The following is a 56,019-nucleotide window of genomic DNA, read 5'->3' on the forward strand; positions in this document are numbered from 1 at the left end:
GGCAGTTTGCCTTTGCGGTCGTAGTACTTGGACAGGGTTTTGAGAAACTTTTGCCCGAGGGTCACCATGACCCCGATGTAGATAATGGAATAGAGAATTGTAGGAATTGCTCCGGCCATACTGTTGGTACGGGTCACGGCGATCGCCAGGGCCAAAACGCACCAAGCTGTCACATCGTCTACGGCAGCGCAGGTGAGGGCAAGGGTGCCCAATCGACTGCGCTGAAGGTTATTTTCCGTAATAATGCGTGCCAGTACCGGAAAGGCCGTAATGGACATGGCCGCGCCTAAGAATAGGGCAAAGGCTGTAAAGCTCACATCCCCATTAGAAACCAGCGGATAGAGTAAGAGTGCCAACACGCTTCCCAAGGAAAACGGCACGAGAATGCTGACGTGGGAGATGAGGATGGCAATATCGAGATTGCCGCGCAGGTACTTGGGATTTAGTTCTAGGCCGATCAAAAACATAAAAAAGATGAGCCCCACTTGAGCCAGCACCCCCAAAGACGGCAGTGCTTCTGCGGGAAACAGCGCGGCTTTCCAAGTGGGGGCCAACCATCCCAATAGTGACGGGCCAAGCATAATGCCAGCCACGATTTCTCCGATGACTAAGGGCTGCTTAATCCGTTCGAATCCCAGGCCCATGAGCCGAGACAGCCCAATGACCACTAAGAGTTCGATGAGAATAAGAACGACGATGTGCATGTGTTCGCGCGTGCTGGGCGGCATTGATTTGATTGCGCCGCCTTACTACAGTTAACCTTAGCGCGTCATGCCTGCAGGAAGAAACTCTTGAAGGTCGAGCGTCCGAACGCTCAGGGGCTAAGTTTAAAGGGTGCTTTCCTTTCAAAGCTAAAATTGCTTACGGTTTTTTGTTGCGCCCAGCCAGTGGAGCAGCCCCAGGCGCCAACCTAAGACCATCGCGATCGCCGGAACCGTAACGTACATGACGACCCGCATGGCGATCGCGTAGCTCAAAATCGTGGCAGCGGGAATCTCATACAGTCCCAACAGAACCTGAAGGCTGGCTTCAAAGGGGCCAATGTAGCCCGGCGTCGAAGGGATGGCGATCGCCAATGCAGCCCCGCTTTGAATGAACAGCGCGCCAATAAAGCCGGGGCGGTAGGCTTCAAAGGCCAGCAAACCAGTCCAATAGGTCGCGCCATTGAGCAACCAAGCGCAAAGACTCTCCAGCAGTAGTTTGCTCAAGGGGCGGGGCTGGCTCAGCGCCGCGAGTCCGCTTAAAAAGTGCTGCAATCCGGTCTGAAGGCGAGCTTTGAGTCTAGGGTGCGCGATCGTTGCGAAGATGGGGTTTAAGCGTTGAATGGTCCGCTTCGGGTCTCTGGCTCCAACGATGCATAGGATCCAGACGCAGAGCAATCCAACGCTCAGCGACAGCACGATCGAAGCGTTCAGACTAGAAAGGGCGGGAACGGCTCGAAGGCTTAAGGGTAGAACCAAAAACATGAGGACAATGCCCAGATCCAGCATCCGCTCTGCAAAAATGCTGCCCAGTGCCAACTCAACAGGAATCCCTTCTTTGCGGTTTAAGATGCCTGTTCTGAGGAGCGGCCCGAAGTAGGCAGGCAAAATGCTGTTGGAACCGAATCCAATTAAAAGCGCCGCCAGACGCGTCTGAAACGAACTTTCAAACCCTTGATTTTCTAAAATGGTTCCCCAGCGCCGCGCCCGCGCGGCGAAGCAGAGCAGGTAGGTCGCCAAGCCCACCCCAAACCAGCCCCAGTGCGATCGCCCTAAGCTCTTCCCAACTTCTGCCCAAGAGATATCCCGCACGACCCATGCCACCAGCAATAGAGTTATTGCAGTGCCGAGCGCTAAGGCAAGCCAGCGCCTCCACTTTAGAGAAGTCTTGCCGCCAGACTCGCTCATAGGGTGGCGGCCTTTGTTGCTGCAAATTTGCGTTCTGGGTTTAAGACCGGAATGCGACGACGAGCGGTGGCGGCTGTCTGGGCGTGTTCCTGCATGGAAACGACGCGATAGTTTTGTTTCAGTAGGTCGATCGCCCGGCTGAGGGTTTCGAGTTTTGCGGGACTGGGAAGGCTCATGCCTGGGAAAAATGAGAGTTCTGGGACGTCTTCGCAGCCGAGAAAGTCGAGGGGATGGAGGAGGAGCGAGGGTTGGGTGCCTGTGAGGCGGCAAAGGGTCAAGGCCAAACGGAAGTAGAGGATGGCTAGCGCTCGCGAAAAGACGCTCAGATACAGTACGTAGCTAAAATGAATCGGAATTTTGACGATGGGCATGGTCGAAACGGGGATTTCGATGAGCTGGCACTGTTCCATGTCCCAACGGTAGGGTTTGAGGGGCTGAAACCCGTCCTTAAATCCCCCAAAGAGGGCTTTGCGCTTTTCTTTTTCGGCTTTGCTGAGCTTGGTGGTCATGAAGTAGTAGGCGCGGGCTAGGGGACCTAAAAAGGTCGGAAAGGTCGAGGCATCGTACTGATAGCCGCGTCGCGCCAATACCCGCAATACCGCAGTGGAACAGCTATAGCCAGGGCCGCGAAACCCAATGGGCTGTTGTCCGGTCACCTGTTTGAGGATCTGCTCGGCTTGGGCGATTTCGGCTTCGATTTCGGGTTCGGAGTAAAGGTGCAGCCAAGATTCGTGTTTGAAGGAGTGGTTGCCAATTTCGTGGCCCGCTGCGGCGATCGCCTGGATCGCCCGCTGGTTTTTCTCCAACGCTGCATCCTGACCTACGACAAAAAAGGTGATGGCTAAACCGCGTTCTTCCAAAAATGCTAACGCTCTGGGAACCACCACATCCAAGTAAGAGGGAAAACTTTCCCACCCCGGATCGCCGTGGATTTTCATGTAAGACCACTGATTGTCGAGGTCGAGGGATAGGCTGGCGATGGGCCGTTGATTGGGTTTCATGGATTCAAATTTTACGATTCAAGCGACATGCAAAGCAGCCGGGTTTTTCTGCATCTGGGTTAAATATGCCCGCATTTCGTGCATTTTTTTCTGGGTGCGCCAATATACGTCTTCCACCAACATATGAGAAAATTCGCCATTGCGCCCGATACTATAGAGTCCTGCAATACCTTCTGTCGCTGCGCGTTTCATCATCGAGCCAGAAGTTGGAAAGATTGCATGTTTACAGACCATCGAAGCAGCTTGAAAGGTAATTGTGCGGTAATGGATCTTACCTTTTGCGATCGAGAACATTACGGCCTCGCGATCGCCATCACGGAAAGCGTTTGGTGCAATTGCAATACTATAGGTGGTTCGGGAAACTGAACTATCAATGGGGAACACACAGCAGACCGACAAACCTGGTTAGTTTGTCGGTTTTTTCTGCAGTCCTAGGGACGATCGTTGTGGCAATGTTAGAGGTTCGCAGCGTACTCGCTAATACGAGAGCGGAGGTTAAGTAAAAGCTCCGCTCTAAAAAGTTCGCTTACTCTTTAGCCAGGATAGCCAAAGCTGGTGTTTGAAAGCACATCTGCCAACTCTTCAAGTCCTTTTTTGATGCGTCGGGTGACAGTGACGGGGCTGACGCCAATCCGGGCTGCCACCTCGTGACGGGAATGTTGATGTAAAAACACCGATTCGATCGCTTCGCGGGTCTGTTCTTCAAGCTGGTTGAGGGCGCGTTGCAGCTCCAGACGTTCCTCTTGGCAGCTTTGCAGAAAAGCGCTGTGGGAATCCATCAACGTATCGCCTAAGGTCATCGCGCTTTCAGCTTGCTGGCCCGTCTGAATCCGAGCATCTAAGCTCATCGGTGCTCGATTGATGGAGGCCAATTTGACCGAGCGCCATTCGTCTACCGTGATGTTCAGCACTGTGGCAATTTCCAGCTCGTTGGGCTGACGGCCCAGCTTTGCAACAAGCGCTTGAGACACTTTTACGCCCTTATTGTTCAATTGTTGCCAGCAACGGGGGATGCGGACTGCGCTCGAACGGTCGCGCAGGAAGTGGAGTATCTCGCCCTTGATGTAGGGCATGGCAAAGGAGCTAAAGGCGCAGCCTTTAGCGGGGTCGAAGCGCTCAGTCGCAGTAATCAGACCGATATAGCCTACCTGTTCTAGATCTTCAAACGGGACAGAACTTTGATGGGCGATGCGATGAGCGACTTTGCGCACTAAGCCCACGTTGAGATTCACCACGCGGTTGCGCAGATGGACGCAGGGTTTTTGGCGATAAGCCATTAACAGTTCTAGCGTTTCAGATTGTGCCGAGATTTTGTAAGCCACGATGAAGCCCCCCGTTGAGTTGATGAACCATTGACTTCATTATTCAGAATCTGTATATTCAGCATATCGTTCAATACAGGTAAGTTTTAATACTAAGAGGAATAGACTAAGAGGAATAGCCTCCGCCCAACTGGGCGGAGGAAAGGCCGCTGGTCTACACGGCGTTCCGTACGATCTAGGAACGAGCTACAGAGGATGAGGGTTAAGGGAGGGCTTGGCTAGAGCATGGAGGCGAGATAGAGACGGCTAATGCTTGCAAGGCTTGCTTAGAAGGGTTGCTCTATCATTCAATGTGTCTATCTTGATAATCTTCCGAAGATTTTGGCTCGAGTTCCCAACGCCGTTCGTCCCGTTGCTCTAAGATTTTGGAAGTGTGGAGGAAGTTAGAATCGTCCCTTTCCAACCCTACTGCTTTACCCAAGTCGTCTACAACATTCATGTCAGGCGTTACAACGGTTCCGCCTACAGATTCATCGCCGTCAGCATAAGCTTGCTCGTAGTTTGCATCGATATCTCCACCAGTCAGTTCTGGAGAAGCCTCGTTTCGTTCGTCTGCACGCAGTTGTTGAATGCGATCGCTCGATAGCTCCTTAACGCCCGTCCCGTACGATTCGGTGATGTGTTGCGGTAAATCTTGTAGGTCTTCTCGCTCGTCACTTGAATTTTTTGATGGCATGTTACCCATAGATGCTTCTCTTGAATTCTGCTTTTATGACTATCCAGCTTCAGATTTGTATCAGCTCGAACGTCTGAGTTTTTGCCGATCAAACCGTAAGCTAACGCTTTTATAAAAGACTGAAATCCTCAAATCTATAGATCTCTGCGCTTGCACTGCAACCCTACGTTCGAGGGAATTTGACTGAGTCGTGTCTCGATCGGATAGGGACTTCGATTCCGGCTTGTCAGCGAAACGAGAAGTAGGAAACTACTGCTTTTGTAAAAGAATCCAAAACAAATCCTCAGCAGGGTAGGGGATGAGCCAACCATCTGGAATGAGGGCGATTGCCTTCAGCAAAAGCTGACCGCCAGGTAATGGTTTGAGTTTATAGCGCAGGAGAGATTTGGCATGGGCGCTACTGATGAACTTAGCGGGGCGGCCCCGCTTAATTTCCTCGAACCCATAACGGGCGGCAAACTGAGCGAGGCTATCGGGACTAAACCAGTGCAGGACGCTGGGAGGACTGTATTCATGCCAATGGGTTCCCAGCAGTTTTGCCATTCCGCTCTTGTAGTTCCAAGATTCGATCAACCAAAATCCGCCGGACTTGGTTTGCTGGCTGGCTGCGGCAAATGCTTGCTGAATATCAAAAAAGTGGCCGACTACCTGAATCATCGCGACTAAGTCAAACGCTTCGGAGGTTTGCAGTTGCTCTAGCGTCCCCACTTCAACTGGAAGGTTTAGTGTCTCTCGAGCGTGTCGGGCCATGGTGGCGTTTGGCTCGATCCCTCGCCCCTGCCAACCGTTGTCGAAAAAACCTTGCAAAATAAACCCAGCGGCAGCACCGACATCTAGCATGGTGCCCGGTTTCGCGTAATGCTTCAGCAGATTGGCATAACGGCGACCTTGCTGGCGCAAGAGTGCTGCCTCTGCCAAATAGTCTGGATAGCCCGCGCCGCCGCTATTGAAGTAAGTATCGGCATAGACCGTCGTGACATGGTCGGGGGTTGCGTGCAGTTCGGTAAAGCGATGTCCGCATCCCTTACAATCCCGAATCCAATACCCGTGCTGTAGCATCCAGCGCTGGCTCGATTGCCCGCACAGCGGACAGAGGGGGGCTGTCGACTTGACCTCAAAATTTTGTTGCGATCGCATCATGGTGCTAAGACGGAGGCACCGTGCTAGAGAGCAACATTGCCGCAGTCTGTTCTGCAAGCTGAACGGTTTCGTTGACGTTGAGCGTGCCGTTGAGGATATGGGCTGAGTTGACGATATGAAGCCCCGCCAGGGAAGTTTGCATGGGTGGAAGATTTTGGGAGTAGTTGAGGGTGGGAACCGCTACAACATAGTTTACCCGCGAGACCTGAAAACGAAGTACGTCGCTCTGCTGAAAGTGCGGGTACATCCGTTCTAAGGCTCGAATAAATGCTGCTTCTAGTTCTTCATCCGAGCGTTCGAAGGCAGAATCAGCCGCTGGGACGTATTTGGGCAGGTAGACGAGCGATCGCCCGCCAAAGGCTTTGGGCTTAACCAACGCTGTCATCTCGATAATTCCCGTAAAGGGAACCCAATCGTCGGTAATGTTGGTGACGTAATAGGTGGAGAGGGGCTGTTTGAGCAGGGCAGAGGCGCACAAAATCCCCTGGTACTGAATCCCCTCCAGTAGCGCTTTCTCGCGCGCGGAGAGTTGCGGGCAAAGCCGAGCGGCAATGGGTGCGGCAGTTGTCAGGATAGCGCGATCGAAGGTGACCGTTTTTCCGTTTTCAAATTCAAGGCGGAATTGGCCCGATGGGGTTTGTCGAACCTGGGTGGCGCGATCGCCCAGGCAAATCGTAACGCCCGTCTCCGTCAGGACTTCGCCAAAGCGCTTGAGAATGCGGGCATATCCCCCCGGCAGGTAGCCGAACAGCTCTTTTTTTAATCCCGTCCGGCGGGCGGCGTATAGGCGCGCGATGGTAGACCAAATAAACGAGGCCGATGCAATTTTATAGTTGTCACCGAGTTTGGCCCGCAATAGAGGCAACCAGAATGTTTGGAAGGTGCGATCGCCGGACCAGCGTTTGAGCCAAGTGGTGACGGGAATGGTTTCCAGCCGTTTCCAGTTTTTTATCCGAGCGCCGTAGAGAATGGTTAGCCCCAGCCGCAGTTTGTCGATAAGCCGCAGGGGCGGGAACTGAAGGAATTCGATAGCGTTGGAGACTGAGTACAGTTTGCCACCTGCATAAACCCCCGTTTTGGTTTCGACCCACTCCATATCTCGTTCGAGGTCGAGTTCCTGGAGGAGCGATCGCAGGGTCAGGTCCGACAGGAGCGTGACGTGGTAGTGCCGATCCCAGATGATATCGTCCAACTGCCAAGCGCTGGCGAGGCCGCCCAGTTCTGTTGCTGCTTCAAAGAGCGTCACCTGCTGTCCCTGTTGGGCGAGGCGATAGGCCAGGGTCATCCCCAGCATTCCGCCCCCAACGACAGCCCAGTTCTGCGGTGTGGGATTCATGGGGGCGTTAGTTCCGTTACGACTCGATCTTTGACGCGGTATTGCAATCCGCAGGCCGAACAGGTTTGCTCTGTTTCAAAGGTAGGGGTTTCGAGAAAGCGCATCAGAAGCTGACCGCAGCGGCACACGCACCCGACGGAGCGGGCCGGATGTCCCAGGGCAAGGTGGAAGTCCGGTATCGATTTGGTGACGAGCGCGCCCATCCCTACCATGGCAAAGCGTCCGACGCTCAGATCGTTTCCGATGGTACAGCCCGCGCCAATGGTGGCTCCTTCGCGGACTAAGGTTGGCAGCGTGTGTTCGTCTGGGTCGGAAGGGCGCAGTTGTTTGAGATCTGACGTGGTGGCGCGGGGGAAGCGATCGTTGGTGAAGATGGTCCCGGCGCTAATCATGACCCCATCTTCAAGGGTGACGGCATTGCAGATATAGACAAATGCGTTGATCTTGCAGCGGTTTCCGATTGTGACGCCATAAGCCACGTAGGTTTTTTCGCCGATGATGCAGTCTTCGCCGATGCGGGTGGAGTGGCGAATGTGCGCGCTGTCCCAAATCGAGGTGCCCGCACCGATTTGGACGTCTGGTTCGATTAGGGCTGTGGGATGAATGCGGACGCTCATACGCTCGTTATTGAGATCGTTACTCAATTGTTTTAGCGATAATGTCGCAACCAATTTTGGAGCTTGAGCGCGAGGCCATCTCTAATCTTTACAAACTGTGTTTCAATCCAGGCGATCGCCCGGTCTACCCACAGCAGCAGTACCTCAAGGGGATGGCGATCGTAGCCCATAAAGACGGCATTTACTTCAATGGCAGAGGGATCTCCCGCAGGTGTCGTTTGGGAAAATCGCTCGGTCCAATCGGCGATCGTCCCTTCAACGCCTTGAGTTGAGAGCGTGGCGGCGGTCTTTTGGGGTGAAATGCGGACTTTACCCTGGGAGAGCCTGCCAGACTGCTCGGATAGTTTTGCTTCTGCCTGCCATCGCCTGCGCGAACGAGACGGATCGATCAGCCGCTCTACCATCAGCGGGCTGGGAAGCGGGGCGGGTAATGCAGGAGCCGTTGCCGCATTGGCTGGTTCTGGCAAGGCTAACGTAAAGGGCAGAAGGGCGATCGCCCCTATTATTGCCACGAGTGCCGTGCGATACCCTCGGAGCTTTTGTTGCAGGGTTTTGGGGATGGGCAGCGATGGTGTTTTGGACGTCAATGCTAAGGATGATTTCTGCGCGCCAAACGCCCGCATCACTCTAAGCCAAGACGGCTGTAGCGCTGCCTGCCATTGTCGAGGCGATCCTAACGCAGATGTCGGAAGTGATAAAGGCTGCGACCCAGGCAAAATGCCGATCTGCGCGATAGGTTGTTGTTGCACCCAGGCCATCAGGTGATAAATGGCCCGCACGGGAAAGCTGTATTGGGGACGAACTTTAATGGGTAGTGCCTGCCAAGTTTTCCAGCCCGGTATGGCACGCGGGCGACTAAACTGACGGCGAATGTAGAGTGCCTGAGCGATTTCCCAAATAATGCGTTGGTGGAGCTGTTGCTGTTGGTCTGCTGTCAGCACATCTAAGAGCTGATTCTCTGAAGTGACGAGTACCAACTGCCGATGGGCTAACGAACTCGCAATTCCGCGAATTGCAACGCTTCGAGCCACAATGTCGCTCTGTTCGGCGGATTGCAGCGAGACCGATGCGGTGACGGATAGGTCGGAAATCGCGGCAGTCGGTTGTCCTGTCCTGCGCCAGGGTTGCCAGAGCGATCGCAGTTTTTTTCGCAGAACTGCAAGGGGAGATTTCGGTTTGGGGATGGGTCGGATGGCGAGCCGAATTTCGGGAGACGGATGGTTGCCGACGGTCGGTAAAGCGATCTGCTCGATCGCGTCGAGAACGTTTTGGATGGGGCGATCGGTCGAGACGCTCTCGCCGTCACGGACCAGGAAAAGCAGCGCTTGCTTCCCGCGCGCTGCCGCCTGCTGCAACACCTGCCCGCCCCAACGTCCTGCTTGAAACAAAACATAAAAAGGATAGAGTCCCGCTTGCACGCCCCATGCCGTCGCAACCTTCAACTGCCGCCAGCGCAACTGGACGTTGTCTTTGAGTTGGCGAACCTGCGATCGCGCGGTTTTAAACAAACGACTTTGATAACCAGGGGTGGGGGACATCGGTCGCTCCTTGGGGTGATCCCCTTGCCGAACAGCACTATTCGCCATCATTGTATGATACGAAGCCAGGCTCGGACGTAATTCTCAAAAAAAAATCGCGACGCAAATTGCGCGCGCGATTGAAGCATCAGAGAGGTTTGTCGAGAGTTTTAAACAAGCTCAATTGCTGCCACAGGCTGGAAAGAAATTACCACAGACCCTTTGCAGGCGTAGTAAAAGACAGCCCTGGATTGCTCGGTGCGGCTTCGACAACTGAAGTACTGTCCGTCGGTGCCGTACTCAGAAAATCGGCGACATCTATATACTGCTCGTTTCCGACTGAATTGAGACCCGCCGTACTTTCATTGAGGGCCGGACCTGCCTGCACTCTCACATTCATGAGTCGAGTGAGGGTGTTGAGCGGATCGCTACCGGACTTGAGGGTAAACAAAACGCCGCTGCAAGGACCGCCTTTAGTGCTTGCGACGCATACGACGGGCTGGTTGTTTGCAATGCCTGTTGTCAGGTAGTTTAGCTTCCCGTCCGTATGAAATTGCTGAAACTTAGCTGAAACCACCCGACAGCGGTACTCCGGCGCGTATTCCTCCCCAAATACATTGGAAACCCATCGAATGACAGTGATGTTCCCCCGAGCGGTCTGGACTAACGTAGCCGGACTGCCTTGGCTGGTACCGCATAAAAACTTGGCATCCTTGGTCTGAGCTGCAACTGGAGAGGCGGTAGAAAGAGCGGCAGCACCAGCCAACAGCGAAGCGGAAATGAATGCAACGATTGGGGGATTCATACTAACCTCTATGGCTTTCGCGGTTTCTCAAGTGCATTCGTCAAAATCGAAGAGATTTATGACCGTATTCTATAGAGTTTCATAAAACTCATCTAAATGCTGTGATTTGGATCATTACTTTAGAAATGAGTTAACGCTAAATCGAGTTTTTGTTCTGTCTTAGCCCAAACTCCATTAAAGTTATACTTCTCCAAAAGCAGTTGGCGAGAGCAAAAACATTTTATGAAAAAAACGTTATTCCTCGGTCCCCCGTCTTTCGATGGGTTTGATGGCGGTGCGGGTTCTCGCTATCAGGCCAAACGGGAGATTACGTCGTTCTGGTATCCAACATGGCTGGCACAGCCTGCGGCATTGGTACCTGGCAGTAAGTTGGTAGACGCTCCGCCGCACGGTCAGAGCGTGGAGGATGTCTTAAAAATTGCTAAGGACTACGAGCTGGTTATCTTGCACACCAGCACCCCTTCTCTGGCCAACGATGTAAAGTTTGCTGAAGCTATCAAGGCTCAAAATCCTGATGTAAAGGTTGGTTTTATTGGGGCGCACGTTGCGGTTTTGGCAGAGCAAACCCTGCGCGAAAATCCGATTATCGACTTTGCCTGCCGTCACGAGTTTGACTACACTTGCAAAGAACTGGCTGAGGATAAGCCCTGGGATGAAATTAAGGGGCTGAGCTACCGCAACAAGTTTGGCGAAATCCGCCACACGGAGGACCGCGAACTCATCCACGACTGGGATGCAATGCCGAGTGTATTGCCGACCTACGCCCGCGATTTGGACATCAATAAATACTTTATTGGCTATCTGCTCCATCCCTATATTTCGTTCTATACGGGGCGCGGTTGTCCGGCAAAGTGCAGCTTTTGCCTGTGGCCTCAAACGATCGGCGGGCATCAGTACCGCTCCAAAAGCCCGGATGTGGTAGGGCGCGAACTGGAGGAAGCCAAGTCTTTGTTTGGCGATCGCGTCCGAGAATACATGTTCGATGACGATACGTTCACGATTGACAAGCAAAGGGCGATCGCTATCAGCAAGCATATGAAGCGACTGGGCTTGACCTGGAGCTGCAACGCCCGCGCCAATCTGGACTACGACACGCTGAAGGAGCTGCGCGATAACGGGTTGCGGCTATTGCTGGTGGGGTTTGAGTCTGGCAACCAGCAGATCCTCGACAACATCCAGAAGGGGGTGAAGATTGAGGTGGCGCGCAAGTTTATGAAGCACTGCAAGGACTTGGGCATTAAGGTGCACGGGACGTTCATTATTGGGCTACCCGTTGAAACCAAGGAAACCATTGAAGATACGGTAAAGTTTGCCCAAGAGTTAAGCCCCCACACGATTCAGGTGTCGATCGCCGCACCTTACCCTGGCACTGCACTCTATGCCCAAGCGAAAGCGAACGGCTGGTTTGCGGACGATACGCTGGTGGCGAATTCTGGCATTCAAACTTCGACGCTGCGGTATCCCGACCTATCGAGCGAGGATATTGAGAATGCGGTGGAGCAGATGTATCGCAGGTTTTATTTCCGGCCTCAGGCGATCGTGCCCATTGTGAAGGAGATGTTGGGGGATCCGCAGATGCTCCGGCGACGACTGCGGGAAGGGGGTGAGTTTTTCTCTTACCTGAAGGAGCGACGCAGTTCGCAGGATGTGGCGCATCGGAAGGCGAAGGCATTGGTGTAGGCAATTCTGAGCAGCATAGACTCTGGCGCTAGGACTAGCTTTGCCAATCCTAGCCTTCAGTATTTCCCTTTTAAATAAACCGTTAATGGTGTTAGATTGTGGGAGGACTTGTAGGCAGATTTTGTGTCATGTTTCGTGACACGTGAAACAAATGCTGGCGGCTATGCTTTCAGTGATTTCTATAGCAGTACCAAAGGTTATCCTATGGTACTATTCGCTTTCGCAAAGGAGTGCCTGCAAGTCCACCCATCATAATCAATTTGAATGTCTGTTCTGAAAAAATTGCATGATGCTCAATCCATTACAGATGTTGCTGGCATCCTTGGATTCAAAACAAAAAATCTGGCATATATTCTCTATGAGCAGCCTGAATCTCTGAAATACAAAGAGTTTGTCATTCCCAAAAAATCTGGCGGAACGCGAAGCATTGCAGCACCTCAGGGTGGTTTAAAGCTTCTGCAAAGACGTTTGGCAGATATTCTTCAAGACTGCTTAAGCGAAATAGACAATAATGTCGCCAACGATGAAAAATCAAAGTCTTTCGATCAGATTTCTCATGGGTTCAAGCGTGGGTTTTCTATTCGGACTAATGCAAAAAAACATCGAAATCGAAGATATGTATTCAACGTTGACTTAACCGATTTTTTTGGATCGATTAATTTTGGCCGTGTTCGAGGCTTCTTTATAAAAGACAAGCGATTTCACCTAAATCCCAAGGTAGCCACAATTTTTGCGCAGATTGCATGCTTCAGGAAGAATCTTCCTCAAGGCAGTCCTTGCTCTCCAGTTATCTCTAATTTGATAGGCAATATATTAGATATGCATTTGGTAAAACTGGCAGCTCAGACTGGATGCACTTATACACGGTATGCGGATGACCTTACTTTCTCCACGAATAAGCGTTGTTTCCCACGGAGTATTGCGACACAAAGTCATGATAACGATCACGTTTGGACTGCTGGGTCAGAACTCTTGCGTTTAGTAAACCATTCAGGCTTTGAAATTAATCCAAAGAAAACTCGAATGCAATATTGTTGTTCGAGACAAGAAGCTACTGGACTTGTTGTTAATAAAAAAATTAATGTAAAACGTGAGTACAGACACAATGTACGAGCAATGTTACATCATCTATTCAAAAAAGGAAAGTTCTTTTTGCCAGAGTATAAAAAAGATGAAAATGGCGATTACTTGCTAGAAATGAAGCCAGGGAGACTAAATCAACTTCATGGAAGACTGGGCTTCATTGATAGTATTGATCGATATAATATAGAAATACTTTCTGTCTCTAATGAATCGCAAATTAAGAACAAGGAAACGATATACCGAAGATTTCTTTTCTATAAAGAATTCTATGTTGCATCCATGCCTGTGCTGATCTGTGAAGGGAAGACTGACTACACATATATCGACAATGCACTACGGCAACTCGTCTCTAACTATCCTTCACTTGTATCGTTGGATGATGATGGAAAGATCACTTTTGCAATTAAACGTTTTAAGGACTATAAAAGTCACACTGCCGAGACGCTCGGTATAAAGGGTGGTGTTGGAGACCTCAAAAAATTCATACCAACATATAAAAGCGAGTTCAATCATTTTCTTACCGCACCCGGCATGAAGGAACCAGTTATTCTGCTAGTTGATAACGACAAAGCTGGGAGGGAAGTTCGTAGCGTTGTTAGCAATATGGTTAAAAAAGGCAACAAGGCAAAAACAACAATAGATAATGATGAGCCATATATCAAAGTTTGCTACAACCTCTATCTCATTCTCACTCCACCTCAGGAAGGTCAGACTGAATCCCAAATTGAGGATCTCTTCGATGCCTCAACTTTAGGGATAGAAATTGATGGTAAATCATTTAATCGTTCTGATGAGCCAGCAACAGAAACAACATATGGCAAAGCAGTGTTTGCCCGAAAGGTTGTCGAGGAAAGGGCATCTTCAATCAATTTTGAAGGTTTTGTGCCCCTTTTGGATCGAATCGCAAAAGTGATCGAAAATCATTACGCACAGAGAAAGGAATAGAAGTGGTAGGTCGGGTTGAGGCACGAAACCCGATTACAGACCAATCCACCAAAACCAAAGTGTACTAAGTCTTTTAGGTCTTGCACCAGTCTATTCATTGCCTAAGTGGGGCGATCGGATCTAAGAGAGTGCTTCGTTTAGCCCGGCTTATAGACCCAGGATTCACTCAGGCGGGTGATAGCCCATAATCGCCAGAACTCGACGCATGTTGATGACACCATCACGGTTAGTCTGGAGAAGATTGGCTGTTGCTCGACCAATTGGGGTAATGCCTATCATCTGAATCAGATCTTCGCTCCAAGTAAAATGTTTTTGCCAAATCATTTGACGCGGATGAAATAGCGAAACAACTTGATCTGTAACTGGATCGGGGGCTTCGATCTTGGTGTATTTGTAGTTGTTGCAAGTTTGGCAGGCGAGAGCCAGATTTTCTGAAATTGTTTGACCGCCACGGCTGAAGGGGTAAATGTGGTCAATCACAAGGGGATCGATTGCAAATCTTGCTTGACTTTGACAATATTCGCAGAGTCCACTGGCTCGATCGAACACAAGCTGCTTTAATGCAACAGGAATGTATTCGCTAGGCATAGCTCACAGACTGGATGCCAAGAGTTTCCATAAGGTCTAGCAAAGAAACTTGACGCAGTTGCGCGAGCTTAGCGAGGGCTTCAAGACGTTGAGCACCAATTTGTTCGATTTGGTTGCTAAGTTGAATAAGGCTCTCATATTCCTTATCATCAAGGGTTTCAGCTTCTCGTTTCTCTCGCAGAATTTGGTAGCTGGTACGGAGATCGGAGGGGATGCCCTGGTTAATTTTCAAGAGAAGTTGAGCTTCTTCCTCAGGGAGAATCGAAGTTTTGCGGCGAGCACGAAGCACCACAATTTGATGGAGCAACTGATTGAGGTCGGTTTCGCTGAGTTGATTAGCGGCCTTAATGAGTTCGTCGATGCTCATGGGTAGCTGTGGCTGATTCAAGTATTGGCCCAATTATAGCGCCGTAAAGTTGTCGAGGAGCGAAAGTCAAACTTAAGCCAGTTACCTCTGAAGCTATTGAAAACCAGACAAAACGCTATCAGCAAATGCTGCAATACCGCAAGGATAGGTAAGATGAACCAAAATGAAACGCTCCAAGTCACTCAAGGAAGCCAAAATGTATTTGATGACTTAGGCTTTGCGCCAGAGGAAGCCCTAAACCTCAAAATCCGAGCTGACCTCATGCTCAATATCAAGTGTTATATCCAGACTCAAGGATGGACTCAAAAAAAAGCAGCGTTATTTTTTGGCGAAACCCAACCTCGAATCAGCGACCTAATGAATGGCGATATTGAAAGATTTAGCATCGATAAGCTAGTCCAAATGCTTTGCCGTGCTGGAATAGAAGTTCGCCTTGAAGTCGTAACCAAAGCAGCTTGACCGTAAAATGCGATCGCCTTTCCTCTGAAGCTGGAGTGTGTCCAGTCCTTAGAGTTGACGGAGTAAATCAAGCTGACCATCCAGAACCTCCTGCCGCCCCAAACCTTTCTCATACATCACTCTTATTAAATTGGGTCGAGGCATGAAACCCAAGGCCAAACCGATTTGCTGAAGGCCGTTGGCGTCGCTCGTTATTCCCAGGTGAGGATTTGGATGCAGATGTCATTGCAGGGGTGGTGACCAGACAGCGTTGGAAAGCAGATATGTCCTTGGCCCAAGGCCAAAAAACAGTGTAGGCTGAGAGCGAATTCTCTCCCTCCGTCAACCCCACCGAGAAAAGCATCAGATGAAAGCTCAGGTCTTTCGCGGCGTCAACCAGCTCAGCTACGAAGAAGTGCCGCTCCCCCAGATCGAACCCGATGAGGTTTTAGTGCAGGTAAAAGTTGTGGGCCTGTGCCAATCGGATATTAAAAAAATCTTGTATCCGCTCTACGAGCCGCCTCGCATTTTTGGGCACGAGACAGCGGGCGTGATTGCGGCAGCGGGTGCCGACGTTAAAGGATGGAAAGCAGGTCAACGAGCGATCGTGCTGCACCATATCCCCTGCATGCACTGCAACTACTGCCTCAACGAAAACTATTCCATGTGCGACGTCTACAAAAACATCACGACTACGGCGGGCTTTACGCCCAGCGGTGGCGGGTTTGCGGAGTATGTCAAAGTGCCGGGGCATATCGTTCGCAATGGCGGTTTGATGGAGATTCCCGATGGCATCACCTTCGAGCAAGCCAGTTTTGTCGAACCCACCAACTGCTGCATGAAGGCCGTCAAAAAGGCGCAGATCCAACCCGGTCAGACGGTATTGGTGACGGGGGCGGGGCCGATCGGACTCATGTTTATCATGTTGGTCAACTATCTGGGGGCCAGGGCGATCGCCACGGATCTCCTGCCTAGTCGTATTGAAAAAGCACTGAACGTGGGTGCCGCTGCCGCCTTTGATGCCCGCGACCCAGATCTCGCGCAGAAAGTGCGGGAAACCACCAATGGCATGGGCGTTGATGCGAGCTTGCTGGCAGTTCCCAGCGATAAAGCATTTTTTCAGGCGCTCGACTGTACTCGTAAAGGCGGCAAAATTTTGTTTTTTGCGGAATTCCCCGATGAGTTGGAGATTCCCATTAACCCAAACGTCATCTATCGCCGCGAGATCGACTTGATTGGCAGCTATAGCTCCTCCTATCGATTGCAAAAGCTTTCGGCAGATATCGTATTCGGCAAACGGATCGATGTAGATGCCTTGGTGAGCGATCGCTATCCCCTGAGCGAATTAAATGCCGCTGTGGAGCAAGCCATCAAACCGGGTCCCGATACTTACAAAATTTTGATCTATCCCGAGATGGCTTAGGATGTAAGCATAGCCGTTAGCCACGGGGCTGAAATTCATTATTTTTTAACAAGATTAGAAAGCCTATCCTCTAAGACGCTTGTTGGATAGAGTTTTTAGAATTCGCTTCTCAGTCGTGCGGCTGAAACTTTGCAAGCAACTACATCGTCAAAGAAAGTACCCCCAGCAGTCTCTCTGTGCTGATTGGAGGCAACAGAACCTATGAAAACTAATCTTCTCAGGGCAACGGCGTTAATTATTGGATTGTGGTCGATCGGCCCCCTTACTGCGGCTGGAGCAAGTGTTACTTCAAAAAGTTTAGGACAATCGGAACGAGCCTCCACTATCGCTTTGGCACAAAACTTCGAGCAGTCTTCGCCAGATCGAACGCATCAAAGTGCAGAGCAGTCTCGACGTAAGTTTTATCCGATCGCTCAAGACCCACGGCAACAGCAGCGAGATGCCCAACGACAACTGATCTTAGAACGGCAGCGGCAGCAGCAAGATGCCCAGCAGCAAAATGCACTCGACCGCCAGCGGCAGCAGCAAGACGCTCTCGACCGTCAGCAACAACAACGAGATGCGCAACGACAGATTATCTTAGAGCGTCAGCACCAGCAACGAGAGGTTCAGCAGCAAAATGCTCAAGACCCACGGCAACAACAACGAGATACCCAACGACAGATTATCTTAGAGCGACAGCGGCAGCCGCGAGATGTCCGGCAGCAAAATGCTCAAGACCCACAGCAACAACGAGATACCCAACGACAGATTATCTTAGAGCGACAGCGGCAGCCGCGAGATGCCCAGCAGCAAAATGCTCTCGAGCGACAGCGCCAGCAGCAAGATGCGCAACGAAAGAGTGTCTTCGAGCGTCAGCGGCAAGACGCGCAACAGCAGAATGTCTTCGAACGCCAGCGGCAACTTTTGCAAGCGCAGCGTGAAAAGCAGATTGCTCAACGCAAAAATTGGGAAGCTCGATATACTCAACAGCTTGCTCGGCAACGGCTGGCTTGGCAGCAAGATCGAGATCGAAATCGCGATGACTGGCTGCGTCAACAGAAACGTATCGAGCGCGAACGTCGTCTAGCTCGGATTGATGCTCGTCGTCGGGCGCTCTATCGGGATTATGTAACCTACTACGATCGCAACTATTGGGGAGATATCACTTGGCGAAATCGCAATTATTGGGGCGATCGCACGTTCTGGAGCAGCCCTGGCTATTGGTACGAACGCGATTACTGGGGCCGACGCGGGTATATCTGGGACGATGTATTAGGCGGCATCCTACAAGGGCTAGTGAGCGGGTTAGTGCAAGGCGCGATAAGCTCTAACTACACCCCCTATCGACAAGCCAGCGAACTTTACGATTGGGGACCGGAGATTCTTTCTTTCAATGGTTTGACCCAAACGGTTTGCGAACCGGGCACCGTCGTAATTTTGCTGCCGAATCGTCAAGTCATGTGCGCCCTTCCAACCTACTCGTTCGCACCGGGCACCTATCGAGTCGATCGCCCCGGTCTGAACTTAATCCCAGCCGAAGTTCAATATTAGTTAACCCGTGACTTGAAATATTTCCTTGGGCCTGCATCAACATACGCGCAGAGAACGTACTAAACTGGGCGAGAATTGAGCAGCATCCCAATGGTTCAAGATCCCTCTTCTGCGCTCGATACCCCGTGGCTATCGCCAGGGACGCTGTGGCCTAAAGTGAAGCAGCAAACCCAGCTTGCCCTAGATTGCGGAGCGCTTCAGCCTATTAACACCACTTACGAATGGGTTGAAGATCGCAACCTGCGGTTTTTAGTGCGGGTTTTAGCCAACATCCAACGAAAGGAAACGGCTGCTCGAGACCGCCCTCCAAACTTTAATCCCTTCTTACCCTACGAACCAGAGCTATTTGTCGCAGATTTATCGCCCACCCATTTAGTGCTGCTCAACAAGTTCAACGTCATGGATCACCACATCCTGATCGTGACCCGCGAGTTTGCCTCCCAAGACAGCCTGCTCGGTCTGGCAGATTTTCAGGCATTGGCCATCGGACTTTCGGAAATGGACGGGTTAGGGTTTTACAACGGTGGTCGAATTGCCGGGGCAAGCCAGCAGCACAAGCACTTGCAGATCGTGCCGCTTCCCTTCGTCCCCGACGGGTCGCACTTGCCCCTAGAACCGCTGATGCTGGAGACTGCTGGAATCAATCTAAAACTGCCCTACCGCCACGCGATCGCCCCCCTCGACGCGCTCGATTTTACCCAGCCTTTAACGGTCGCCCAAACGCTTTTAGAACAATACCAAGCGCTTTTGAGCGCCCTAAACTTAATTCAGACTCCAGCCGCCACGGAACCCCTTGGTGCCTACAACTTACTCGTCACGCGTCAGTGGATGTGCGCGGTGCCGCGATCGCAGGAAAGCTTCGCGGACATTCCGGTCAACTCCCTCGGATTCACGGGAGCGTTGCTGGTCAAAAACCAAGCGCAGTTGGATCGACTTCGAGAACTGGGGCCGCTCGCAGTGCTGACGGCAGTAGGGTATGCCGCCCGATGAAATTTCCTGGCGCGAATGAATTTGCCGATTCCTGGCATCTGGACCCGACAGTTGTGTTCCTAAACCACGGTGCCTTTGGCGCCTGCCCCATTCCAGTTCTAGCGCAACAGCAGCGCTTCCGACAGCAGCTAGAGCAGGAGCCTCTGCGCTTCATCATGCGCGAATTCGAGCCGCTGTTAGAGATCGCGCGCCAAGCCCTCGCAGCGTTTGTCGGCACAGATCCTGCCGATTTAGTCTTTGTGCCTAACGCCACGACGGGCGCGAACAGCGTCCTGCGATCGCTCTCCTTTGAGCCGGGGGACGAGCTGTTGACGACCGACCACTGCTACAATGCCTGTCGTAATGCCCTTGAGTTTGTGGCTCGACGCTCTGGAGCAAAGGTCGTCGTCGCAACCGTTCCATTTCCCTTAGAAAATTCCGAGCAGATCGTAGCGTCCGTGATGCGCTGCGTCACCCCGCGCACCAAACTGGCGTTACTCGATCACATCACGAGCCAAACAGCGCTGATTTTTCCCATTAAAGCGTTGGTACGAGCTTTAGCAGCGCGAGGAATCGATACCCTCGTAGATGGCGCCCACGCGCCGGGGATGATTCCTCTCAATCTCCAAGAGATCGGCGCAGCTTACTATACGGGCAACTGCCACAAGTGGATGTGCGCGCCCAAGGGGGCCGCGTTTCTGGTCGTACAGCGCGATCGCCAGGCGCAGATCCGCCCCCTAACTATCAGCCACGGTGCGAACTCTCCCCGTACGGACTACTCTCGGTTCCAACTCGAATTTGGTTGGACGGGCACCCACGATCCGACGCCCTACCTTTGCATTCCCGCCGTCCTTCAGTTCATGGACGCGCAGTTGCCCCAGGGCGGGTGGCAGGCCGTAATGGATCGCAATCGGGCCTTAGCACTCCAGGCGCGCCAACTGTTGGCAGAAACCCTATCTCAGCCGCTCCCCTGTCCTGATGGGATGGTTGGGGCGATCGCCGCTCTCCTTTTGCCCTCGTCCTTTGGCACGCCAGAGCTGTCGCCCGCTGGAATTGACGCGCTTCAAGATTGGCTTTGGAATAACTATAAAATTGAAGTGCCCGTTATTCCGTGGGCCAGTCCGCCTCAAAAGATTTTGCGGGTTTCCGCCCAACTCTACAACCATCTCGACCAGTATCGCTATCTAGCAGCAGCCCTTCAAAGTCGGTAGAAATTTGACCTTGCCAATTGAGGACGCAGTATTCTGATGGTCATTTACTTTTGGGCGCGTTGGCGATGGATTGGCATTATTATTACCTCAAGTAGGGTTTAGATCGGCGGGAAAGTCAGGATCGAATAGTTGCTCTGATGTATAGGGGCAATTTTCGGGTAGATCTCCATAATCTAAAGGGGTTTCCTTTACTACTAAATCCAACCCAGATTCGTGAGCATGGGCGATCGTCTCTCCCAAATAGGGCTTAAGGCTGGGGTTTTCCTTCAGGAGTTGTAAAATTTCTCGCCGTTGTTCTCGAATTGTCGCTCGCCAGCTTTTACTGCGTCTTTCGGGTTGATAGTTCCATTTCAAAAGATGCCCAATCAACACACCGAGTCGGTTTCTAAGTTCCTGACGCTGCTGTTTTCCCAAAGACTCAATTTCCTCCACCAAATTGACAAGATCCAGACGCTTAAAATTACCCTCTCTGAGTAACTTTGACTGCTCTAACGTCCAGGCATAGAAATCAGTTTCATAGAGATTGGCTGGCATTGTGTCCTCCCTTCACTTGACTCTAATCTAGTCTCTCAATAACCCCATCGAACAGATAATCTGCGCCCCATCTCGTGGTTCCTCTGGGTCGTGCCAGTAAGGGCGTAGATTCTCGGACGTGTTACGCGAGCGGCACAACTCCATTTAAAGTTTGCGATAATGAACGTACGAACCTAGGCTGTCTTTGATTTCAAGATAAGCTCGGGTGCTCTTAAAGCGGTTGTGGGGTGCGAGCTGCGGATCGTAAATTCGACCTGTTTGCGGAGGCAAACGAGAGCTATGGTTAAACAAATACTTTTCCTGACATCGACCGTTTTGTTGCTCGCTCCAATTCTTTCGAGCCAAGAGGTCTCGGCTCAAAGTCGCAAAATCGAGTTTGACAAGGCTCAACCAGCGTCGGTTCGTTCTCCTAAGAAGGTTGAAAGCGGGTCTTCTATTTTAGGCGTTCATGAAATTAACTTAAATTCCATCCAGACAAAGCCGCCCTCTCCAACCCTTTCTAAGGGCATCGCGATCGAGAAACCTCGAACGGTGAGATTGCTGCCAGTCTACAAGCGAAATGGAACGGCAAGTCCCGCCGAAGAGGATGAAGGGCTTCAAGTACAGGTAACGCCCGTCGATTAAATCGATGCAATTGTAAAAATCCATGTTTTTCCTCTAGGAGGGAAAGATTATGTTTTTAAAACATCGGCTCAACCGCGATTTAGTTGAAGTTTTAAACGTGGCTGAATTATGGGATCCTTTCGTGCCAACCCTGCTGGGGCGGTACCACGCTGGAGAAGAACTTCAGGATCCAGAGCTCTTCAGTAAAGTCGATCTCATGTTTCTGTCGGACGAGCTGTTGCCGCAATGCTGGATCGACCCCCACTATCGCGATCGACAAGTTCTAGGAAATGAGTCTGGCAAGGTTCTGACTCGATAATTCAATGTTAGACTCGTCCCTAGGCTATTTTTGAGAGCGACTCGATGACTTGGATTGGATCTGATGGTCTCCCAATCTTTTTGGGAATGGGACTTCTGTGCCTATCCGCTTACGTCATCGCTCGATTTCACCAGAGCTTTCAATCCTCGATTTCCAATGCCCCTCGCCTAGAGCCAGCCGCAACGCCTCTCGCTTCTCTGCCTGCGATCGCCGTTGTCATTCCAGCCTATAACGAAGAGATCAATTTGCGAGATTGCGTCGAAGCCGTCCTCAAAAGCGAGCTTCCCGACCCGCAACAGCTTCAGGTCTGGATAGCCGATGACGAATCGACCGATGGCACGAGGGCGATCGCCCAAGCGCTCGTTGCTGAAGACCCTCGCGTCCACCTAGTGGCTGTGCCGCCTCGACCCGCGACAGAAGTATGGCGCGGAAAAAACTGGGCCTGCGATCGAGCCGTCGCGCAAGCTCAAGGAGAGTACCTCCTGTTTATCGATGCCGACGTGCGGCTGGAGCGAGAGGCGATCGCCGCTGCTCTAGTTGCCGCTCGGGCTTCTAATGCCGACCTTTTGAGCTGCCTGCCAGAAATCGTATGCGGCTGTCTGGCTGAGTGGTTGGTCCAACCTACGATTGTCCGCATGTTGACCGCAGGTTTCAATATCGCAGCCGTCAGCGATCCGGCCCGACCCGACGTGGCCTTTGCGGCTGGACCGTTTATGTTTTTTCGGCGTGCAGCCTACGATCGCATCGGCGGCCATCGCGCCGTTGCCGATAATTTGGTCGAAGATGTTGCTCTGGCCCGCCAAATCAAAAGTTTTGGGCTAAACATGCGTCTGATGCTAGGTTTGGGGCTCGTAAAGGTCAGAATGTACCGCAATCTGGGGGCATTGTGGGAAGGCTGGACTAAAAATCTTCACATGGGCGCGCAGCGGAAGGTCTCGTCAACGCTTTTAATTGCCCTGATTGCAATCTTTGTGTTAGTCGTGCCCTGGCTGGGGATTCTTTTGAGCGGTATTGCGCTGTTCGCGGTTGGGTTGCGGGAGGGCGCAGGGTTCCTCCTCCCTCTCGCGAGCGCGGCGGCGCTCCTATTGTGGGAATCCGTGCTGTGGCGGCGGGAGGCAGTCCTGCTAGCGCTGCCCGTTCGCTACTGGGGGCTGAGCTGGTTGAGCGGATTATTGGTGGCGGCAATCGCTATTGCTTCTATCATCAAAACAGAAACGGGCTGGGGTTGGACCTGGCGCGGGCGATCGTTGGCACTTCCTCATGAAACAACTCCTTCCGCTTAATCCGTATCCCGCTGCCTATCTAGAACAAGGCATGGGGACTCCCATTGTGTTCCTGCACGGATTCTTAGGGGACGCCAGTAACTGGCTCCCCATTATGGATCGTTTGCCAGAGTATCGCTGCATTGCATTGGATTTGTTGGGGTTTGGCGAATCTGCCAAGCCGGAACTGCGCTACGACATTTGGCATCAGGTCGAGTTTGTCCAGCAATTTATTGCAGCGCTGGAGCTTGAGAACTTCTGGCTGGTGGGTCACTCCTACGGCGGTTGGACGGCAGCGGCCTATGCGATCGCCTGTACGACGGGTAAACTCGGCCTCCCTCACCAACAGCGAGCAATGCCGCCGCCCCGGAACGAACTGGCAGGACTGGGGTTAATTGCGCCAGCGGGGATCCGGGACGATGAGTTTGTAGGGCGCTATAACCATTTGAGACCGCTGCTCTGGGAAAGCCCTTGGGTGGATTGGGGCCTGAGGGCGATCGCCCCTCTGAGTCGGTGGTTGGGACAGCGCAAGTCTTTTGAGGAGATCGTGAGGGCACGGCAGGCATTGCTCGCGCAGCCCGTGGCCAAGTCCTTTTTGCGCGATCGCCTGCGCCCGGAAGACGCGGTCGATACTGTCGAAGCAGATCTCCATTGCATCGCCGTTCCAACCCTGGTGATTGCTGCCGCAAAAGACGATACGATTCCCCTATGGCATTGCCAAACCTACGCTCGGGAGATCGCGCAGGTTCAGTTCCGCTTGCTTCCAGACGCCGATCATGGCTTACTTCAATCCCATTCGCAAGATGTCGCGCAATCCATCGCGCAATTTCTCAATGCCTAAACTTTAAATTCGATCCGATCGGACTAAAAATAATCGATCGAAATTTGTCATGATAGGGAGGTATGCCTACTCCCCTTCACCCGAACTCCGCTCCCTCAACCCTGACGCCTCAGCAAGATGCCGAACTGCGCCTTGAGGCGGAGCGCATGCAGGAGGTGAAGTTTTTGCTCGGTAACTTACTCGAGCGCGAGCAAATCACGGTTAAGGCAATTCTGACCTGTCTGCTAGACGTGGGCGCAATTCATTTCATTAACGGTCGAATTCGGATCCGACCGCTGCGCTCCCTCGCTCGGCCCCTTATTAACGTTTCAAAACCCGCGCTGGTGTTTGTGGCCTACCGCTGGGTTCAAAAAAAATGCCCTCAATTGGCTGCTAACTGGCTCCAACGCAGAATTGTCTTGAAGGCCGGACGACCTCCCCAACCTCAGTCGCTTCAACCTTCTCCCCCAGTCGTTCTCGAGCCTATGCTCGTTTACCAACATGAAATTCGACGGCTGCGATCGCGCGTTCGGCTCACGACGGGTGCTCTCGTGGGCGTCAGCAGCGTTTTGATCCTCGGGCTCATCGGCATCGATCTCAGATCCGTCGATCGATTTTGGCAGTCTACAGTCACCGGACAGCCAGAAGCCTTAGTAAAAACTCAAAAAACGGCACCTTAATCTCGCTATCGCTTTGTTAATATCCTTGGGCCGCCAAATTGAGCTGCTGATCGAAACAAACGCGCTCCACTACCGTATCGAACCGTCCGTCAGGGTGCAGGTGCAGCAACCGAAATCCAGGCTGCGCGTCGTCCAGAGCGAAGTTAGAGCTTTTAGGCATAAATTGAATGCAGGTCGAGGGCGTGCTCAAGTACGTCACGTCTTGGCGCACGCATTCGAACTCCTGATGCACGTGCCCCACTAAAACAAGCTGGACTTGCGAATAGCGATCAACAATGCTTAAAAAAGCTTCTGTATTTTGAAGGCCGCTTCGATCTAACCAAGGAGAATCCACCCAGAAGGGAGGATGATGCATTGCAATCAGCGTCGGTCGATCGACAGGCACTTGCGAAAGCTCCGCGTCGAGCCACTCCAGACTTTCTTCGCTCAAGGCTCCGTAAACCTCGCCCGGAACGTGGGTGTTGAGCAGCAAAAATTTCCAGTTGCCTTTATCGATCGTCTTGTCAGTAAATACAGGCGGTCGATCGAGCACCCGTTCCATGGCTGAAACGCGATCGTGGTTGCCGGGTAGCCAGTAAGTGGGAATGCCAAGGGTAACAAAGCGCTGCAAAATTTTGAGATAGGCGGCCTCCGATTCGTCTTGAGCTAGGTCGCCAGTTAGCAAAATCAGGTCGGGGTGAGGACTAGAAGACTCCAACTGCTGCAAGGTTTTCTCTAAAGATTCCCAAGTATTCCACCCCAACAAATCTCGGCGATCGTCTGCAAAGAGATGAAGGTCTGAAATTTGCGCGACCAGTAGGGGGGAAGTTTTGCGAGTTTTACCCATGACGACAAGATAGTCAGTATAGAATTACCTGCAGGCACAGGATTTGAATGCATTACTACGCCCTAGAGGGTCGATTGGACTGTATTAAAATAAGCAAATGTATGTCTACTGAGCTAAGATTTCAAATCTTACAATCATACTGGTGCGATCGGGATTGATTTTAAGAAGGATGTTTGGTTTCTCTATAGGATTGATTCTATCGACTCAATTATTAATATTTAGATTCAATAGGATGCAATTTATCATAAACCCATCCTAAAAGGAGTAGGGTCGCGAGACGGTGATTTCGGTCACATTTGTGATGGGCTATACCAATTAGGCTATTCCCGAAATAGAAACTACCAACCATTCTGTAGGGACGCAAGGCCTTGTGCCCCTACAGTTTCGTCAAAGTGCCCGTAAAAATTGATTTTGGCTTGGGTGGGGATGTCCAATGCGTCAGTGCTTTCGAAGAAGCTGAGAGATTTCTTTATCTCTCTATGCCTTGTTGGCGCATATAACTTAAGAGCCAATTTGCCGCAGTGGCTCGACGGGTCAGGGTGGGGTTGAGTTCGCCTACCTTATAGCCCGTAAAACCGAGCTGCTCTTTCAAAAGCTGTTTGTCTTCAGGCGGGATCGAGCGGGTTAACTGAACCGTTGCAGGGCGGCTGCCGATAAAATCTGGCGGTTCTGGATATCGATCGGACCAGTCGGAATGCACGGCGGCAGCATCCCACTGGCGAGTGTCTGGATCGTAGCGATAGCCCAAACAGTCCCACAGCAGGCGATTGACCGTTTCATCCGGGATTTCGCCTTGAATAATACCCCAGAGGGTTTCTGCGGAAAGGGGCGGTAACTCAGTCATGTCTGCCAATGGCACCGTCGGGGGCTGTGGGGGGTTTCTGCATGACTGTCTGCTGCAACAGCCACAGGGAGGTGGATAATCCGATAAAAAGTCCTGCTATGCCGTGAATGCTACCTAGAATCACCAGCAAATCTCCAGGCTGAATAAATCGGCTCGGGTCGATGTTGATAAAAGAACCGACGCCTTGAGACAGCGCTTTGCTGAATAAAATACCGCCGATGCTTTCCGCGCCGATTACCATCAGCAACATCCCGATGAGGTCGGTGATGAGTGCGGCTCTGATCCAGTTTGTCGTTTCGGCCTTGGACGGTTGCCCTTTGGGCGTGGGCTTGACGAGGCGGCGGCTGAGGCGGGTATAGAAAAAGCTCCAGTACACGCTAATGCCCAGGCACACCACACCCCCAATTAAAAATGGAATGCCGATACCGACCCCCGCTCCAGCAGTCGGGACGGGTTGGCCGGGGACGGCAGGCCGACCGCCTAAGGTGGCAGATGCGAACAGGACGATGACGATGGCGGCGATCGCCAATACTAGCTTGAGCCAGAAACCTATCCAGCCGATCAGCTTAAACTGATAGCCCAAGATGCGAAGTCCTGGAAAAAAGGGTGGTGAATCGATCGGATTTTTAGTCGTGGTCATGGCTAATCGGGCAGTTTGTACTGACTCACAATTTTCTTGGCAAAGACAGGGACGTGGGCTTCTAGTTTGTCCGGGTAATTCCGCTTTACGTAAAGGTAGTTGCGCGTAAAGTGCGAATCAATCGAAAACCGAGCGTATTCTAGCCCCTTAGGACCGATGCGCTCGATAATAACTCCCATTAACTTGGCCGCCCACATGGGCAGCGTCACGCCCCTGTCGTAGGCGGGAATGCTCTGCTGCACGGCCTGATGGCGATCGCCCACTGAGGTTACGGGCTGGGTCTCAATTTGGTCGGCCACCAAGTCCAGCATCTCTTGCCCTATATCGTTGCGGACGACGGTCCACTGCCAACCGAAGGGCGCGCCCATGTAGCCCACCACTAAATCCGCAAGGGAATTCACGTAGTCGAAACAGCTCATGCAGGAGGGCGCAAACACATCCTTGAGCTGATTGGTCTTAAGCCCAAAAAAGGGCACGGTCTCCGTGGATCCGTCTTCATGCTTAAAATGCACCTTAAAATCCTGCATGAATTCGTAGTACACCACCGTATCCGGCGATCGGCTGGTGGTGTCTAAAAACTTTTGCAATCCGGCACGGGTGACGTTATCGACGCAGGGCGTGCCCAACACGTAGAGTTTTTCCAAACCCAGTTCTTTTTCGACGGCCCGCAGCGCCTGGATTTGACAGCCCACGCCAATGACCAGCAGCCGCTTCATGCTCGATTGCTCGATCTGTTCTAAGACCGACAGGTTGGGCGAGAGCGTGGGCTTATTGACCCGCGCTGCCAGAATATCTTCCGGGGTTCTGGCGATGACGGGCATCGGTCCAAACCGATCCTCCTTGGTGTTCTGGACGCAGACGACGCCCTCCACTAGGCCGCGATTCAGCATTTCAATGGCGATCGAGCTGACCATTCCGGTCCATTGCGCGCCTTCAATCGGTTCGGTTTTGCGCGCTGCCATCATGGACTGATGGACGCCGAAATATACGTCGTCGGGGTTATCTAGATCGCGACTCCGCCCGTGGGTCTGGGTTTCGAGGGCCGGAATTTGCTGGTTGATAAAGGCACAGGCTTCTTTGACGTAGTGGATGTAGTAGGTATCGCATAGCCCGCACTCGCTGCACAGCTCTTTGGCAGGGCGCTTGCTCGTCGGCTTCAGGGCTTTTGCTTTTTTATGGGTCTGCGCCGTCATGGGGTTTGTGTCCGGAAAAAGTGAATGCCGCTGCTTTGACCAAGATACCGTAAGGCTTTGCGTTACCTACGATTGTAAAGCCTTTGTGAATGCGGCGGACCTGCAAAAACGCCGATCTTTCCCGGAAAGATCGGCGTTTGAGTCGTTCTATAAATCGATTTAATCGCGGCTATTGAGCGCAATGAGCAGTCGCAGGATAAAGACAAACAGATTGATGTAGGTGAGGTACATCGATAGAGCGGCGGGGAGATACTCTTCATCTTTGTAGGTGCGGGGCAGAATAAAAAAGTCCACGACCGCAGCGCCTACAAACAGCACGACGCCAATGCCGGAAATCGCAATATCCCACCATTGGGGCATGCCTCCCATAAACAACCCGACGATCAGTTGACCCAACATCACCACGACGAGGGCAATAATGCCAAGCTGAATGGTTTTGGTGAGGGCAAATCCGTCTTGCTCGGACAAGTTAGAGCCGATGGAACGCGCTGCGATAAAGGTGACGCCGCAACTCAGGGCCGCAATGCCCAATCCCGTCAACCCGACGCCATTGGTCCGAAGCGCCAGGTTTAGGAGCATGGCCAGGGTATACCCGGATAGCAAGCTGTAGGTTGCCAGCAGGGGCAGTGCCACTTTGTTATTGCCTCGAGCTGCAACGCCTTGAGCGATAAAAAAGAGCGCGATCTCGGCAATGAGCGCGACGATAAAGGTGGGCATAAACAGCGCGGGATATTGTTGCAAAACGCCCAGTCCGCCCCACGCGCCAAAGGCGGTTAATACAAGTCCGCCGCCTACAAAGGGTAAGGCGTTCTGAATGACGTTAGGGCCAACCAGCGCGTTTTGCTTTGCCTGCCGAACGGCTTCTCTAAAGTTACTGGTATTACTCACAGGTTTCCTCTACAAGTCGTAAATTCAGGTTCTTTTCCATTGTGTAGTGCTTATTCGAAAAATGCTGTAGCGATCGCAATATTTTCCACCCCTCCCCTTCTGAAAAGTTCATACTTTAAAAAGACACCTTTCCTTGACGTGAGAGAAGTACGGTGAATTTTAAGCAACTTTGGCGATTGCTCCGACAGACCTTCAAAGCTTGGAACGAGGATAAGGCGTCGCGATTAGCAGCGGCCTTGGCCTACTACACTGTCTTTTCCCTGACGCCCTTGATTTCAATTACGCTGACGATTGTGGGCGTGGTTTTTGGGCAAGAGGCGGCTAGGGGAGAAATTGTGGCCCAAATGCAAGGGCTAGTGGGTCGTCAAAGCGCTCAGGCGATCGAGACGGCGATCGCCAACATCAGCCAGGATTCTCTCTCTGGTCTTGCCTCCATTCTTAACATCGGGGTTTTGCTGTTTGCCGCCTCTGGCGTCTTTACCGAACTTCAAGGTGCCCTCAATACTATTTGGGAGGTTGCTCCCAAGCCTGGAAAGGCCATTCGCGTCTTTATTCATCAGCGGCTGCTGGCCTTTTTGATGGTCATGGCGATTGGGTTATTGCTGCTGGCCTCTTTAATGCTGAATACCTTTCTGGTTGCTATTTCTAGTCTATTTGTGAATTTTTTGCCCGGCGGAAGCGTTCCTTGGCAGCTTCTCAATACCATCGGTTCGTTTATTATCACCACGCTCTTATTTGGACTGATATATAAATATCTACCCCAAGCCAAAATTGCGTGGAGCGATGTTTGGATTGGCGCGTTGATGACAGCGACACTGTTTTCGATCGGTAAGTTTGCCCTAGGATTCTATCTGGGGCATAACAGTTTTAGTTCGGCATTTGGAGCGGCGGGATCCTTAGTGTTTGTCGTCGCTTGGGTCTTTTATTCCGCGCAAATCTTGTTCTTTGGTGCGGAATTTACGCATGCTTATGCCAAACAGTACGGTTCGCACATCCGTCCCAGAAAATACGCGGTTGCACTGACGGAGGAGGATCGCGTTCAGCAGGGCATTCCTCATCGCGAGTACGTTGAAGGGCTGGTCCAACAAACGCAACTGCAAGATTCGGCTCTTGTCGATCGAGCTAAAGTGGACTTAATTCCGCGATTTTTACAGTTGGGCTTGAGTCTAGCAGAAATTGCTGAGGGATTGGACTTGCCTGTCGATCGAGTGAAAGACGCTGCGCGCAAAGTCAATAGGACTCATCGTTAATGCGAGAATGAATAATGCGGGAATGAATGGGCTATCGCAACCAACGCTCTAACGAGCGAGAAACGGTCTCAAAAAGCCATACAAAGAGACCCACGAAGATGATTTTTTCGCGCAGCTCTCGACGCGTCATGGTGCGAAAATCCAGGAAACTCGTTCTAGAACGACGGGATTTAATGACCCCGCGATCGCGGTTGAGGTCGTAGATCGTTTTCTCGACGCACCAACGCTCGGACTTGTCTGGGTAGCACTTTTGCGTGTGCTCCAGCAATCGCTTGGCGAGCTTTTTGTTGCCCTTTGCCGCTTCCAGTAAATCCCGATTGATGCCATCGACGGGACCCCATTGAGTCCAGCACCACCAGATGACGCCAGCAGCAATGAGCAGTAATAAAATTGGTCTGATCGGCATATACGCAAAAAAGCAGCTCTTTTAGTAGCTTGCCCAGAAGATCGCACGCGCTAACGTCGAAGCCAGTCGGACGCCATCAACTTTTGCTACCTCGCCGATCTCTCCGGTTCCTTCCGGTTCGGTGCAATGACGGGCGGCGATCGCCGACAGCTCAGCAATATTTAATGCTGAGTCGTTTTTCAATTTCATCGCACGCAACGCCTACGCCATTTTCGGATTGTAAAATCCGTCCGATTTCTGCTGCTTTTGCTGCGTAGCTGGGATGGTTTAACAACTGACCCAACTCTCTGATAACCCGCGATGCTGAATATTGTTTGCGGGGGATTGTCCGTGAAGTGCCTAAACGTTCGAGACGGGCAGCATTGTCTGGTTGATCGTGGCTGTAGGGGACAACCAGGGTAGGATGTCCCGACCGCAATCCTTGAGCAGTAGTGCCAACGCCGCCCTGATGCACGATCGCGCAGGCATGGGGAAAGATTTCAGAAAAGGGCGCGTAGTCCAATGCAATGATACTTTCCGGCAATGGCTCGGGGGGTGGATTATTGCCGATGAGAAGAATAGCTCGGCGATTTAGGTTTTTTGCAGCTTCAATGCCGATCGCGTAGAAATCGCCCGGAACGAGAACGGCTGCTGAGCCAAGGGTGAAAACAATGGGCGGTTCGCCACTGGCTAAAAATTGTTGGAGTTCGGGGGCTAGCCCGCGCTCTGAGTTGCCATCGTAAAACGCGAATCCAGTCGCGACGGTATTGGGCGGCCAATCGGGTTGGGGGGAGCCTAGCACTGGGGAAAATAATGCCAGCACCAGATCGGGCGAAAACTTGTCGTCAATAATAGGATGGCCAACTGGTTCCAATCCGAGATTTTGTCGGAGCCGATGAATGGGTTCTCCCCAGTCGCGAGTGACAAATCTCGCGTAGTCCATCACCCATCGATTCACGGTTGGACCAAAGACGCGGAGTTTGGCCAAGGCGGGGAAAGGTGCTAAAACGAAGGGATCGTAGGCAGAAAAAAACGAACCGGGACCTAGAATACAAACTACCCAAGGCACCTTAAGGATTTCCGCAACCAAGGGAGTGGCATAGACAATTTCATGGGACACGATGAAGTCGGCATTTTGAGCTGCATCCATCAGGTCTGCATAGGTATCGCGCACATTGGCTGAGAAATAATCCCGGATGACTCGCTCAGTCCCCTTCTGGAGGTCCATCATCAAAGCAAGCATCTTTCGATCGTCCATTGCAATATAGTCTGGACGGATTGAAAAGAACTCGAATCCAAGCGATTCAACCTTGGCACGATCCTGCTTGACCGTTGCAAATACGATATCGTGTCCGCGATCGCGCAGCTCTAGGCCGATCGCAATAAATGGATGCAGGTCGCCGAGCGATCCCATGGTTGTTAAAACAATCCGACTCATAATGTATTAACCTGAGCCATTTTCGTGACCTCACCCTAAATTCAGCAGACCCATTGACTCGCGCCTGCTTAGGTGGATTTGAACGCCAACCCAAAGCCAAGCTCAATGCATATTGCCTTTTCAATTGCGTCCCAATAAACGTTTTCTAGAACGCCCTGTTTATTCTTAATTCTTTGAGCATCAACCGCTCTCATTTGACTGAGATTGATGTGCCGTTCTCCATTTAATCTATTTTGCGAGGTCGGAAGAACGTTGACAACGAAGGGATAAGCTTTCTTCCCAGGCAATAAAGGGGCAACGATTGTCGTCGTTCCATTTTGATTGCCGATATCGTTCTGCAAAATAAGACAAGGGCGCTCTTTATCGGTTTCGCGACCCACGACAGGCTTGAGGTCAATCCACCAGATTTCTCCGCGCTTATAGGTTAATGTCCCGTTAGGCATTAAGACCATCGCCTACCGCAACATCCCAAACAGACATCTCCTCTTGAAACGCCGGATCGCAGCTCTGCTCTTTGTAAGCATCTTCCAGCTCCTTCCTCAAAATCCGCTGTTTCTCTTTTAGGAGAACGTCATTAATGAAGCTACTCCGATTGCTGGCAAGGCGATCTACAAAGCTTAGAACTTCATCGTCCAAGGTAATGCTGACTTTTTTGCTCATTGCTCAATTTTGCTGCGATTAGTCAATAGGACCCTGCCGTCATACTATCTAGTCCTACTGGATTCGTCAACGCTTCGCGTTTACAAGTCCGATCGCACGATTGGCATTCAACCCCCAAAAAATTGCCTTGCCCCTCCCTCGGTGCTTTTTCTAGGGCGAGGATCGAGGCAAGGCGATCGCGCGCGGAAGCGAACCCAGCGGCCTACTTTTCCGCTAACACCCAATTGACTAGCGTCCTAACCCCAAAGCCCGTGGCTCCGGTATTGTGGTAGCCGCTTTCCTTCTCGGTCCAGACGGGACCTGCCACATCCAGGTGCGCCCAAGGCGTTTCTTTGACAAACTGCTTCAAAAAAAGCGCTGCCGTAATCGAACCGCCAGGCCGCGGCCCCGTATTTTTCATGTCCGCGATCGGGGACTTCATGCCCTCGAAATATTTGTCTTCTAGGGGCATTCGCCACATTTTTTCTCCAGCTTGGTCCGAGGCGCTCAGCAACGCATTGGCTAGCTCGTCCTGCGGACTCCAGATCCCGGCAATATCGTTGCCCAAGGCGACAATGCAGGCTCCGGTCAGAGTGGCCAAATCCACGATCGCATCCACGCCTAGTTTTTCGGCAAACACCAGCGCGTCGGCCAAGGTGAGGCGGCCTTCGGCATCGGTGTTGTTGATTTCAATGGTCTTGCCATTGGAAGCGGTCAAAATATCGCCGGGATGGATGGCCCGACCGCTAATCATGTTTTCCGTGGCCGCGACGATGAAGTGAACTTCCGCATCCGGTTTCAAAAGACCCACGACTTTAGCCGCCCCCAATGTTGCAGCCGATCCGGCCATGTCCATCTTCATCGTTTCGATGCCGCTGCCCGTGGGCTTGATGTTGAGGCCGCCCGAATCGAAGGTCAAACCTTTGCCAATGATGGCCAGCTTGCGCGTCGGCGTTCCCGAGGGTTTGTAGGTGAGATGGATAAACTTAGGCGGCATGTCAGAGGCTTGAGCGACGCCCAGAAAAGCACCCATTCCCAGGGCCTCGCAGGCTTCCTTTTCCAATACTTCCAAGCTCAAACCGAGTTCTTGCGCGAGTTGAGCGGCAGTATCGGCCAAGCTCATGGGCGTGACGACATTGGCCGGGGCGTTCACCAATTCGCGGGCGAGGATGACGCCTTCGCAGATCTGCTGCGCTTTGGCGATCGCCGCTGCCCGATCGCCAACCTCCAACACCTCGATCTGCTCGACATACAGCCGCGAGCCGTTCTCGGTTTCCGATTTGAAGCGATTGTCTTGGTGGAGGGACAGCACCGCACCTTCTACGATCGCCTCTGCTGAAAGCGTCGCATTTTGCTCCCACAACGGCAGCGCGATTGCCACCGTTTTGCCTTTTTGCTTCTGGGCCGTCCGGGCGATCGCCGCTGCGGCTTGGCGCAAGCCTTCTAAAGACCAGCCCTCTGGCTTGCCCAGCCCCACTAGCACGATTTTGCGGGCCAAACCGCTTCCGGAAGGCGTCCGAAGCCAAACGGTTTCGCCAGATTTACCCTTAAATTCGTTTTCGGCGATGACCTCTTGCAGGAGTCCATCTAGCGCCGAATTGAGAGTGCCAAACGCTGCGGACTGTTCCGCCTGCTCTTCAAAAAAACCAACGCCCAAACAGTCTCCAGACCATTGATGCAGCGGCGTATCTGTTGCTTGAATCTTCATAAATGTTGCTTTGACCTCGGATGAGCATCGCGTTCGAGAACCTTCACACCCTTTATTCTGTCAGAGACGACGCCTCTTGTGCCGAACTGTTGCGCGCATCTCTATGGCCGATGTGTCGGTCGTAGCGTTATGCCCGTCGTGAGGTCGTCTAGAATGCATAGAGCGATCGTGCGTCGAGGCTGGATTTTGGAGTCGATATCATGCGTCAATCCTTGCTTTCCTCCATCAAGAAATCTTCGCCATTACTGCTGTCTATGGGGTTAGGCGGCGCAGTTGTGGTGGGTTCGTTTTTTGCCCTGTCTAGGCTGTGGCCGCAGGTGGACGCACCAGAAGAGCCGATCGCCACGGTCGCGCCCAGCGCTCCAGAGAGTCGCGTTCTGGCTCAATCTTTCCAGCCCGCTACCGTCCGTCGCCCCATCTTTGAAGGTCTCGTCCGCAGCGGAACGCCTCTCGAACAGCAGCAGGCGCGCTACGTACTGGCCGCCGACGCCGTGCGGCAAGGCAACGGGAAAGACGCCCTCCAATGGCTGGACGATCTAGAGACGCGCTACGCCGTCCTAGCGCCCAACATTTTGGCACTCCGCGCCCAGGCCCATGCCCTCAACCAACAAGACGACTTGGCAAACCCGCTCTGGCAAGCAATCCTCAAGCAGTTTCCCCAAAGTGCGGCGGCGGGGGAGGCTTACTTTAACCTCAACAAAAGCGATCCCCGCTATGGCGATCGGGCGATCGCCGACCTTCCCGCTCATCCCCGCACCGTCGAGATTGCCCTCGCGCGCCTCAAAAAATCCCCCAACGATCGCGCGCTATTGTTACTGGTGGCCCAATATGGCCTCCACTTAAAAGACTACAAAACCTATCTCGATCGCCTGACCCAGAAGTTTGCACCCCAACTGACAGCCCAAGACTGGCAAACCGTTGCCTTTGGCTACTGGGAAAAACAAAAGTACAAAGAAGCGGGGCTTGCCTACAGCCGCGCTCCCGCCACCTCGCGCAACGCCTACCGCGCCGCACGCGGCCTTCAGTTGGGCGGCGAAAAAAATGCGGCCATTGCCGCCTACCAGCGCGCGATCGCCGCCTTCCCCGAGGCTCCCGAAACCCCCAAAGCCCTGATTCGGTTAGCAGACCTCAGCGAAGAACGCCCAGCGATCGCCGCCCTCGACCGGGCGATCGCCCTAGCCCAACGCCTCAAACGCCCTGAAGATCTGGCGGATGCCCTGGCGCGCAAGGCAAATCGCCTCGCCAAGATTGACGCCACAGTCCAAGCCGCCGTCGAAGCGCAACTTCTAGAACAATCCAGCCAGAGCGAAGCCGCCGCGACCCTTCGCTGGAAACGGGCTTGGACTGCCGCTCAAGGCCAGCAGTTGGATAGCGCGACTGAATGGGCGACTGCCATTGCGCGATCGAATCCCAATAGCGAACTCGCACCCAAAGCCCTTTTTTGGGCCGGAAAATGGGCGGATCGGTTGGGCAAAACCCAACAGCGCCAACAGTTCTTCGCTCAACTCTGGCAGCGCCATCCCGAGTCCTACTACACTTGGCGCGCCGCCGGGCTTTCGGGACTGCCCGTCGGCGATTTCCAATCCATTCACGGCCAACCCGTTCCCCTCCAAACCCCTACCAGCCGTTTGCCGCTGAGTGCGGGTTCTGCGGCCCTGCGCGAGCTGTATGCCCTCGGAGAAGGCAAGACGGCCTGGGAAACTTGGCAGCTAGAATTTCAAAACCGCCAAACCCCTTCCATTGCCGAACAATTGACCGATGGACTGGTGCGTCTAGAAGTCGGCGAGTACCTGGACGGGCTGTTCATGCTGGGCAACCTGCGCGATCGCGTCCTCACAGAACCCGAACAACAGTCCCAGCTTGCCGTACTTCAGTCTCTCCGCCAAGATCCGCGCTACTGGCAAGCGCTGTATCCGATGCCCTACTGGAGCGATATCCAGCGCTGGGCGCAGAACCATGCCGTCAATCCCGTGCTCTCCCTCGCCCTGATGCGCCAAGAATCTCGGTTCGAACCGACTATTCAATCGGTGGCAGGGGCCATGGGATTGATGCAGCTCATGCCCGAAACTGCTGCTGAAGTAGCCTCCCAACTGAAGCTCGAAACCTATCGCCTCGAAGACCCCAGCGATAACATTCGCCTCGGAACCTGGTATCTCAACTCCACCCATCAGACCTATCAGGGTAACTCGATGTTGGCGATCGCCAGCTATAACGCAGGTCCCGGCAGCGTTGCAAAGTGGCTGCAAACCCTAGATACTCGCGATGCCGATATTTTCGTCGAAACCATCCCCTTTGACGAAACCCAAGGCTACGTCAAATCCGTCCTCGAAAATTACTGGAACTACGCCCGACTCTACAATACCCAATTTGCCAAAGCCCTCGGTTCTCGAACGCCATAGCCTTTCCTTCAGCCTATTTCCCTTCAGTCCATCGACGCACTATTGCCGAAACCTGATCTGGCTTCGTACTTCCGGCTTCTGCCGTTCTGCCGCGCCGTAGCCAGGAGTCGTTTGCCTGGACCACACGACCAAATCGCTGCCATCGATCGTTTCCGTCCAGCCCAGCATTTTAAGGATAAGCTGACCGTTTTCACAGTCCATCCCCCGCAGAGAATACCAGTTTTCCTTCGTCTTCCCAGGCGGTCCTTGACGCCACACTAGCAAATCGAGCGGAATTCCCGAACGAACGCCGAACCCTCTTCCCCAGCAGGCTCTCCATAAATCCCTCGCCGTCGTGCAGTACAAGGTATAGTTTTCAGGCGCCTCGCAAAAACGGTACAGATAAAAACCCTCTTGGGGAGCCTTTAAAATGGGGTAAAACGAATAAGAGAGTAATGCTTGATACAAAAGATCCCAGTAGACCGAACTCGCTCGAACGAGCATCTTAATTGGTGCGTCTTTGACCTTAGCGGTTGCAATGACCCCTTCTTTTGAAGACAGTAACTGCACGCTGTCAAATAACGGTTCCGTCCTCAACTGCTGGTTGGAAAGTAGGCTCGTTTGTCCTTGCACAAACCCATCTACAAAGGACTGAATTAACACCTCATCGGATAAGCCGCCACTGTGACGGGGAGCGCCAATTTCAATATGACTGGCCATAGCAAACTCCTGGGATAAACTTTGGCTGAGGCACCATACCTTGGATGAACCAGATCATCGTTCAATAAAATAGAAGTTGACAGACTTTAAAGCGAGGAGTTTCCTCAAGCGCGCACTTGCAGACCCATAGCGGGATATAACTCGAATGGATTTACATTTCATTCAATCGGTTCGGATAGCACGATAGAGTTGTATCGCTGATGGCAAGCTGCATTTGCGCTCAATCAACCTAGCTCAACTCAGATAAAAATGTCACCTATCTTTATTGACATATAAAAACTTATCCTATCCAATAGTGCCCCATTCTTCGGGTTTCTGACAACACAGGCACTTTCTGTAGCAGTCCTCTAAAATAAGCGCGAGATTGCTCGGCTTTTGCCCTTCGAACGCTGCAGTAGTCCGAAGGCGCGCGCCCGGTCATTTGCTACCGATCTGCTCGAATCCATAAAACCTCACCCATCTGCGGTCCCTTCCCCCAGCCCATGAAAAATTCTAATATTCGGATTTATCAGCTTGCCAGCGAATTGAAACTCAGTTCCAAGGACGTTTTGCAACTGTGTCGCGATTTACAGCTCTCCGCAACGGCATCTACGAGTTCGCTGTCTCCAGACGATGCCAAGCTAATTCGCCTGCAGGCTAACGGACACGACGATTCGAGTTCCCCTGCTCCAGAGGCTTTAGATGAGACGCCCATCGAACCGGTCATTCCCGAATCGCTCTACAGCCCACAGTATTACTTCAATCGAGAGTTGAGCTGGTTGCGCTTTAACGAACGCGTCCTCCACGAGGCCTTCGATCCGCGCAATCCCCTTCTAGAGCGCCTCAAGTTTATGGCGATCTTTAGCAGCAATCTGGATGAGTACTTTATGGTGCGCATTTCTGGATTAAAGCAACAGGTGGAGGCTCAAGTGACCAAGCGCACGCCCGACGGGATGACGCCTCAAGAGCAGCTTGATGCCATCCGTAACGAGCTTCAGCCCACCGTCGTCCGCCAGCATCAGTATTTTGCACAGGAATTGAAGCCCCAACTGACCCAAGCGGGCATTCGATTGCTGGACTACGACGACCTCAGCGATCGCCAAATTGAGTCGCTCCAAACCTACTTTTTGGACCAAATTTTTCCAGTACTGACTCCTTTGGCGGTAGACCCAGGCCACCCATTTCCCTATATTTCCAGCCTGAGCCTCAACTTAGCCGTAGTGGTCAAAGATCGGGAAAATGGCGAAGAGCATTTCGCACGGGTTAAGGTGCCCGACCAACTGCCCCGGTTTGTAGCGCTACCCATTCCCAAAGGGGAAGCAGACAGCCTGCGCTGGTGGGGGGTTCCCCTCGAGCAGGTGATCGCCCAGAACCTCTACAAACTGTTTCCGGGAATGGAGATTCAGACCTGCCATCCCTTTCGCATTACGCGCAATGCCGACTTCGATCTCGAAGAAGACGAGGCCGACGATCTGCTGCTGGCCATCGAGCAGGAATTGCGGAAGCGGCGGTTTGGCTCTGTCATGCGGATGGAAATTCAAGTGGGTACCCCGCCAGACCTCCAAGCGACCCTAATGGAGGAAATGGATATTAGCGATCGGGATGTTTATGCCGTCGAGGGTCTATTGAGCCTGAACGATCTGTTTGCCCTCAGCAGCCTCCCTCTTCCCGAACTGAAAGATCCCCCTTGGACCCCAGTCATTCCGCCCCGGCTCAGAAAGCTAAAGGCCCTTCCCTTACCCGGAGAAGAAGCGCTAGACATGGGTAAAGCGCGAGGGGAAGAAGATCAGACGGATATTTTTTCCATCATTCGGGCTGGAGACGTACTGGTCCATCATCCCTACGATTCGTTTTTATCGACGGTGCATCGCTTTGTGGCAGAATCCGCCTACGATCCCAATGTCTTGACGATTAAAATAACGCTCTACCGCACCGCAGGCGATTCTAAGTTGGCGGATTCTCCCATTGTAAGCAGTCTGATTGCGGCAGCAGAAAATGGCAAGCAAGTGGTAGCCCTAGTGGAATTGAAGGCCCGCTTTGATGAAGCGAACAACATTCACTGGGCGCGCAAGCTTGAAAAAGTGGGCGCTCACGTCGTTTACGGGTTGGTCGGTCTAAAGACCCACACGAAGGTGGTGCTGGTCGTGCGTCGCGAAGGGCAGCAGCTGCGCCGATACGTCCACATCGGCACGGGCAACTACAATCCCAAAACGGCTCGGTTGTATACCGATTTGGGTCTATTTAGCTGTCGCGAGGATTTAGGGGCCGACCTGACGGACTTATTCAATCATTTGACGGGCTATTCCCGCCAGCTTTCCTATCGCAAAATCTTGGTAGCTCCCGTCAACCTCCGCGATCGCATGATCGAGTTTATTCAGCGAGAGATGGAGATGGCGCGTCGCGGGAAAGAGGGACGCATCATCGTCAAAATGAATTCCCTCTTAGATACTGATATGATTGCGGCCTTGTATGCCGCCTCTCAGGCAGGCGTGCAGATCGATATTATCGTCCGGGGCAACTGCGCCCTCAAACCGGGCATTAACGGCATTAGCGACTCCATCCGCGTCATCAGCATTATTGGCCGCTTTTTAGAGCACGAGCGCATCTTTTACTTTTACAACAACGGGCGACCCAAGGTGTTTATTGGCAGTGCCGACTGGCGCACCCGCAATTTAGAGCGGCGAGTCGAGGCTGTCGTACCCATCGAAGACCCCGACCTAGCGATGCAGCTGCGGGAACTGCTGGATCTGTACCTCAGCGATAATCGCCACGCCTGGGATTTACAGCCTGACGGTCAATACATTCAGCGCCGCCCTGCCGAAAATGAGTCAGACCGCAGCGCCCATCGGCTGCTCATGAGGATGGCTCAGTCGTGAGCGTCAATCTACGCTAAAAGAAAAATTTCGAGGAAAGCACAAATGGCAACGTGCAATTGGCCGGATCCTCCTGTTGTTCGAACTTTACCTCCATTACTCTGAGCGAGGGCAAAGAATGTAATACAGTAATAGTCGAATCTGGAGTGTTTTTTAGGCTTCAGTCCCTTGGCGATGAGAGGAGAAAATTAATAGTGGGACAACGGAAATTGCTTTGGATACTACTGCTGTTTTTTGCAGTGGCAGGACTTTTTTCTGGTTTTGCGATCTGGCAAATTAGCCAATCCCAACAAAAAGAGCGAGACTTAGCGCGCGTTAAAACCGAGCTAGAGCAGGCCACCCAGCAAATGCAGATTTTAAAGGAGCAAAATACCGCCTCCATTGCCGCCCGAGGCAAACTCCAAAAAGATCTGATGGCTGCTAAAAAGCAGTTGACGACCTTTCAACAGCAGGGTACGGATCTGTTGCAGCAGTTGAAGGTCGAGCAAACTCAGAAGAGTGCCTTGGCCTCAGAGAATTCCACCCTCAAGATAAAGCTGTCTGTGGCAGAGAAGCAGTTAGAATCGTTGCAACAAAGTTTGGGAGCGGTGCCCAGCCGTCCGAAGCCCATGACAAAACCAACGACAACGCCCAATTTTCTTCTGAATCCCTAGGGCGTCTCGTTCCCCTAAAGCAATTGCTGGAGGGTTCAGGGAGACTCTTTCCGATGCTGAACCTCAATGACGGTATGGACGTTTCCGCGAGGGGTAAAGTCTCCTTTGACCGTCATTTCTAAAGGGTCGCAGGCCGCTACTAGGTCATCCAAGATTTGGTTGACGGATTCTTCGTGGGAAATGTAGCGATCGCGATAGCTGTTGATATAGAGCTTTAGCCCCTTGAGTTCCACCACGCGTTGGTCGGGCATGTAGGCGACATGAATGGTGGCAAAGTCCGGATAGCCAGAAAACGGACATTTACAGGTGAATTCCGGCAGGGTAATCCGGATCTCGAAGCGGCGACCCACCCTCGGATTGGGAAAAGTAATCAATTCGCCTTCTTCGATCGACCGTTCGCCATACTTGATCGTCGAATCTGGAGCCTTTACGTCGGACGTCATACCTAAGCAGTCACTCTCAACGGTAGTAAATGTAGAAAATTAAAATGCTGAAAACTTGCGTTTAGACTTCACAGCGTTTGAGCTTTTCTATTGTACCGCTGACTTGAGGGTGCGATTCGGTGTTTGCGAATACCCAGGATTTAGAACTGTGCTTACACTGGTTATATCATGCTATGCCTTTGCCCTAGATTGCATGCGGCTAACCCCTAAGGACCTTTGGGCCACTTCATTATGCAGAACTTTACGAACTGGCATTCTCTCCGTACCGTTGCTCGGCGACTCACAATGCGCTTATTGCGCTGTGTTTTAGGCGCAGCGATGGCGATCGCCTTGTCTTTTGGAATGGCCGTCACCTCTCCCGCTTGGGCGGACTTGGTCCCCGCCCCAACGACGGCCCCAAACGCGATCGCGGCAAAACCCGCGATTGCCAAATCGGCATTAGCGCGAACCGCCGCGCCTCACAGCTTTGTGGCAGAGGCCGTCCAAAATGTGGGCAATACGATCGTTCGGATCGATACGGAGCGCACGGTGATCCGACGCCCGACAGAGCCGTTGTTTAGCGATCCGCTATTCCGCGACTTTTTTGGAGATGGGTACGGTCTCAACCCTCGCGAAGATCGTTTGCGGGGTCAGGGTTCTGGCTTTATTATCGACGGCAGCGGCATTATTCTAACCAATGCCCATGTGGTCAACGACGCCGATACGGTTTCGGTCACGCTTAAAGACGGACGTGCCTTTGAAGGGACCGTTCAGGGCGTCGACGAAGTTTCCGACTTAGCTGTTGTAAAACTGCGGGGTATCAAGGGTAAGCTGCCCGTCGCTCCCCTGGGCGACTCCGACGATATTCAGGTGGGCGACTGGGCGATCGCCGTCGGAAACCCCGTCGGTCTCGACAACACCGTCACCCTTGGCATTATCAGCACGTTGCATCGCCCTAGTGCGGATGTTGGTATCCCCAACAAGCGCCTCGACTTCATTCAAACCGATGCTGCCATTAATCCCGGCAACTCTGGCGGCCCGCTCCTGAACGCTCAAGGTGAAGTGATCGGTATCAATACGGCCATTCGAGCTGATGCCATGGGGATTGGTTTTGCGATTCCGATCAACAAAGCGAAATCCCTCACTGCGCGACTCGTGCGCGGCGAACGGATTTTACATCCCTATGTCGGCATTCAAATGACGACCCTCACACCCAAACTGGCTCGGGAAAACAATAAAGATCCGAACTCTCCCATCGCGCTGCCCGAAGTCAACGGCGTTTTGGTGATGAAGGTGCTGGCCAATACTCCCGCTGCCTCTGCTGGCATGCGTTTGGGAGACGTCGTGACGGCCATTAACGGCAACCCTATTGTCAACGCTAACCAATTTCAGACAGTCGTGGAAAATACTCCAGTCGGCGAGGTTCTCGACCTCACGGTCGAGCGCGGGAACCGCACCCAAATCGTCTCGGTGAAGACGGGCGAGCTGAAATCGGCAGCCTAATCTCTCAATCCTTCCTGTTCGCGAACGGGAACCTAGAAAAACTCGACCTGCGTTGTGGATTCAATGTTACTAAAACCCCAAGAGCGCTTAAAGCTGGACGATACCGACGATGCGTTATTTTATAGCGTGCCGCGCTTTGTGACTCACCTCGACGATCGCTTTTTGGAGACGCTTACTCAGCTCTACCGCGATCGCCTCCAGCCCCATACCCGCATTCTAGACCTCATGGGCAGTTGGGTGTCTCACCTGCCCGAAGAAATGGCCTTCGATACAGTCGAAGGTCACGGTCTGAACTCAGAGGAACTGGCCCGCAATCCCCGATACGATCGGTTCTTTGTCCAGAACCTAAACCAAAATCCAAAACTGCCCTTGCCCGATCGGTCCTTCGATGCCGTGCTCAATACGGCCTCAGTGCAGTACCTTCAATACCCCGAGGCTGTTTTTAGCGAAATCTGCCGCATCCTCAAACCCAATGGCATTGCAATCGTCAGTTTCTCTAACCGGATGTTTTTTCACAAAGCAATTCAGGTTTGGCGCGATGGTTCTGAGGACAATCGCCTGGCCTTAGTACAGGCCTATATTAACTCTGTGCCAGGGTTTGAAGTAGAAGATTCGGTTATCGTTCGGCCCAAGCCATCGGCTTTAGCCTGGCTCTCCGGCGGCCAAGATCCTTTTTATGCCGTTATCGGTCGTCGAACGGTGCAGCCTCAAACTTAAAATTTGATTTCAACGCCAACCTTCATTGCGTCTACATTAAACCGACCCACATCCATATTCATTCCCACCTGCGGCGTTAGTATCGCGCCGGATTTTAGTTCCCTAGGACCCAAAATGCGCTGATAGTCGGCGTAGAGGCGCTCGAAAAAGTTGGCGCTCCGATTGCCCTTAGGATTGGCTTTATTCTTTTTCAAGGTCGGCGCAACAGCATCCCAAGCTTTAGTAATGCCCACCTGAATGACCGCATCTTTAGCAGCGCCCTCAGACCCCGTACTGTTGCCGAAGGCGTCAATCTTGGGGAACGAATCTGCTGCGGGAGTCGGACGCTCGATGGAGGGGGATTGAAGGCGTCTGGTAGCGGGGAAAATCTCTTGCCACTTCAAGCACTTCGCTTTTGCGCTCTGCTGACAGCATCGATCTTGAAGCGTTTTGGGCTGTGCCTGAAGATATTGCGACGACTTAATGCCCACGCAAACCGATCGCAAGGTGGTTTGAGATTGCGCGTTTGCTTGAATGGTCAGACCCCCCGTACTAACGGACATTAGGCCGACGCTGATGGGAACCCGAACTTTCTTGAAGCTAACCTGCAGCCACCGTCTTCCTCGAAGTGCCATAGGCATCTCTGCTGTTACAGCATTGTTTTACTTTGCGCGATGAGGCTGGCTAAAACGGAATATCGTCGTAGTTGGGTTCGTAATCGTGGGATGGTGCTGCGGGTATCGGTTGAGGGCTAGGGGGAACTGCCGGCGTAGCAGAAGGTGCTGCACTTCTAGGCGATGGGGTTGCCGTAGCGGCGGCGACAGGTTGGGGACGAGAGGTCTGCGTTGCAGCGGCAGGCGTGCTAGCGATGCGCGGTGCATTGAGATCGACTTGAACCCGGTGAACGCGAGCCACCGTTAATTCTGCATGTTTTTCTTTAAATCCTTCGGGACGATCTGTTAACACCATATTGAGACGGCCTTCCAAGATAACTTGGTCGCCTTGGTGAAACTGCTCTTGAATTTGTTGCGCCAAGTTGCCCCACCCTACAACTTTGAGCATTTCCATTGGGTCTTCAGACCGCAACGCTGGAAACTGAACCGTCATTTCGGCGATCGCTGTTTGCCCGTCTTGCATGTATCGCAGCTCTGGCGCTTTGACGATCTCGGCCATCAATACGCAATTGTTCATAAGTAGGACCCTATACTCGCACTTTTCTACTTTAGCCTGTCTCTCCGCGAGCTAAACAACTAGAGCGCAAACATTTCCTTAAAAATTTAATCCGAGGTGTTATTGATGTCTAGAAAAGCTGTAACTTTTATAGGTTTTAGCAAGCTTTATTTGCGCGTTGTCGTTCTAACAAAAACTGAGCGATAAGGTTCGCCCTTTATAAATTGATGTTCCTATGGTAAAAGCTAAAAGATGCCTTAATGAGCCCTAGATGTAAGGGCTCCCCTATTTCTCGTTCTAGGTCGACGATTTTATCGGCAAAGTACTCAATCGTTTGTCGCTTCACCCAGCCGCGCTCGACAACAATATCTCCAAACCGCATTCCGGTGGCTTGTTGGTCGCATAGTGCAACATCAACCTGAGCTTCGGTCAGCAACCCTGCATCGATAAGATATCCGCCAAGACGCTTTAGGGTTGGATTGTAGGTCAGCATAGGATAAAAACTTGAGGGCGCAACAACAGTACAAAGCAAGGCCGCTAAAGACTGTCGACCAACTCGATCTTACTAAATGCATACAGCTATCTAGTATATCCATAGATAGGTTTCCGTCTATCGTCTGGTTGGTGCGGGCGCTTGGTAAGGATCGACACCTTTGTTGCTTGCACCTGCAGGCAAAACTCAACGCTTAGATGAGTCAATACAGGCAATCTCCTTAGAATCGACTCCTGCATGGCGGGTTAGAATCCGCCATGCAGGAGCGTTCAGCATGCGCGCGCTAAAACGGCAAAAGCGCTAGGAGCATGCTTAGAAACTAAGGGACTGTTACGCCCGAGCTTCCGCTTGGCGTCATGGGGTCGCTCCCGCTAGACGAGGGAGATCCCGCAGGGCCAGTGCTCGGAGCCGCAGGCATCGTATCAGTGGTGCTCGGGCTTCCGGTTGTGGGAGGCGTCGTTGTGGTCGTGTCGGTTGAGGAAGACCCAGGTGTGGTTAAGGTTGACGATGGAGTTGTGCCATCTGGGGCTTTTAGCGCGGCACACTTAGGATCGTCTGGGGTGGTCTTACAGAGTTTCTTGAGCTGCTTTTTCGTCAAAGGCTTTTCAGGGGTCGTGCTGCCAGTAGATGGGTCGCTAGGAGTCGTAGAAGACTGCGCTAACCCTTGAGACGCAAAAGCAGAGAGCAGGAGCCCGGCTGCCATGAAACTGAAGATCGTTTTTGAAGTTGACTTCATGAGAAACATACCAAATTCTGCATTAGAACCCCTATCTGCCAATTGCACAGTGCATGTCGCGTATGAAAGGCGGAGCAGATAGAGAGGCATTCAAGCAACGCCAGAAAAGATTCTGTGCGCTCGAATACTTTTGGGTCTGACCCCCTCAACCCGGTAAGGTTCCTATAAATGTCAGGGTATCTGCATATATGAATATTTAATTGTTTGCGAATGTTATCGATGGGTCTTCTAAACCCTTCCCTGACTGAAGAGGAGGAGGCGCGCGTTTTGGTTTCACGTCAAAGGCCAAACACGTACGGTCAAAAGTTCGTTATCCTCGGAGAGATTAAAACTGAGGGTGCCTATGACTTTTTCATACAAGACCAGTCTTAACCTAATACTCTCTACTGCGGTTGTTGCTTTAGGGGCTATATCGATATCGAGTGCAGCTCAAGCCCATCACTCGCCAGCGCATCGGGCTATTGCTCAAGCTGCCAGCCCCAACCCTGCCGTGCCTGCCGACAAGCCTAAAATTGTCTTAACCGACAAGCAGAAAGCTCAAATCGACGTCATCCGGAAAAATGAGAACAGCCAAATTATTGCTGTTTTGACGCCGGAACAGAAAGCTTTAATTCAACAAGCTGCTCAGTCGAACAAGGCTTCGGGCTCCATTGAGGCAGATCTAAAGCTGACAGAAGAGCAAAAAGCAAAAATTGTATCGATTCAGAAACAAAGTCGGAAACAAATTGAAGCGGTACTGACGCCAGAACAGCTCGAAATGCTGAAAACCCAACCGACTCAGTAAAATCCTGAGGTAGCAGTCTCCGCAACGATGCCTTCTGCGGACGATGGCGCTCCATCATTGTGGTCGCGAGGGTGCAGTTTGGCCCGATCGGTCGGGCGCGATCGGGCCTTGAGCCGAGTAAGAGTTGAAAATAGAATGTAATTGGGGCATTTTAATAAGGTAAGGAAGGTTTGCACTATGAAGGGTTCGATGGCGGTAATGAAGCTTCGCTTCGTGCCAAGAGTTCGCACAGGCCATTTCCCCCGATTCGACATCATGGCTTTACCCTTATTGCAATAGCGCAATAATAGTTTACAAATAGAATCATTGAAGTGAATTCCACCCATTCTGCTCGGCTCATCATCCATTCCAAGGGAGGCGTAGAAACGATAGCGCTTTCAGGTCGAACCCTGTGGACTTTTGGACGCAGTAAAGAAAATACTGTGCAGATCCAAGATTTGATGGCCTCTAGAATCCACGCGCAGCTTGAAGTTCATCAAAACGTTCATTATTATTTTGTCGATCTCAACAGTCGAAACGGCACGCTGATTAACGACGAACCGATTACCAGCTCTCAATTACTGAATAATGGCGATCGCATTAGTATCGGCGATACGGTTTTGGTCTTCGAGCAACAGTTAGAAAATGATGGAGAGAAGCCTTCGAGCGATCCCGCCCAACAGGTTTTAATGCTTTATGCATCGGCTGCTCAAGTTGCCTTTTGGCAAGAAATCTTAGCATTTCGAGGAATTGCGGTTTTAAAGGAAGAAACCGCTCAAGCCCTTAAGGGACAGATTGACTTAAACCAAGCTTCAGATACGCAACCTAAAGTCCTGTTGATAGATGTTCGAGCCTATCAAGGGGACTGCTATCAATTTTGTCGTTGGCTTCGGCAAAAGTACCCTCAATATCAAGTTTTTTTAATGGATAGCAAGAGGCGCGAGGTTTCTCTCCTCGAGCGCCAAGTCGCAATTAAAAACGGTGCGATGAATCAGTTTCCAGCAACGACCCGACGGGATCTCGTACTCAATAGCACTGAAGTTTTAAAGCAAGTGAATGAGATTCTAGGAGCGTTAAACAGCAAAGCGATTGAAAAAGAAGAGTTACTATTTTTGTTGAGAACGAATGAAAATTTGAAAGAATGGCATTCTGCTGAAAACTTGGAAATGCAGACTATACTAAAAAAAAATTAATTTAAAAAACTTAGCCGTCGTTCGAAGGGCTAATTTGAAAATTGATTGGCAATTCAGACCTCCAGGACAGGGCAAAAGATTCATGCCTTTGTAGAATGAAATTCAAACAAATCTTTAGGTAAGTTGCAAGGTAGACTGTACTAACTACAAAGGAGCAGCGTTAAAGAACGCTCGTCTTTCCTGCTCTTCTTGCCAACGCAAAGCAATCAAACAGGCAACGGAAAGAATGTGCCCTGGCTCCTCCATCTGGGTTAATATAAAGCCAAAAACGGCAGTAGACAATATCAAAAATTTACTGAAGTCATCTACACAAATTACGCGCCATACTATAGAGCTGAGGTATAGATAGGCACCTAAACCGACAAAACCTAAATCGCCCCAAATTCCAGCCCAAGTAAATAGTGGAAAATATACTGTAGATTCTTGAGTGAGATAGGTACTTCTTACAACATCAAAAACCTGTGAAGATACGGGATGTACAGTTGCACCTAACGGCATCAATAGCTGCGCGTAATCTCTAAATACCCACCCTCCCAATCTCGTGACAGTATGGCCTGGACCTAAGCCAAAGAAAAAATTAAAAGGAGTTTCATAATGAGATAAAACAATTCGAAAAGCGGCAAATTTTGTTTGTACGACTAAACCATCCCAGCCCCAAATTGAACGTCTCGTCCAGTTTTGGTAAGGAGATAAGAACTCTGATTCTACATTTTGAAGCACCCAACTAAAAACAAGTGTAAAGATGATTCCAAGCGTGATATAACAAAGTAATTTTATTGGATACTTGACCTTAGTTATTAAAAGTAACCCATAACCTAAAATCAATGCTAGGAAAACTTGCTTTGAATCTGAAACTTGAATCTGGTATAAAGATCCTAGTAAAGGAAGAATTCGGATCCAAATGGGTAGATGTTTTGTGCTGTTGAAAAAGTATAAGGCAATATAAAAACTCACCGTGCAAGACACATAATTAGCTGCACTTCCCCCTCCTCCTCCAAAAACTCCTGTTATATTGTCCTGAATAGTTCCTCCTTTGGGCTTTGGATAAATTCCAATCGGTAGGAGAACTGACTGAATGGCTGCCAATAAAAAATTAAAGAAGGCAAATCCAAATAACCAATTTTTAAAATTCTCTAGCTTTTTCCCTGCCAGCGGAATTAAAATAATAGCCGCTAAAAGCATGAATGCCTCAGCTTGAAACATGAATTGCAAGAAAACATTAACCATTCCTGCATTGTTTAGCAAAGCACTTATAATAGTGCATGCTAAAAGAATGCTCATTCCTCCTAATACTTGCCAAACAGCTTTAATTCGCTTGCGATCGCACGTTTTAGTGGTCTGGGCTACAACGATGAAACAAAAGGGGATAATGCAAAAATGAGCAAAATTAATCGCTGATGGTGCGCCAAACGAAGAAAAAAATCGAGGAAAGAATGCCGTTGCAAAGCTTATCAGAATTAACGTTGAATTCTTGATTTGAGTCGTTTTTTTTGATTGCTTTTGAGTAATGCTTCCTAAACTATTTCCCATGATCTAAAATCTTCATATTAAGATTTCTCGAAATAGCGAGAGGTTTGTCAGAAACAACTGGTCAATGTATCGTAGAGTTTTAATAAACTTTGAGAAACTTCGTCTTTGGAAAACTGAGGGTTTACTATTTTTTCTGTTTTTTTGCAAGATAGTTCGGTTAGTATCGCCTTAGATAGATTTTCTGGCGCATGCTCGCCGAGCTGGAAATAGCTGCATTGAAACGCTCCGACTTCGCGGAAAATGGGAATATCCGAACAAACGACCTGGCAAGAGAGCGTTAACGCTTCAACTAAAGGCAAACAAAATCCCTCCGTTGATGAGGGAATCACAAATAGCGCAGCATTTTCATAGAGCCAACGTAACTCCTCATCCTCAAGACTGGATAAAAATAAAACAGATCGTTCTAACTTTAAGGTTTGGACCAGGTCAGTCAGATAGTTTGTCTCTGGGCCTGGGCTACCTACTAAAAGTAGGCGAGTATCTGATTTTAAGGCATCTTGATGCAGAAGAGAATGATAGGTCTTAACGAGCAAGTCCAGATTTTTGTTTTTGCGATGTTGAGCCACTGCGAGCAAAAATGGATCGGAAAAGTCGCTGTTTAACTGGTGAGGGCGTTTTGACTCAACATCTTCAAAGTCCACGATGTTGTAGACGACAGCGGTTTGCTTATTTCTCTCGACCTGAGGGAAATACTGGTTCAATGCCTCTAAAGTACATTGAGATACGCAAGAAAGGGCGTCGCTGTTGCGAACGCATTGCTGCAAAAAAAGTTGATTGAACCAAACTTGAGGGTAGCCAAAATTCTCCGGGCACTCGTAGGGGTACAAATCGTGAATCGTAGACACGATGGGAGCCTTAAACCACTGTCTTACAAAGGGAAAAGGAAAAGCCATGTGAATGAGATGGGGTGCCTGTTGTCGGGCAAGTCTAGGAAGTTCAAACACGAACCATTGATTGCGGGAAAGGGAAGTATTTTTGATATCTACAAAGATAAGTTTGATTTTTGAAGATGTGAGGTTGAATGATTGCTCGAAATAAGATTTTTGCCAACTTCCCAGGACGAGCGTTACGCGGCTAACCCGTTCGGAATGAGCGAGACAGCGCGCGAGGTTGGCTGCATGCCTGCAGACGCCAGTGGGTTTGGAAGGTCGGTGGAGAGCGGGAATCAGGACATGCATTTAATTCGAAAGGTTATAGGTATAGGTTATAGGCCAATATGGCAGCGCTCTGCTTCCTAAATTCCTACCGTCTCTTGATAGAGGCGATCTAAGCGCTCGCCCACCACTTTCCAGCTAAAGTTTTCATCGATGAGTTGGCGGCCCGCCTTACCCATTTGCACGCGCAGATCGGGATTGCAGGCGAGTTTCTCTAGGGCGATCGCCATATCCCGTATCGTCTGTTCTGGATTTTGTGCTGAAATTTTGATTCCAGTTTCGCAGGTGACTTGTATGGCTGGCCCTCCTAAATCCAAGCAAACGACGGGACGGCCCGATGCCATCGCTTCGATGCATACCCATCCTCCAGAGTCGTGCAAACTAGGGTGTACTAAAACGTGACTCTCTCCCAATCGTTCTAGCGTTTCCTCCCGGGGCAAACGCCCCCAAAATTTGACCTGTTTCGCAACCCCATGTTCCCGAGCGAGGCGCTGCAGACTATCTAATTCAGGACCTTCCCCCACCAGCCAGTATTCGGCGTCGGGCAGATTGGCTTTGGCAAATGCTTGAATTCCCAAATGAAACCCTTTCCAATGGAGCAAGCGCCCCATGCTGATAAAGCGAACGGGCTGAGAAGCGGGTAAGGGGAACTGATGGAGGGTCGCAATTTCCTCGTCCAGGAGGCCCACCTCCGGTACGATTTGAACCTGGGTTGCGCCCATGCGATAGAGGCGCTTAGCAGTGTCGTCCGTCGTGGCCCGAACGACAGCACTATTGCGGATAGTCATTCCCACCAAAGGATCGCGCTGCCCGATATTGCGCACCAAGTCCCGAGCGATCTCGTAGAATCTGGCTCGCAGGCTAAAGTCTTTCCAAAATTGGGGTGGAGCGGATTCTCCACCGCCAACAGGTCCCCAGACGAAGGGGATCGGTAGAAACGACAGCAAACTAGGCGCAGAATATTTGACGAACGTGACGTGGTGAGCTAAGTCGAAACCAATTTCTTTATGTAATTTCCGAGCGACAAAGTAAGCCTGGATCTGCCAAAGATAGTAGTGAATTTGCATTGCCCCAGACTGGCCAAAATGCAAACTGTCCTGCCAAAAGGGCAGCGTAAAGTAGACAAAGTGCAAGTTGGGGATGGGGTTGGTGGCGAGTTCGGCTTCGATGGCGTCGCGACTTTCATCGGGACGGGTCAGCACCCACACTTCGTTGCGCTTGGCAACTTCGCAAGCGACGTTCCAGCCGACCCCTCGCTCCGACCCTCTGCCGGGTTCGCAAGAATAGGCCGATATGAGTATTTTCATGGTCGGGGTGCCTCTGGCTAAAAAGACGTTAAGGCGTGTTAGCTGGAATCCGATTGGCGGACTCTGCCGCCGGACGTGCGGAATCGGGGAGAGAGGGAATTGAAATTCCTTTCTCGGCTTGAATGCGCTTTATCACCTCTAAAAAGGCATTGACTTCGCAGTACAGATCTTGCTCGCTAAAGACCTCCCTCGAGCGATCGCTATAGCGCTGGCGCGCCTCAGTATCGGCCATTTCGAGGATGGCTCCGACCAATGCATCGACCTTGCCGCAGGGATAGACCAGACCGTTATATCGATGGCGGACGGTATCGCTATAGCCCCAGTTGCCGCAGCGATCGCTCAAAATGGGCGGAGTCCCGGAGACCATCGCCTCGGACACGACCAAGGGGTGGGGGTCGATCCACGACGTACAGACAAATACGTCTAATGCTGCAAAGTAAAGCGGAATTTTGGACTGGTTGACAAAGCCGTAGTTGATGACTTCGCCATCAAGCTGTTCGATCCGCTGGTTGATGGCGGCATCTAAGTCTCCGCCGCCGAACAAAACTCCCCGCACCCGAGGATCTTTCCGGTGGGCTTTGGCGATCGCATCGATAAATTCGAAGGGATTCTTGCGTTCGATGTATTTGCCCATAAAGCCGTAAAGGACAGTATTTTCATCCCATGCAAGCTCCTGGCGGATGCGCTGGACTTCCTCTGGCTGGGCGGCAATGGTTTGCTGGAACCGATCGCCATCGACGGGGTGACAGCCGCGAACGATTTTGCGATCGGGCACCCCATAGTGGCGCAGGTGAACCTCATTGTGATCCCCGCAGGACAGCCAGTAATCTGCCACGTTGTTCATCCAGGGGTACAAGATCGCCATTGCAATCAAGCGCAGGCGACCGTAGCGACCGTCAGACATCATGCTGGCATCGTTTTGCATGATCAGGGAAATGCCGCGAAGTTTGCAAAGGGCCGCCGTCAAGCGATAGGAGTAGTTGACAAAGCTCTGCATGAAAATGGCATCGAAGTTTTGAGGGGTCAGCCGATCGAACAACCCCGGACTAATGACATTCTTTTTGCGCTGGGCGGGGACTTTTCCCGATAAATCTTTCAAATACTCGTAGGAATAGCCGCTTAAAAGATCCACGTCCCACGGTTTAGCCTGATCGCCTAAAAAACTATCTCCCGCAGACTGATTTTCATTGGATAAATAAAGGACTTTGAGCGAAACCCCAGGTTGCTCGCTGAGCTTGCGCCAAAGGGGACCGTGGTGCTGAGTGGGATGGGTAAAAACCACTCCCAGGCGGAATACGTCATTATGCATAGAATTTTTCACCCGCGGCAGGCCTAATTTTTAATAACTCGAACGCACGACAGATAAGATTTGAATGAATGCCAAAATATATCGAAAAGTATCTTAAAAACGATGTTATAACCACTACCAAGTCATATTTTCTTCGTAACCCAGGTCTACGAGCAACTGTCCGGCTACTTCTTTAAAGGCTTGTTTGTGTCCATCTTTGAAATAGGCTTGCCATCCGCCAATGCTGCCCTTGCCGCCTTTTTTAAAGGTATGCGATTCCTCCGGATCGAGCGCACGAGACGCAAATTGCGATTTAATTCGCTCTAAAGGCAGGTTGATTTCCAAATAATCCAATATTTGCTCTACAAGGTATAGCCTTTTTTCCTCTGAGCCGCCACCGCGCTCTCCGACAAGGTCTTCAAATTTTACGGCCAATGCACTCGGTTCCGCGATCCACCCCTGCCAGCGAGAAAAATCCGTTCCAATATCGGGTTGCGATAGATTTGAGCCGAAGGGAGAACCCAGAGGCACGCCCTTAATCGAACTCATGAGCTGTTCGTCGAAGCTCGGGTACTGACGGTAAATGTCGTGCAGAAAAATTCGCTCCTCTTTCGTGACCCAGCGGGCATGAGAAACAGCTACGTCTCGCAGGTCGCGGTAGATGAAAAAGATTTTGCAGTTGAATTCTTTGAGAACGTCTAGAATTTCATCGCAGTACATCAAGTGACTTCTGACGATGGAGCCATCTGGAGCAGAGCCGACTTTCCAGCGGATGTGGGAAGCTGTATTCATGACACCGCATAGGGCTTGAACTGAAACGATATCGTCCCATTTTTGCAGGTTGTCAATCGAGTACAAAATTTGATAGAGCAAGTGGGTCCCGCTTTTGGGAAAGGAGTTGCAAATGACCAAGGATTTGGTGGTTTTGCCGCGGAGCTGGTTGAACAGTCTGTCTCGCCAGTATTGGGTGGCCATTACGGCATCGCGACCGTGGAGTCGTACGATATCTCGAAGCTGATAGCTCATGGACTATTACCTGAAGGAATCGATAGGGGTGGACTCGGAGGGCATAGGATGGGGAGATAGCCCCGATGGCAAGGATGGGGACGAGGTATTGGCTTTGAATGAGATTTGTTCGTAGATGCAGGCAACCTGCTCGGCTGTGTTTTCCCAAGCGAACTGCTTGACGCGCTCCAGCCCCTTTTGAGCCAAGGTTTGGCGGTCTTCCGGGTGGCTGTAAAGCTGTTTTACAGCTTGGGCGATCGCCGCTCGATTGTTTGGATCGACCAAAATGGCAGCATCCCCTGCAACCTCAGGCATCGCCGATACATTGCCAGTAATGACGGGCGTGCCGCAGGCCATTGCTTCCAAAATGGTCAGCCCGAAACCTTCATAGAAGGACGGAGCCATCAGACAATCAGCAGCATTATAAAGCCGGATTAGGTCCTGTTCGTCAGGCTGCCCCAAGTGAGCGACGCAAGTGGTTAACGCGTGAGTTTGGATAAACTGACGCTGCGCTTCGGTAAAGTCTGCACCGACTTTCCAAAAATGGATGGGAATGCCCTGCTGCTTCAGGTCGGCTATGGCCGCCAAAATCCCTGAAATATTTTTGCGGGCATTATTGGATCCCACATTTAACAAGCAAAAGGTATGAGGGGGAAGGGAGTGGCGATCGCGTGCCATCTGCCTCTCTTCTGGAGACAAGCGGCAAAACGCTCTATCTACGGCATTGGGCACGATGGTAACGTGCTGGGCCGGAATGTTGAGGTGCTCGATGACATCCTGTTTCGTGTGGGACGACACCGTAATGAGGCGATCCGCTTGCCGCATTCCTGCAATGCCCCACCGCCAAGCTGTCATGCTAATTAAGGGAAAGCGGGCGCGTCCTTTAAAGGTTTCCGGCTGAATCAGGTTGATGAGGTCGTGGCAAGTGACGACATTGGGGCGGCCCAATCGGCGCAGCCAGCGGCTGAGGTCGCCATCGCTGTGGTCGATAATATGAAAAACGTCCGCCTCGATCTGCTTCAAGCGATGGGGATAGCGCCAATAACGCTCGTAGTATTTCTGAATGCCCGCCATGCCTTTGGCAGCGCCCGCTCCACTGACAGAATATTGGGGATAGTACTCCAAAATCGTCCAGTCCGGGCGAACCGTTTTTAACCCATCGACCAGCCTATCGGCATAGACATCCATGCTGAAGGAGGCTTTAGGAAATCGACGTAAAATGGCAACGCGCATGGAATTATTCCAGATAAGTAGCTTTTTGACTTGACGGTCCGGTTTGGCTGGTTTTTAAGCGACATATTCAAGTGACACATTCAACTGACAAGGGCGCGCAGTCGATTCAACGCGGTATCGATCGGTTTGGGTCGCAGGTGAGGCGCGTATAGGTAAGAAATCCCTTGTTTTGCCAAGGGCACGGGCATGAGGCCGACCCATAAAAACAGCAGGCTGTAAATAACGCGTTTTGGAAAGTTATGGCTGGAATATTTCCAAAGCGCTGTAAGTCCCCATCCCATCAATTGGAGGACGCGATCCGAATCCACGGGATGATCTTGGGGTTCTAAGCGCAGAGAGGCCAGTCGCGACCAG

The 56,019-nt window shown here is 51.6% G+C and carries 59 protein-coding genes (2 of these 59 cut by a window edge); 21 read left to right on the top strand and 38 right to left on the bottom strand.

The window, feature by feature from the left end:
• The 11 genes from R6H26_RS07080 to R6H26_RS07130 all read right to left on the bottom strand — a co-directional run.
• Window positions 1-728, bottom strand: the 5' end (the start) of a protein-coding gene (locus R6H26_RS07080; protein WP_404789523.1) for a cation:proton antiporter. It extends 1,462 nt beyond the left edge of the window; only the first 728 of its 2,190 coding nucleotides appear in the window; it begins with the start codon at window positions 726-728; its stop codon lies off the left edge, out of view.
• Window positions 729-851: 123 nt separating this feature from the next.
• Window positions 852-1,889 carry a lysylphosphatidylglycerol synthase transmembrane domain-containing protein gene (locus R6H26_RS07085; RefSeq protein WP_404789525.1) on the bottom strand — a complete coding sequence of 346 codons (1,038 nt, stop codon included), beginning with the start codon at window positions 1,887-1,889 and terminating at the stop codon, window positions 852-854.
• Window positions 1,886-2,890, bottom strand: a complete 1,005-nt coding sequence (locus R6H26_RS07090) for a polysaccharide deacetylase family protein (RefSeq protein WP_404789527.1) — start codon at window positions 2,888-2,890, stop codon at window positions 1,886-1,888. The genes R6H26_RS07085 and R6H26_RS07090 overlap by 4 nt, the downstream gene beginning before the upstream one ends.
• Window positions 2,891-2,908: 18 nt before the next feature.
• Entirely contained in the window at window positions 2,909-3,274 is a 366-nt protein-coding gene (locus R6H26_RS07095) for a hypothetical protein (RefSeq protein WP_404789528.1), read from the bottom strand.
• Window positions 3,275-3,423: 149 nt separating this feature from the next.
• Complete coding sequence (locus R6H26_RS07100; RefSeq protein WP_404789530.1) at window positions 3,424-4,212, bottom strand: RNA polymerase sigma factor SigF; 789 nt, start codon at window positions 4,210-4,212, stop codon at window positions 3,424-3,426.
• A 283-nt stretch (window positions 4,213-4,495) separates the two neighbouring features.
• A complete protein-coding gene (locus R6H26_RS07105; protein ID WP_404789532.1) occupies window positions 4,496-4,897 on the bottom strand; it encodes a DUF6335 family protein in 402 nt (133 codons plus the stop codon).
• A 240-nt stretch (window positions 4,898-5,137) separates the two neighbouring features.
• Window positions 5,138-6,028, bottom strand: coding sequence for a methyltransferase domain-containing protein (locus tag R6H26_RS07110; protein WP_404789533.1), 891 nt, complete (start codon window positions 6,026-6,028; stop codon window positions 5,138-5,140).
• 4 nt (window positions 6,029-6,032) lie between these two features.
• Complete coding sequence (locus tag R6H26_RS07115) at window positions 6,033-7,364, bottom strand: NAD(P)/FAD-dependent oxidoreductase (protein ID WP_404789535.1); 1,332 nt, start codon at window positions 7,362-7,364, stop codon at window positions 6,033-6,035.
• On the bottom strand, window positions 7,361-7,981 hold the full coding sequence (locus R6H26_RS07120; protein ID WP_404789537.1) for an acyltransferase: 621 nt from the start codon (window positions 7,979-7,981) through the stop codon (window positions 7,361-7,363). The genes R6H26_RS07115 and R6H26_RS07120 overlap by 4 nt, the downstream gene beginning before the upstream one ends.
• 32 nt (window positions 7,982-8,013) lie before the next feature.
• On the bottom strand, window positions 8,014-9,519 hold the full coding sequence (locus R6H26_RS07125; RefSeq protein WP_404789539.1) for a hypothetical protein: 1,506 nt from the start codon (window positions 9,517-9,519) through the stop codon (window positions 8,014-8,016).
• Window positions 9,520-9,706: 187 nt separating this feature from the next.
• Window positions 9,707-10,303: a COP23 domain-containing protein gene (locus R6H26_RS07130; RefSeq protein WP_404789541.1), complete on the bottom strand. Its 597-nt coding sequence runs from the start codon at window positions 10,301-10,303 to the stop codon at window positions 9,707-9,709.
• A gap of 222 nt (window positions 10,304-10,525) precedes the next feature.
• Between R6H26_RS07130 and hpnJ the strand changes: the two genes are divergently transcribed.
• Entirely contained in the window at window positions 10,526-11,983 is a 1,458-nt protein-coding gene (hpnJ, locus tag R6H26_RS07135) for a hopanoid biosynthesis associated radical SAM protein HpnJ (RefSeq protein WP_404789543.1), read from the top strand.
• Window positions 11,984-12,247: 264 nt separating this feature from the next.
• Window positions 12,248-14,011 carry a retron Ec67 family RNA-directed DNA polymerase/endonuclease gene (locus R6H26_RS07140; protein ID WP_404789545.1) on the top strand — a complete coding sequence of 588 codons (1,764 nt, stop codon included), beginning with the start codon at window positions 12,248-12,250 and terminating at the stop codon, window positions 14,009-14,011.
• A 162-nt stretch (window positions 14,012-14,173) separates the two neighbouring features.
• On the opposite strand, the gene R6H26_RS07145 is transcribed toward R6H26_RS07140, so the two are convergent.
• Both R6H26_RS07145 and R6H26_RS07150 read right to left on the bottom strand, forming a co-directional pair.
• The gene (locus R6H26_RS07145) at window positions 14,174-14,599 is read right to left on the bottom strand and encodes an HNH endonuclease (RefSeq protein WP_404789547.1); all 426 of its coding nucleotides are present in this window, start codon (window positions 14,597-14,599) and stop codon (window positions 14,174-14,176) included.
• Window positions 14,592-14,966 carry a hypothetical protein gene (locus tag R6H26_RS07150; RefSeq protein WP_404789549.1) on the bottom strand — a complete coding sequence of 125 codons (375 nt, stop codon included), beginning with the start codon at window positions 14,964-14,966 and terminating at the stop codon, window positions 14,592-14,594. Before R6H26_RS07150 ends, R6H26_RS07145 begins: the two co-directional genes overlap by 8 nt.
• A 153-nt stretch (window positions 14,967-15,119) precedes the next feature.
• Between R6H26_RS07150 and R6H26_RS07155 the strand changes: the two genes are divergently transcribed.
• The 5 genes from R6H26_RS07155 (at window position 15,120) to R6H26_RS07175 (ending at window position 20,540) form a co-directional block, all read left to right on the top strand.
• The gene (locus tag R6H26_RS07155; RefSeq protein ID WP_404789551.1) at window positions 15,120-15,425 is read left to right on the top strand and encodes a helix-turn-helix domain-containing protein; all 306 of its coding nucleotides are present in this window, start codon (window positions 15,120-15,122) and stop codon (window positions 15,423-15,425) included.
• A gap of 346 nt (window positions 15,426-15,771) precedes the next feature.
• Window positions 15,772-16,827, top strand: coding sequence for a zinc-dependent dehydrogenase (locus tag R6H26_RS07160; RefSeq protein ID WP_404789553.1), 1,056 nt, complete (start codon window positions 15,772-15,774; stop codon window positions 16,825-16,827).
• 201 nt (window positions 16,828-17,028) lie between these two features.
• On the top strand, window positions 17,029-18,360 hold the full coding sequence (locus R6H26_RS07165; RefSeq protein ID WP_404789554.1) for a hypothetical protein: 1,332 nt from the start codon (window positions 17,029-17,031) through the stop codon (window positions 18,358-18,360).
• 90 nt (window positions 18,361-18,450) lie between these two features.
• A complete protein-coding gene (locus R6H26_RS07170) occupies window positions 18,451-19,350 on the top strand; it encodes a hypothetical protein (RefSeq protein WP_404789556.1) in 900 nt (299 codons plus the stop codon).
• Window positions 19,347-20,540: an aminotransferase class V-fold PLP-dependent enzyme gene (locus R6H26_RS07175; protein ID WP_404789558.1), complete on the top strand. Its 1,194-nt coding sequence runs from the start codon at window positions 19,347-19,349 to the stop codon at window positions 20,538-20,540. Before R6H26_RS07170 ends, R6H26_RS07175 begins: the two co-directional genes overlap by 4 nt.
• A gap of 87 nt (window positions 20,541-20,627) precedes the next feature.
• On the opposite strand, the gene R6H26_RS07180 is transcribed toward R6H26_RS07175, so the two are convergent.
• The gene (locus R6H26_RS07180; RefSeq protein ID WP_404789560.1) at window positions 20,628-21,074 is read right to left on the bottom strand and encodes a DUF29 domain-containing protein; all 447 of its coding nucleotides are present in this window, start codon (window positions 21,072-21,074) and stop codon (window positions 20,628-20,630) included.
• Between the two features lie 279 nt (window positions 21,075-21,353).
• Between R6H26_RS07180 and R6H26_RS07185 the strand changes: the two genes are divergently transcribed.
• The 5 genes from R6H26_RS07185 to R6H26_RS07205 all read left to right on the top strand — a co-directional run bounded on the left by R6H26_RS07185 (window position 21,354) and on the right by R6H26_RS07205 (window position 24,758).
• A complete protein-coding gene (locus R6H26_RS07185; protein WP_404789562.1) occupies window positions 21,354-21,698 on the top strand; it encodes a hypothetical protein in 345 nt (114 codons plus the stop codon).
• A 49-nt stretch (window positions 21,699-21,747) separates the two neighbouring features.
• Window positions 21,748-21,996 carry an acetyltransferase gene (locus R6H26_RS07190; protein WP_404789563.1) on the top strand — a complete coding sequence of 83 codons (249 nt, stop codon included), beginning with the start codon at window positions 21,748-21,750 and terminating at the stop codon, window positions 21,994-21,996.
• A 44-nt stretch (window positions 21,997-22,040) separates the two neighbouring features.
• Window positions 22,041-23,279, top strand: a complete 1,239-nt coding sequence (locus R6H26_RS07195; protein ID WP_404789565.1) for a glycosyltransferase — start codon at window positions 22,041-22,043, stop codon at window positions 23,277-23,279.
• Window positions 23,257-24,099: an alpha/beta fold hydrolase gene (locus tag R6H26_RS07200; RefSeq protein WP_404789566.1), complete on the top strand. Its 843-nt coding sequence runs from the start codon at window positions 23,257-23,259 to the stop codon at window positions 24,097-24,099. The genes R6H26_RS07195 and R6H26_RS07200 overlap by 23 nt, the downstream gene beginning before the upstream one ends.
• 62 nt (window positions 24,100-24,161) lie before the next feature.
• On the top strand, window positions 24,162-24,758 hold the full coding sequence (locus R6H26_RS07205) for a hypothetical protein (protein ID WP_404789568.1): 597 nt from the start codon (window positions 24,162-24,164) through the stop codon (window positions 24,756-24,758).
• Window positions 24,759-24,774: 16 nt separating this feature from the next.
• Here the strand turns inward: R6H26_RS07205 and cpdA are convergent, their stop codons facing one another.
• From cpdA to R6H26_RS07230, 5 genes are all read right to left on the bottom strand, one after another.
• Window positions 24,775-25,584: a 3',5'-cyclic-AMP phosphodiesterase gene (gene cpdA, locus R6H26_RS07210; RefSeq protein WP_404789570.1), complete on the bottom strand. Its 810-nt coding sequence runs from the start codon at window positions 25,582-25,584 to the stop codon at window positions 24,775-24,777.
• 469 nt (window positions 25,585-26,053) lie between these two features.
• Entirely contained in the window at window positions 26,054-26,428 is a 375-nt protein-coding gene (locus R6H26_RS07215) for a DUF1823 family protein (RefSeq protein ID WP_404789572.1), read from the bottom strand.
• Window positions 26,421-27,068 carry a DUF3611 family protein gene (locus R6H26_RS07220; RefSeq protein ID WP_404789574.1) on the bottom strand — a complete coding sequence of 216 codons (648 nt, stop codon included), beginning with the start codon at window positions 27,066-27,068 and terminating at the stop codon, window positions 26,421-26,423. The genes R6H26_RS07215 and R6H26_RS07220 overlap by 8 nt, the downstream gene beginning before the upstream one ends.
• Window positions 27,069-27,070: 2 nt before the next feature.
• Complete coding sequence (locus R6H26_RS07225; RefSeq protein ID WP_404789576.1) at window positions 27,071-28,261, bottom strand: Coenzyme F420 hydrogenase/dehydrogenase, beta subunit C-terminal domain; 1,191 nt, start codon at window positions 28,259-28,261, stop codon at window positions 27,071-27,073.
• Between the two features lie 159 nt (window positions 28,262-28,420).
• Window positions 28,421-29,149 carry a Bax inhibitor-1 family protein gene (locus R6H26_RS07230; RefSeq protein ID WP_404789578.1) on the bottom strand — a complete coding sequence of 243 codons (729 nt, stop codon included), beginning with the start codon at window positions 29,147-29,149 and terminating at the stop codon, window positions 28,421-28,423.
• A 152-nt stretch (window positions 29,150-29,301) separates the two neighbouring features.
• On the opposite strand from R6H26_RS07230, the gene R6H26_RS07235 reads away from it, so the two are divergent.
• Window positions 29,302-30,399, top strand: a complete 1,098-nt coding sequence (locus R6H26_RS07235) for a YihY/virulence factor BrkB family protein (RefSeq protein ID WP_404789579.1) — start codon at window positions 29,302-29,304, stop codon at window positions 30,397-30,399.
• Window positions 30,400-30,430: 31 nt separating this feature from the next.
• On the opposite strand, the gene R6H26_RS07240 is transcribed toward R6H26_RS07235, so the two are convergent.
• The 6 genes from R6H26_RS07240 to R6H26_RS07265 form a co-directional block, all read right to left on the bottom strand.
• Window positions 30,431-30,805, bottom strand: a complete 375-nt coding sequence (locus tag R6H26_RS07240; protein ID WP_404789581.1) for a hypothetical protein — start codon at window positions 30,803-30,805, stop codon at window positions 30,431-30,433.
• A 21-nt stretch (window positions 30,806-30,826) separates the two neighbouring features.
• Window positions 30,827-30,994: a hypothetical protein gene (locus R6H26_RS07245; protein ID WP_404789583.1), complete on the bottom strand. Its 168-nt coding sequence runs from the start codon at window positions 30,992-30,994 to the stop codon at window positions 30,827-30,829.
• Entirely contained in the window at window positions 30,957-32,222 is a 1,266-nt protein-coding gene (locus R6H26_RS07250; protein ID WP_404789585.1) for a glycosyltransferase, read from the bottom strand. The genes R6H26_RS07245 and R6H26_RS07250 overlap by 38 nt, the downstream gene beginning before the upstream one ends.
• 68 nt (window positions 32,223-32,290) lie before the next feature.
• Window positions 32,291-32,674 (bottom strand): type II toxin-antitoxin system PemK/MazF family toxin, encoded by a 384-nt coding sequence (locus tag R6H26_RS07255; RefSeq protein WP_404789586.1) that lies wholly within the window; start codon window positions 32,672-32,674, stop codon window positions 32,291-32,293.
• A complete protein-coding gene (locus R6H26_RS07260) occupies window positions 32,658-32,882 on the bottom strand; it encodes a hypothetical protein (RefSeq protein ID WP_404789587.1) in 225 nt (74 codons plus the stop codon). Before R6H26_RS07260 ends, R6H26_RS07255 begins: the two co-directional genes overlap by 17 nt.
• Window positions 32,883-33,084: 202 nt before the next feature.
• Window positions 33,085-34,569, bottom strand: a complete 1,485-nt coding sequence (locus tag R6H26_RS07265; RefSeq protein ID WP_404789589.1) for a leucyl aminopeptidase — start codon at window positions 34,567-34,569, stop codon at window positions 33,085-33,087.
• Window positions 34,570-34,769: 200 nt separating this feature from the next.
• Between R6H26_RS07265 and R6H26_RS07270 the strand changes: the two genes are divergently transcribed.
• Entirely contained in the window at window positions 34,770-36,968 is a 2,199-nt protein-coding gene (locus R6H26_RS07270; protein WP_404789590.1) for a transglycosylase SLT domain-containing protein, read from the top strand.
• Window positions 36,969-37,007: 39 nt separating this feature from the next.
• Here the strand turns inward: R6H26_RS07270 and R6H26_RS07275 are convergent, their stop codons facing one another.
• Entirely contained in the window at window positions 37,008-37,667 is a 660-nt protein-coding gene (locus R6H26_RS07275; RefSeq protein WP_404789592.1) for a hypothetical protein, read from the bottom strand.
• A 482-nt stretch (window positions 37,668-38,149) separates the two neighbouring features.
• Between R6H26_RS07275 and ppk1 the strand changes: the two genes are divergently transcribed.
• The gene (ppk1, locus tag R6H26_RS07280) at window positions 38,150-40,522 is read left to right on the top strand and encodes a polyphosphate kinase 1 (RefSeq protein ID WP_404789594.1); all 2,373 of its coding nucleotides are present in this window, start codon (window positions 38,150-38,152) and stop codon (window positions 40,520-40,522) included.
• A gap of 191 nt (window positions 40,523-40,713) precedes the next feature.
• The gene (locus R6H26_RS07285; RefSeq protein WP_404789596.1) at window positions 40,714-41,172 is read left to right on the top strand and encodes a hypothetical protein; all 459 of its coding nucleotides are present in this window, start codon (window positions 40,714-40,716) and stop codon (window positions 41,170-41,172) included.
• Window positions 41,173-41,207: 35 nt separating this feature from the next.
• Here R6H26_RS07285 and queF read toward each other — a convergent pair whose 3' ends face one another.
• Window positions 41,208-41,615 (bottom strand): preQ(1) synthase, encoded by a 408-nt coding sequence (queF, locus tag R6H26_RS07290; protein WP_404789597.1) that lies wholly within the window; start codon window positions 41,613-41,615, stop codon window positions 41,208-41,210.
• Between the two features lie 285 nt (window positions 41,616-41,900).
• Between queF and R6H26_RS07295 the strand changes: the two genes are divergently transcribed.
• A complete protein-coding gene (locus R6H26_RS07295; protein WP_404791239.1) occupies window positions 41,901-43,097 on the top strand; it encodes an HhoA/HhoB/HtrA family serine endopeptidase in 1,197 nt (398 codons plus the stop codon).
• A gap of 63 nt (window positions 43,098-43,160) precedes the next feature.
• Window positions 43,161-43,814: a class I SAM-dependent methyltransferase gene (locus R6H26_RS07300; protein WP_404789599.1), complete on the top strand. Its 654-nt coding sequence runs from the start codon at window positions 43,161-43,163 to the stop codon at window positions 43,812-43,814.
• Here the strand turns inward: R6H26_RS07300 and R6H26_RS07305 are convergent.
• The 3 genes from R6H26_RS07305 to R6H26_RS07315 all read right to left on the bottom strand — a co-directional run bounded on the left by R6H26_RS07305 (window position 43,811) and on the right by R6H26_RS07315 (window position 45,456).
• Complete coding sequence (locus tag R6H26_RS07305) at window positions 43,811-44,428, bottom strand: hypothetical protein (RefSeq protein ID WP_404789601.1); 618 nt, start codon at window positions 44,426-44,428, stop codon at window positions 43,811-43,813. The two genes, R6H26_RS07300 and R6H26_RS07305, sit on opposite strands and share 4 nt — an antisense overlap.
• 49 nt (window positions 44,429-44,477) lie before the next feature.
• A complete protein-coding gene (locus R6H26_RS07310) occupies window positions 44,478-44,984 on the bottom strand; it encodes a single-stranded DNA-binding protein (protein WP_404789603.1) in 507 nt (168 codons plus the stop codon).
• A gap of 196 nt (window positions 44,985-45,180) precedes the next feature.
• The gene (locus tag R6H26_RS07315; protein WP_404789605.1) at window positions 45,181-45,456 is read right to left on the bottom strand and encodes a hypothetical protein; all 276 of its coding nucleotides are present in this window, start codon (window positions 45,454-45,456) and stop codon (window positions 45,181-45,183) included.
• A gap of 356 nt (window positions 45,457-45,812) precedes the next feature.
• Here R6H26_RS07315 and R6H26_RS07320 point away from each other — a divergent pair, with 356 nt between their 5' ends.
• Together R6H26_RS07320 and R6H26_RS07325 are read left to right on the top strand one after the other, a co-directional pair.
• Window positions 45,813-46,124 (top strand): hypothetical protein, encoded by a 312-nt coding sequence (locus R6H26_RS07320; protein ID WP_404789607.1) that lies wholly within the window; start codon window positions 45,813-45,815, stop codon window positions 46,122-46,124.
• 411 nt (window positions 46,125-46,535) lie between these two features.
• Window positions 46,536-46,976, top strand: a complete 441-nt coding sequence (locus tag R6H26_RS07325) for a hypothetical protein (RefSeq protein WP_404789608.1) — start codon at window positions 46,536-46,538, stop codon at window positions 46,974-46,976.
• Here the strand turns inward: R6H26_RS07325 and R6H26_RS07330 are convergent.
• A complete protein-coding gene (locus R6H26_RS07330) occupies window positions 46,970-47,233 on the bottom strand; it encodes a hypothetical protein (protein WP_404789609.1) in 264 nt (87 codons plus the stop codon). The genes R6H26_RS07325 and R6H26_RS07330 overlap by 7 nt on opposite strands.
• A gap of 54 nt (window positions 47,234-47,287) precedes the next feature.
• Between R6H26_RS07330 and R6H26_RS07335 the strand changes: the two genes are divergently transcribed.
• On the top strand, window positions 47,288-48,148 hold the full coding sequence (locus R6H26_RS07335; protein ID WP_404789610.1) for an FHA domain-containing protein: 861 nt from the start codon (window positions 47,288-47,290) through the stop codon (window positions 48,146-48,148).
• Window positions 48,149-48,292: 144 nt separating this feature from the next.
• On the opposite strand, the gene R6H26_RS07340 is transcribed toward R6H26_RS07335, so the two are convergent.
• The 7 genes from R6H26_RS07340 to R6H26_RS07370 form a co-directional block, all read right to left on the bottom strand.
• The gene (locus R6H26_RS07340) at window positions 48,293-49,678 is read right to left on the bottom strand and encodes a hypothetical protein (RefSeq protein WP_404789611.1); all 1,386 of its coding nucleotides are present in this window, start codon (window positions 49,676-49,678) and stop codon (window positions 48,293-48,295) included.
• 47 nt (window positions 49,679-49,725) lie between these two features.
• A complete protein-coding gene (locus tag R6H26_RS07345) occupies window positions 49,726-50,856 on the bottom strand; it encodes a glycosyltransferase family 4 protein (protein ID WP_404789612.1) in 1,131 nt (376 codons plus the stop codon).
• A gap of 56 nt (window positions 50,857-50,912) precedes the next feature.
• On the bottom strand, window positions 50,913-52,139 hold the full coding sequence (locus R6H26_RS07350) for a glycosyltransferase family 4 protein (RefSeq protein ID WP_404789613.1): 1,227 nt from the start codon (window positions 52,137-52,139) through the stop codon (window positions 50,913-50,915).
• 28 nt (window positions 52,140-52,167) lie between these two features.
• The gene (locus R6H26_RS07355) at window positions 52,168-53,448 is read right to left on the bottom strand and encodes a glycosyltransferase family 4 protein (protein ID WP_404789614.1); all 1,281 of its coding nucleotides are present in this window, start codon (window positions 53,446-53,448) and stop codon (window positions 52,168-52,170) included.
• Between the two features lie 114 nt (window positions 53,449-53,562).
• On the bottom strand, window positions 53,563-54,453 hold the full coding sequence (locus R6H26_RS07360; RefSeq protein ID WP_404789615.1) for a sulfotransferase domain-containing protein: 891 nt from the start codon (window positions 54,451-54,453) through the stop codon (window positions 53,563-53,565).
• Window positions 54,454-54,459: 6 nt separating this feature from the next.
• On the bottom strand, window positions 54,460-55,665 hold the full coding sequence (locus R6H26_RS07365; RefSeq protein ID WP_404789616.1) for a glycosyltransferase family 4 protein: 1,206 nt from the start codon (window positions 55,663-55,665) through the stop codon (window positions 54,460-54,462).
• Window positions 55,666-55,745: 80 nt separating this feature from the next.
• A protein-coding gene (locus R6H26_RS07370; RefSeq protein WP_404789617.1) for a glycosyltransferase family 2 protein crosses the window boundary here: on the bottom strand, window positions 55,746-56,019 show its final stretch. The gene runs 785 nt beyond the window's last position; only the last 274 of its 1,059 coding nucleotides appear in the window; the start codon falls outside the window, past its right edge; its stop codon occupies window positions 55,746-55,748.

This window comes from Altericista sp. CCNU0014, assembly GCF_044923475.1.
Lineage (GTDB): Bacteria > Cyanobacteriota > Cyanobacteriia > Thermosynechococcales > Thermosynechococcaceae > JAAURS01.

Coding starts and splice junctions, on each gene's coding strand:
- R6H26_RS07085 (WP_404789525.1), bottom strand. CDS start 1,889: ATGAGCGAGTCTGGCGGCAAGACTTCTCTAAAGTGGAGGCGCTGGCTT.
- R6H26_RS07090 (WP_404789527.1), bottom strand. CDS start 2,890: ATGAAACCCAATCAACGGCCCATCGCCAGCCTATCCCTCGACCTCGAC.
- R6H26_RS07105 (WP_404789532.1), bottom strand. CDS start 4,897: ATGGGTAACATGCCATCAAAAAATTCAAGTGACGAGCGAGAAGACCTA.
- R6H26_RS07110 (WP_404789533.1), bottom strand. CDS start 6,028: ATGATGCGATCGCAACAAAATTTTGAGGTCAAGTCGACAGCCCCCCTC.
- R6H26_RS07115 (WP_404789535.1), bottom strand. CDS start 7,364: ATGAATCCCACACCGCAGAACTGGGCTGTCGTTGGGGGCGGAATGCTG.
- R6H26_RS07120 (WP_404789537.1), bottom strand. CDS start 7,981: ATGAGCGTCCGCATTCATCCCACAGCCCTAATCGAACCAGACGTCCAA.
- R6H26_RS07125 (WP_404789539.1), bottom strand. CDS start 9,519: ATGTCCCCCACCCCTGGTTATCAAAGTCGTTTGTTTAAAACCGCGCGA.
- R6H26_RS07130 (WP_404789541.1), bottom strand. CDS start 10,303: ATGAATCCCCCAATCGTTGCATTCATTTCCGCTTCGCTGTTGGCTGGT.
- hpnJ (WP_404789543.1), top strand. CDS start 10,526: ATGAAAAAAACGTTATTCCTCGGTCCCCCGTCTTTCGATGGGTTTGAT.
- R6H26_RS07140 (WP_404789545.1), top strand. CDS start 12,248: ATGTCTGTTCTGAAAAAATTGCATGATGCTCAATCCATTACAGATGTT.
- R6H26_RS07145 (WP_404789547.1), bottom strand. CDS start 14,599: ATGCCTAGCGAATACATTCCTGTTGCATTAAAGCAGCTTGTGTTCGAT.
- R6H26_RS07150 (WP_404789549.1), bottom strand. CDS start 14,966: ATGAGCATCGACGAACTCATTAAGGCCGCTAATCAACTCAGCGAAACC.
- R6H26_RS07155 (WP_404789551.1), top strand. CDS start 15,120: ATGAACCAAAATGAAACGCTCCAAGTCACTCAAGGAAGCCAAAATGTA.
- R6H26_RS07160 (WP_404789553.1), top strand. CDS start 15,772: ATGAAAGCTCAGGTCTTTCGCGGCGTCAACCAGCTCAGCTACGAAGAA.
- R6H26_RS07165 (WP_404789554.1), top strand. CDS start 17,029: ATGAAAACTAATCTTCTCAGGGCAACGGCGTTAATTATTGGATTGTGG.
- R6H26_RS07170 (WP_404789556.1), top strand. CDS start 18,451: ATGGTTCAAGATCCCTCTTCTGCGCTCGATACCCCGTGGCTATCGCCA.
- R6H26_RS07175 (WP_404789558.1), top strand. CDS start 19,347: ATGAAATTTCCTGGCGCGAATGAATTTGCCGATTCCTGGCATCTGGAC.
- R6H26_RS07180 (WP_404789560.1), bottom strand. CDS start 21,074: ATGCCAGCCAATCTCTATGAAACTGATTTCTATGCCTGGACGTTAGAG.
- R6H26_RS07185 (WP_404789562.1), top strand. CDS start 21,354: ATGGTTAAACAAATACTTTTCCTGACATCGACCGTTTTGTTGCTCGCT.
- R6H26_RS07190 (WP_404789563.1), top strand. CDS start 21,748: ATGTTTTTAAAACATCGGCTCAACCGCGATTTAGTTGAAGTTTTAAAC.
- R6H26_RS07195 (WP_404789565.1), top strand. CDS start 22,041: ATGACTTGGATTGGATCTGATGGTCTCCCAATCTTTTTGGGAATGGGA.
- R6H26_RS07200 (WP_404789566.1), top strand. CDS start 23,257: ATGAAACAACTCCTTCCGCTTAATCCGTATCCCGCTGCCTATCTAGAA.
- R6H26_RS07205 (WP_404789568.1), top strand. CDS start 24,162: ATGCCTACTCCCCTTCACCCGAACTCCGCTCCCTCAACCCTGACGCCT.
- cpdA (WP_404789570.1), bottom strand. CDS start 25,584: ATGGGTAAAACTCGCAAAACTTCCCCCCTACTGGTCGCGCAAATTTCA.
- R6H26_RS07215 (WP_404789572.1), bottom strand. CDS start 26,428: ATGACTGAGTTACCGCCCCTTTCCGCAGAAACCCTCTGGGGTATTATT.
- R6H26_RS07220 (WP_404789574.1), bottom strand. CDS start 27,068: ATGACCACGACTAAAAATCCGATCGATTCACCACCCTTTTTTCCAGGA.
- R6H26_RS07225 (WP_404789576.1), bottom strand. CDS start 28,261: ATGACGGCGCAGACCCATAAAAAAGCAAAAGCCCTGAAGCCGACGAGC.
- R6H26_RS07240 (WP_404789581.1), bottom strand. CDS start 30,805: ATGCCGATCAGACCAATTTTATTACTGCTCATTGCTGCTGGCGTCATC.
- R6H26_RS07245 (WP_404789583.1), bottom strand. CDS start 30,994: ATGAAATTGAAAAACGACTCAGCATTAAATATTGCTGAGCTGTCGGCG.
- R6H26_RS07250 (WP_404789585.1), bottom strand. CDS start 32,222: ATGAGTCGGATTGTTTTAACAACCATGGGATCGCTCGGCGACCTGCAT.
- R6H26_RS07255 (WP_404789586.1), bottom strand. CDS start 32,674: ATGGTCTTAATGCCTAACGGGACATTAACCTATAAGCGCGGAGAAATC.
- R6H26_RS07260 (WP_404789587.1), bottom strand. CDS start 32,882: ATGAGCAAAAAAGTCAGCATTACCTTGGACGATGAAGTTCTAAGCTTT.
- R6H26_RS07265 (WP_404789589.1), bottom strand. CDS start 34,569: ATGAAGATTCAAGCAACAGATACGCCGCTGCATCAATGGTCTGGAGAC.
- R6H26_RS07270 (WP_404789590.1), top strand. CDS start 34,770: ATGCGTCAATCCTTGCTTTCCTCCATCAAGAAATCTTCGCCATTACTG.
- R6H26_RS07275 (WP_404789592.1), bottom strand. CDS start 37,667: ATGGCCAGTCATATTGAAATTGGCGCTCCCCGTCACAGTGGCGGCTTA.
- ppk1 (WP_404789594.1), top strand. CDS start 38,150: ATGAAAAATTCTAATATTCGGATTTATCAGCTTGCCAGCGAATTGAAA.
- queF (WP_404789597.1), bottom strand. CDS start 41,615: ATGACGTCCGACGTAAAGGCTCCAGATTCGACGATCAAGTATGGCGAA.
- R6H26_RS07295 (WP_404791239.1), top strand. CDS start 41,901: ATGCGCTTATTGCGCTGTGTTTTAGGCGCAGCGATGGCGATCGCCTTG.
- R6H26_RS07300 (WP_404789599.1), top strand. CDS start 43,161: ATGTTACTAAAACCCCAAGAGCGCTTAAAGCTGGACGATACCGACGAT.
- R6H26_RS07305 (WP_404789601.1), bottom strand. CDS start 44,428: ATGGCACTTCGAGGAAGACGGTGGCTGCAGGTTAGCTTCAAGAAAGTT.
- R6H26_RS07310 (WP_404789603.1), bottom strand. CDS start 44,984: ATGAACAATTGCGTATTGATGGCCGAGATCGTCAAAGCGCCAGAGCTG.
- R6H26_RS07315 (WP_404789605.1), bottom strand. CDS start 45,456: ATGCTGACCTACAATCCAACCCTAAAGCGTCTTGGCGGATATCTTATC.
- R6H26_RS07320 (WP_404789607.1), top strand. CDS start 45,813: ATGGGGTCGCTCCCGCTAGACGAGGGAGATCCCGCAGGGCCAGTGCTC.
- R6H26_RS07325 (WP_404789608.1), top strand. CDS start 46,536: ATGACTTTTTCATACAAGACCAGTCTTAACCTAATACTCTCTACTGCG.
- R6H26_RS07330 (WP_404789609.1), bottom strand. CDS start 47,233: ATGATGTCGAATCGGGGGAAATGGCCTGTGCGAACTCTTGGCACGAAG.
- R6H26_RS07340 (WP_404789611.1), bottom strand. CDS start 49,678: ATGGGAAATAGTTTAGGAAGCATTACTCAAAAGCAATCAAAAAAAACG.
- R6H26_RS07345 (WP_404789612.1), bottom strand. CDS start 50,856: ATGCATGTCCTGATTCCCGCTCTCCACCGACCTTCCAAACCCACTGGC.
- R6H26_RS07350 (WP_404789613.1), bottom strand. CDS start 52,139: ATGAAAATACTCATATCGGCCTATTCTTGCGAACCCGGCAGAGGGTCG.
- R6H26_RS07355 (WP_404789614.1), bottom strand. CDS start 53,448: ATGCATAATGACGTATTCCGCCTGGGAGTGGTTTTTACCCATCCCACT.
- R6H26_RS07360 (WP_404789615.1), bottom strand. CDS start 54,453: ATGAGCTATCAGCTTCGAGATATCGTACGACTCCACGGTCGCGATGCC.
- R6H26_RS07365 (WP_404789616.1), bottom strand. CDS start 55,665: ATGCGCGTTGCCATTTTACGTCGATTTCCTAAAGCCTCCTTCAGCATG.